The sequence below is a fragment of the Streptomyces pseudovenezuelae genome, assembly GCF_001513955.1.
GTDB lineage: Bacteria > Actinomycetota > Actinomycetes > Streptomycetales > Streptomycetaceae > Streptomyces > Streptomyces pseudovenezuelae.
This window is the reverse complement of the sequence record NZ_KQ948145.1, coordinates 206432-263277: the sequence shown is the minus strand read 5'-3', so window position 1 is coordinate 263277 and position 56846 is coordinate 206432. Positions and strand designations below refer to the sequence as shown.

The 56846-nt window shown below is 71.4% G+C and carries 50 protein-coding genes and 2 tRNA genes (2 of these 52 running past the window's edge); 33 read left to right on the top strand and 19 right to left on the bottom strand.

Going from position 1 to position 56846, the window contains the following annotated elements:
- From AQI94_RS08560 to AQI94_RS08550, 3 genes are all read right to left on the bottom strand, one after another.
- Positions 1-887 carry the 5' portion of an alpha/beta hydrolase gene (locus AQI94_RS08560; protein WP_031058884.1) on the bottom strand. 661 nt of this gene lie to the left of the window's left edge, so only the first 887 of its 1548 coding nucleotides appear in the window; it begins with the start codon at positions 885-887; the stop codon falls past the left edge of the window.
- A gap of 137 nt (positions 888-1024) precedes the next feature.
- Positions 1025-2566, bottom strand: coding sequence for an alpha/beta hydrolase (locus AQI94_RS08555; RefSeq protein WP_031058886.1), 1542 nt, complete (start codon positions 2564-2566; stop codon positions 1025-1027).
- 82 nt (positions 2567-2648) lie between these two features.
- A complete protein-coding gene (locus AQI94_RS08550; protein WP_031058889.1) occupies positions 2649-5330 on the bottom strand; it encodes a lysylphosphatidylglycerol synthase domain-containing protein in 2682 nt (893 codons plus the stop codon).
- Between the two features lie 186 nt (positions 5331-5516).
- Here AQI94_RS08550 and AQI94_RS08545 point away from each other — a divergent pair, with 186 nt between their 5' ends.
- The 5 genes from AQI94_RS08545 to nudC all read left to right on the top strand — a co-directional run bounded on the left by AQI94_RS08545 (position 5517) and on the right by nudC (position 15898).
- Positions 5517-5903 carry an MGMT family protein gene (locus AQI94_RS08545; protein WP_031058892.1) on the top strand — a complete coding sequence of 129 codons (387 nt, stop codon included), beginning with the start codon at positions 5517-5519 and terminating at the stop codon, positions 5901-5903.
- Between the two features lie 275 nt (positions 5904-6178).
- Positions 6179-9709 carry an ATP-dependent helicase gene (locus AQI94_RS08540; protein ID WP_079062534.1) on the top strand — a complete coding sequence of 1177 codons (3531 nt, stop codon included), beginning with the start codon at positions 6179-6181 and terminating at the stop codon, positions 9707-9709.
- A 110-nt stretch (positions 9710-9819) separates the two neighbouring features.
- Complete coding sequence (locus tag AQI94_RS08535; protein ID WP_031048060.1) at positions 9820-13380, top strand: ATP-dependent helicase; 3561 nt, start codon at positions 9820-9822, stop codon at positions 13378-13380.
- A 10-nt stretch (positions 13381-13390) separates the two neighbouring features.
- Entirely contained in the window at positions 13391-14803 is a 1413-nt protein-coding gene (locus AQI94_RS08530; RefSeq protein WP_031048062.1) for a dipeptidase, read from the top strand.
- Positions 14804-14953: 150 nt separating this feature from the next.
- Positions 14954-15898 carry an NAD(+) diphosphatase gene (gene nudC / locus AQI94_RS08525; RefSeq protein ID WP_031048063.1) on the top strand — a complete coding sequence of 315 codons (945 nt, stop codon included), beginning with the start codon at positions 14954-14956 and terminating at the stop codon, positions 15896-15898.
- A gap of 61 nt (positions 15899-15959) precedes the next feature.
- On the opposite strand, the gene AQI94_RS08520 is transcribed toward nudC, so the two are convergent.
- The gene (locus AQI94_RS08520) at positions 15960-16202 is read right to left on the bottom strand and encodes a mycoredoxin (RefSeq protein WP_031048065.1); all 243 of its coding nucleotides are present in this window, start codon (positions 16200-16202) and stop codon (positions 15960-15962) included.
- A gap of 54 nt (positions 16203-16256) precedes the next feature.
- Between AQI94_RS08520 and AQI94_RS08515 the strand changes: the two genes are divergently transcribed.
- The 5 genes from AQI94_RS08515 (at position 16257) to AQI94_RS08495 (ending at position 20242) form a co-directional block, all read left to right on the top strand.
- Positions 16257-18581, top strand: coding sequence for an ATP-dependent DNA helicase UvrD2 (locus AQI94_RS08515; protein WP_107064270.1), 2325 nt, complete (start codon positions 16257-16259; stop codon positions 18579-18581).
- Positions 18582-18750: 169 nt separating this feature from the next.
- A complete protein-coding gene (locus AQI94_RS08510) occupies positions 18751-19074 on the top strand; it encodes a hypothetical protein (RefSeq protein ID WP_031048071.1) in 324 nt (107 codons plus the stop codon).
- A 175-nt stretch (positions 19075-19249) separates the two neighbouring features.
- Complete coding sequence (locus AQI94_RS08505; RefSeq protein ID WP_020119791.1) at positions 19250-19618, top strand: WhiB family transcriptional regulator; 369 nt, start codon at positions 19250-19252, stop codon at positions 19616-19618.
- The gene (locus AQI94_RS08500) at positions 19615-19938 is read left to right on the top strand and encodes a hypothetical protein (RefSeq protein ID WP_031048075.1); all 324 of its coding nucleotides are present in this window, start codon (positions 19615-19617) and stop codon (positions 19936-19938) included. Before AQI94_RS08505 ends, AQI94_RS08500 begins: the two co-directional genes overlap by 4 nt.
- Before the next feature lie 103 nt (positions 19939-20041).
- Complete coding sequence (locus AQI94_RS08495; RefSeq protein WP_031048077.1) at positions 20042-20242, top strand: hypothetical protein; 201 nt, start codon at positions 20042-20044, stop codon at positions 20240-20242.
- 10 nt (positions 20243-20252) lie between these two features.
- On the opposite strand, the gene AQI94_RS08490 is transcribed toward AQI94_RS08495, so the two are convergent.
- A complete protein-coding gene (locus AQI94_RS08490) occupies positions 20253-21620 on the bottom strand; it encodes an ABC1 kinase family protein (protein WP_031048081.1) in 1368 nt (455 codons plus the stop codon).
- A complete protein-coding gene (locus AQI94_RS08485; protein WP_062229716.1) occupies positions 21613-22830 on the bottom strand; it encodes a TOMM precursor leader peptide-binding protein in 1218 nt (405 codons plus the stop codon). The genes AQI94_RS08490 and AQI94_RS08485 overlap by 8 nt, the downstream gene beginning before the upstream one ends.
- A 259-nt stretch (positions 22831-23089) precedes the next feature.
- Between AQI94_RS08485 and AQI94_RS08480 the strand changes: the two genes are divergently transcribed.
- The 4 genes from AQI94_RS08480 (at position 23090) to AQI94_RS08465 (ending at position 26830) form a co-directional block, all read left to right on the top strand.
- Positions 23090-23686: a M48 metallopeptidase family protein gene (locus AQI94_RS08480; protein ID WP_078902862.1), complete on the top strand. Its 597-nt coding sequence runs from the start codon at positions 23090-23092 to the stop codon at positions 23684-23686.
- Positions 23687-23801: 115 nt separating this feature from the next.
- Complete coding sequence (locus AQI94_RS08475) at positions 23802-25391, top strand: TerD family protein (protein WP_062229660.1); 1590 nt, start codon at positions 23802-23804, stop codon at positions 25389-25391.
- A gap of 4 nt (positions 25392-25395) precedes the next feature.
- Positions 25396-26073: an AIM24 family protein gene (locus AQI94_RS08470; protein ID WP_031051985.1), complete on the top strand. Its 678-nt coding sequence runs from the start codon at positions 25396-25398 to the stop codon at positions 26071-26073.
- A 19-nt stretch (positions 26074-26092) separates the two neighbouring features.
- Entirely contained in the window at positions 26093-26830 is a 738-nt protein-coding gene (locus AQI94_RS08465; RefSeq protein ID WP_031051986.1) for an AIM24 family protein, read from the top strand.
- A gap of 48 nt (positions 26831-26878) precedes the next feature.
- Here the strand turns inward: AQI94_RS08465 and AQI94_RS08460 are convergent, their stop codons facing one another.
- Both AQI94_RS08460 and AQI94_RS08455 read right to left on the bottom strand, forming a co-directional pair.
- Positions 26879-27400 (bottom strand): NUDIX hydrolase, encoded by a 522-nt coding sequence (locus tag AQI94_RS08460; protein ID WP_031051987.1) that lies wholly within the window; start codon positions 27398-27400, stop codon positions 26879-26881.
- Positions 27397-28821, bottom strand: a complete 1425-nt coding sequence (locus AQI94_RS08455) for a zinc-dependent metalloprotease (RefSeq protein ID WP_031051988.1) — start codon at positions 28819-28821, stop codon at positions 27397-27399. The genes AQI94_RS08460 and AQI94_RS08455 overlap by 4 nt, the downstream gene beginning before the upstream one ends.
- Before the next feature lie 192 nt (positions 28822-29013).
- Here AQI94_RS08455 and AQI94_RS08450 point away from each other — a divergent pair, with 192 nt between their 5' ends.
- From AQI94_RS08450 to AQI94_RS08440, 4 genes are all read left to right on the top strand, one after another.
- Positions 29014-30129 (top strand): SDR family oxidoreductase, encoded by a 1116-nt coding sequence (locus AQI94_RS08450; protein WP_062229659.1) that lies wholly within the window; start codon positions 29014-29016, stop codon positions 30127-30129.
- A 141-nt stretch (positions 30130-30270) separates the two neighbouring features.
- Positions 30271-30732: a molybdenum cofactor biosynthesis protein MoaE gene (locus AQI94_RS08445; RefSeq protein WP_031050961.1), complete on the top strand. Its 462-nt coding sequence runs from the start codon at positions 30271-30273 to the stop codon at positions 30730-30732.
- Positions 30733-30854: 122 nt separating this feature from the next.
- Positions 30855-31019: a hypothetical protein gene (locus AQI94_RS44995; protein WP_167364492.1), complete on the top strand. Its 165-nt coding sequence runs from the start codon at positions 30855-30857 to the stop codon at positions 31017-31019.
- A 61-nt stretch (positions 31020-31080) separates the two neighbouring features.
- Positions 31081-32178 (top strand): YlbL family protein, encoded by a 1098-nt coding sequence (locus tag AQI94_RS08440; RefSeq protein WP_031050960.1) that lies wholly within the window; start codon positions 31081-31083, stop codon positions 32176-32178.
- Positions 32179-32277: 99 nt separating this feature from the next.
- On the opposite strand, the gene AQI94_RS08435 is transcribed toward AQI94_RS08440, so the two are convergent.
- Positions 32278-32820 carry a PPA1309 family protein gene (locus AQI94_RS08435; protein WP_031050956.1) on the bottom strand — a complete coding sequence of 181 codons (543 nt, stop codon included), beginning with the start codon at positions 32818-32820 and terminating at the stop codon, positions 32278-32280.
- Between the two features lie 164 nt (positions 32821-32984).
- Between AQI94_RS08435 and AQI94_RS08430 the strand changes: the two genes are divergently transcribed.
- The 4 genes from AQI94_RS08430 to AQI94_RS08415 all read left to right on the top strand — a co-directional run bounded on the left by AQI94_RS08430 (position 32985) and on the right by AQI94_RS08415 (position 38233).
- Positions 32985-35939: a UPF0182 family membrane protein gene (locus AQI94_RS08430; RefSeq protein ID WP_078902831.1), complete on the top strand. Its 2955-nt coding sequence runs from the start codon at positions 32985-32987 to the stop codon at positions 35937-35939.
- Positions 35940-35994: 55 nt separating this feature from the next.
- Positions 35995-36068, top strand: a tRNA-Met gene (locus AQI94_RS08425).
- A 205-nt stretch (positions 36069-36273) separates the two neighbouring features.
- A complete protein-coding gene (locus AQI94_RS08420; protein WP_062229658.1) occupies positions 36274-38082 on the top strand; it encodes a tetratricopeptide repeat protein in 1809 nt (602 codons plus the stop codon).
- 77 nt (positions 38083-38159) lie between these two features.
- Positions 38160-38233: transfer RNA gene (locus tag AQI94_RS08415), tRNA-Met, on the top strand.
- Positions 38234-38281: 48 nt separating this feature from the next.
- Here AQI94_RS08415 and AQI94_RS08410 read toward each other — a convergent pair.
- The 6 genes from AQI94_RS08410 to hisN form a co-directional block, all read right to left on the bottom strand.
- Positions 38282-39427 (bottom strand): ABC transporter substrate-binding protein, encoded by a 1146-nt coding sequence (locus AQI94_RS08410; RefSeq protein WP_031038842.1) that lies wholly within the window; start codon positions 39425-39427, stop codon positions 38282-38284.
- Positions 39424-40284, bottom strand: a complete 861-nt coding sequence (locus AQI94_RS08405; RefSeq protein ID WP_031038860.1) for an ABC transporter permease — start codon at positions 40282-40284, stop codon at positions 39424-39426. The genes AQI94_RS08410 and AQI94_RS08405 overlap by 4 nt, the downstream gene beginning before the upstream one ends.
- The gene (locus AQI94_RS08400; protein ID WP_031038863.1) at positions 40281-41048 is read right to left on the bottom strand and encodes an ABC transporter ATP-binding protein; all 768 of its coding nucleotides are present in this window, start codon (positions 41046-41048) and stop codon (positions 40281-40283) included. Before AQI94_RS08400 ends, AQI94_RS08405 begins: the two co-directional genes overlap by 4 nt.
- 150 nt (positions 41049-41198) lie before the next feature.
- Positions 41199-41615, bottom strand: coding sequence for a Fur family transcriptional regulator (locus AQI94_RS08395; RefSeq protein ID WP_007384586.1), 417 nt, complete (start codon positions 41613-41615; stop codon positions 41199-41201).
- Positions 41616-41690: 75 nt separating this feature from the next.
- Positions 41691-42101 carry a CBS domain-containing protein gene (locus AQI94_RS08390; RefSeq protein ID WP_031038868.1) on the bottom strand — a complete coding sequence of 137 codons (411 nt, stop codon included), beginning with the start codon at positions 42099-42101 and terminating at the stop codon, positions 41691-41693.
- Between the two features lie 190 nt (positions 42102-42291).
- Positions 42292-43092 carry a histidinol-phosphatase gene (gene hisN, locus AQI94_RS08385; RefSeq protein WP_007384588.1) on the bottom strand — a complete coding sequence of 267 codons (801 nt, stop codon included), beginning with the start codon at positions 43090-43092 and terminating at the stop codon, positions 42292-42294.
- A 222-nt stretch (positions 43093-43314) separates the two neighbouring features.
- Between hisN and AQI94_RS08380 the strand changes: the two genes are divergently transcribed.
- The gene (locus AQI94_RS08380) at positions 43315-43923 is read left to right on the top strand and encodes a TetR/AcrR family transcriptional regulator (RefSeq protein WP_031038871.1); all 609 of its coding nucleotides are present in this window, start codon (positions 43315-43317) and stop codon (positions 43921-43923) included.
- Between the two features lie 43 nt (positions 43924-43966).
- Here the strand turns inward: AQI94_RS08380 and AQI94_RS08375 are convergent, their stop codons facing one another.
- From AQI94_RS08375 to AQI94_RS08360, 4 genes are all read right to left on the bottom strand, one after another.
- Entirely contained in the window at positions 43967-44290 is a 324-nt protein-coding gene (locus AQI94_RS08375) for a DMT family transporter (protein WP_031038873.1), read from the bottom strand.
- An 88-nt stretch (positions 44291-44378) separates the two neighbouring features.
- A complete protein-coding gene (gene rsgA / locus AQI94_RS08370; RefSeq protein ID WP_031038876.1) occupies positions 44379-45389 on the bottom strand; it encodes a ribosome small subunit-dependent GTPase A in 1011 nt (336 codons plus the stop codon).
- Between the two features lie 12 nt (positions 45390-45401).
- Positions 45402-46727 (bottom strand): 3-phosphoshikimate 1-carboxyvinyltransferase, encoded by a 1326-nt coding sequence (gene aroA / locus AQI94_RS08365; RefSeq protein WP_031038879.1) that lies wholly within the window; start codon positions 46725-46727, stop codon positions 45402-45404.
- Positions 46728-46812: 85 nt separating this feature from the next.
- Complete coding sequence (locus AQI94_RS08360) at positions 46813-47535, bottom strand: M50 family metallopeptidase (RefSeq protein WP_031038881.1); 723 nt, start codon at positions 47533-47535, stop codon at positions 46813-46815.
- 50 nt (positions 47536-47585) lie between these two features.
- On the opposite strand from AQI94_RS08360, the gene AQI94_RS08355 reads away from it, so the two are divergent.
- From AQI94_RS08355 to AQI94_RS08310, 10 genes are all read left to right on the top strand, one after another.
- Complete coding sequence (locus tag AQI94_RS08355) at positions 47586-48401, top strand: SOS response-associated peptidase (protein ID WP_031038884.1); 816 nt, start codon at positions 47586-47588, stop codon at positions 48399-48401.
- 1 nt (position 48402) lies between these two features.
- Entirely contained in the window at positions 48403-49041 is a 639-nt protein-coding gene (locus AQI94_RS08350; protein WP_031038891.1) for an alpha/beta hydrolase family protein, read from the top strand.
- A 257-nt stretch (positions 49042-49298) separates the two neighbouring features.
- The gene (gene sigR, locus AQI94_RS08345; RefSeq protein ID WP_007384596.1) at positions 49299-49982 is read left to right on the top strand and encodes an RNA polymerase sigma factor SigR; all 684 of its coding nucleotides are present in this window, start codon (positions 49299-49301) and stop codon (positions 49980-49982) included.
- A complete protein-coding gene (gene rsrA, locus AQI94_RS08340; protein WP_031038893.1) occupies positions 49979-50290 on the top strand; it encodes a mycothiol system anti-sigma-R factor in 312 nt (103 codons plus the stop codon). Before sigR ends, rsrA begins: the two co-directional genes overlap by 4 nt.
- A gap of 112 nt (positions 50291-50402) precedes the next feature.
- On the top strand, positions 50403-51719 hold the full coding sequence (locus tag AQI94_RS08335; protein WP_031038896.1) for an HD-GYP domain-containing protein: 1317 nt from the start codon (positions 50403-50405) through the stop codon (positions 51717-51719).
- Positions 51716-52975, top strand: coding sequence for an HD-GYP domain-containing protein (locus tag AQI94_RS08330; RefSeq protein ID WP_031038898.1), 1260 nt, complete (start codon positions 51716-51718; stop codon positions 52973-52975). The genes AQI94_RS08335 and AQI94_RS08330 overlap by 4 nt, the downstream gene beginning before the upstream one ends.
- A gap of 104 nt (positions 52976-53079) precedes the next feature.
- Positions 53080-54060: a tetratricopeptide repeat protein gene (locus AQI94_RS08325; RefSeq protein ID WP_031038901.1), complete on the top strand. Its 981-nt coding sequence runs from the start codon at positions 53080-53082 to the stop codon at positions 54058-54060.
- A 125-nt stretch (positions 54061-54185) separates the two neighbouring features.
- Complete coding sequence (gene def / locus AQI94_RS08320) at positions 54186-54836, top strand: peptide deformylase (protein ID WP_031038903.1); 651 nt, start codon at positions 54186-54188, stop codon at positions 54834-54836.
- A gap of 280 nt (positions 54837-55116) precedes the next feature.
- Positions 55117-56202, top strand: coding sequence for an epi-isozizaene synthase (gene cyc1 / locus AQI94_RS08315; protein WP_107064209.1), 1086 nt, complete (start codon positions 55117-55119; stop codon positions 56200-56202).
- On the top strand, positions 56199-56846 hold the 5' portion of the coding sequence (locus tag AQI94_RS08310; protein WP_031038909.1) for a bifunctional albaflavenone monooxygenase/terpene synthase. It continues 723 nt past the right edge of the window; only the first 648 of its 1371 coding nucleotides appear in the window; it begins with the start codon at positions 56199-56201; its stop codon lies beyond the right edge, outside the window. Before cyc1 ends, AQI94_RS08310 begins: the two co-directional genes overlap by 4 nt.

The window sequence follows — 56846 nt, the reverse complement described above, 5'->3', positions numbered from 1 at the left end:
CGGGTGCCCCGCTCGGGGTCCTGACCGGTGGACGCGAGGTAGTTGTCGAGCGCGTGCTGGAAGCCCCGGGCCTGGTTCTCGCGGTGGGCCACCATGTCGGCGCTCGGGTCGACGACCGCGTCGAGCACCAGCCGCCCCACGTGCTCCGGGAACAGGTGGGCGTAGACGCCGCCGAGTTCGGTGCCGTACGAGATGCCGAAGTAGTGCAGCCTGTCGTCGCCGAGGACCTGGCGCATCAGGTCCATGTCCCGCGCGGTGTCGGTGGTCGAGACGTGTGCCAGCAGCGCCCCCGCGTCCTTCGCGCAGCCCCGGGCGAAGTCGGTGGCGTCCCGCAGGTACGCCCGCTCCTCGGCCGGGGTGTCCGGGGTGGGGTCCACCGCCTCGGCCGCCTGCGTCTGCCTGTCACTGCGGCAGCGGACGCCCTCGCTGGCGCCGACCCCGCGCGGGTCCCAGCTCACCAGGTCGTACCGCTCGCGCAACAGGGAGACGGTGGCGGCGTACCCGGGCATTCCGGCGACGCCCGACGCGCCGGGGCCGCCGAAGTCGAACAGCAGCGAGCCGATGCGCTCGCCGCCGCGGGCCTTGGAGCGGATCAGCGCGAGGTCGATCGTCTCTCCGTCCGGCTTCGACCAGTCGAGCGGCACCTTCAGCGTCGCGCACTGCCAGTCCCTGCCGGGCGCGGAGGCGTCCGCGGTGGCCTTGCAGCGCTCCCAGTCGAGTCTCTGCGAGGTCAGCGCGGCGGGCAGCGCTTTCGCGCCGGTCGTGGTGGGCCTCGCGCTGCCCGATCGCTCGTCCCCCGCACCGCCTCCGGACGAACCACCGCTGCAGCCGGCCGCCAGCAGCGCGGCCGCGGCGGTCACGGCCGCCCACCGTACGAAACGCCCCATCACAGTCCCCCTCCCAAGCCGTCCGTGCCGATCCACGAACGCCGGTCCGGCCATGGTAGGCCGATCACGAGACACCCGTCCGAGCCTGTGGATAACCCTTTGACCAGCAGTTTCGCGGAGTCCGTGGCGGTCGGGTGCTACGAGCAGACGGTCCCGGCCGCCGGCACCTTCCCGGTGAGGAGATAGCCGTTCACCGCGTCCTGGACACACTTGTTCTTGCTGTCGTAGGCCCCGTGCCCCTGCCCCTTGTACGTCAGCTCGACGCCGACACCCCGACCGAGCGCCTCCACCATCTTCCGGGCGCCCTCGTACGGGGTCGCGGGGTCCCCGGTGTTGCCCACGACCAGGATCGGTGCCGATCCGGCGGCGCTCACGTCGGGATGGTCGGCGGCGCCCGCCACGGCCCAGTCGGTGCAGGTCAGCAGCGACCAGGCCAGGAAGTCACCGAACAGCGGCGACGCGGCACGGAACTCGGGCAGCCTCCGCTCGACCGCGGCCGTGGTGTACCGGGGCTTGTCGTCGGCGCAGTTGATGGAGATGTTGGCCGCGGTGATGTTGCTGTACTCGCCGTTCTCGCTGCGCCCGTTCATCGAGTCGGACAGCACCATCAGGACCCTCCCGTCACCGTCGTACGCCTGTTCCAGGCCCTCGGTCAGGTACTCCCAGAAGTCCTTGGAGTACAGGGCCTGCGCGATGCCGTTGGTCGCGGCGGTCTGGGTCAGCACCCGCTGCCCGATGCCGGGGATCGGCTTCCTGTCGAGGTCGGCCAGGAGTTTCGCGATGCGGTCCTTGACGTCCTGCGCGGTGTCGCCGACGGGGCAGTCCGTGGGCTGCGAAGTGCAGTCCTCGGCGAAGTTGTCGAGCGCGAGCTGGAAGCCCCGGGCCTGTCCGAGCGAGCCCTGCTCGCTGTTCTGCGTCGGGTCGACGACCCCGTCGAAGACCGCGCGCCCCACATGCTTCGGGAACAGGTGGGCGTAGACGCCGCCGAGTTCGGTGCCGTACGAGATGCCGAAGTAGTGCAGCTTGTCGTCGCCGAGGACCTGACGCATCAGGTCCATGTCGCGGGCGGCGTCGGTCGTGCGCACATGCGGCAGCATCTTCTGGGAGTTCTCCTCGCAGGCCGCGTTGAACTCCTTGGTGTTGTCCAGCAGCTTGGCGCGTTCGGCCGAGTCGTCGGGGGTCCCGTCCTGCTCGAAGTACACGTCGAGCTGGAGGTCGTTCAGGCACTCCACCGGGGCGCTGCGGCCGACCCCGCGTGGATCGAAGCTCACCAGGTCGTAGCGGGTGCGCAGTTTCGCGTAGTCCGAGCCGAAGGCGGGCAGCGTGCTGACGCCCGAGCCGCCGGGGCCGCCGAAGTTGAAGACGAGCGAGCCGATGCGTCTGTTCTCCGGGCCACTGGTCCTGGCCCGGATCAGCGCGATGCCGATCGTGTCGCCCTTGGGCTTCGCCCAGTCGAGCGGGGCCTTGAGGGTGGCGCACTGCCATTCCTCGCCGCCGGGAAGCGGCGAGGGGGCGTCTCCGCCGCCCTCGGCCGGGGAGGGGGCCGGGCAGTCCTTCCAGCTCAGCTTCTGGGCCGAGAGGTCCTCTTCCTGGGAGTCGGCGCAGCCCGCCAGCGCGCAAGCCAGCAGAAGGGCGGTGGCGGTGAGGGCGGCGACACGCAGTCGAGAGGGGGTCGGCATGCAACCATCCTGCGCTCGCGCGCGCGGGGATGCTCGGGGCGCGAGCCGTAAGAGGTACCTGCCTCGGACGGGGCGGCAGGGACTACAGGGCGCCCTTCCGGGACAGCTGGTTGAAGGCCAGCCAGCCCGGCAGCACCGGCAGCCACAGCGTCAGCAGTCGGAACAGCAGAACGGCCGGGGCGGCGACCTCCTTGGGGAGCCCCACGGCGATCAGACCGACCGTCAAGGTGGCCTCCACGGCGCCCACACCGCCCGGAGTCGGCGCCGCCGAGCCGAGCGCGTTGCCGGCGAGGAAGACGACGGCGACGCTGGCGATGCTGAGCGAGGTGCCCTCGCTGCCGAAGGCGCGGATGGAGGCGTCCAGGCACATCACGAAGCAGGCCGTCAGCAGCAGCATGCCGCCGATGCCGGTGATCAGCTTCTGCGGCCGCTGGAGCACGTCCAGCATGCGCGGCACGACACCCGCGAACAGCGACCTCACGCGCGTGACGACGAACTTCCTGAGGAACGGCACCGAGGTGACCACGAGCACGAGCACCGCCACCGTCAGCAGGCCCGCGATGACGGTTCGAGAGGGCGACAGCGACGGCGTCTTCTCGGTGCCGGTCAGGTAGCCGAAGGACAGCAGCATCAGGATGTGGCAGCCGAGCCCGAACAGCTGCGAGGCGCCGACACTGGCCACCGCGAGCCCCGGCCGCACCCCCTGGCGTTGCAGGAAGCGTGTGTTGAGCGCCACTCCGCCGACCGCGGCCGGTGCGACGATCTTGACGAACGAACCGGCCACCTGGGCCGCCACCGTCCGCAGGAATCCCACCCGCTCGGGCACGAAGCCCAGCAGCGCCATGGCGGCGGCGAAGTAGCTGCACGCCGAGAACAGCACGGCGGCGGCGACCCAGCCCCACTCGGCGTTGGCGACGAGGGGGCCGAACTCGATGTGCGTGAGCTGTGTCAGCAGGAAGTACGCACCGATGGCACCCGCGATGAAGCTGATCAGCGTGCGCGGCTTCACCCGCTCCAGGCGGGCCGGCTCGACCGGCGCCTGCGGTCTGATCAGCAGCACCTGATGGCGGATCTGCGTCAGCAGGTCCTCCTCGCGCGCCTCTTCGATGGCCTCGTCGATGGCCCGCTTCTCCGCCCGCGCCTCCGCCTTGACGGTCTTCTTGTCGGGCTTTTCGAGTACGGGCCTGGTGTCCTCCGTCGCTTCCTCCAGCCGGGCCTGCTTGGCCTGCTGGGACGCCTCCAGGACGGCGTCGCGCTCACGCTGGGCGCGCTCCCGGGCCAGCCGGCGCAGCGTCGCGCGCGTGGAGCGCGTCAGCGCGATCGGCTGGAGCATCGGCAGACAGTCGGCCACGGTGTCGGGACCGAGGATGCTGACCGCCGAGGCCACCGCGCGTTCCGCGCCGGCGAGCAGCCCCAGGGTCGTCACCAGCTGGGCGACGTCCATGCGCAGCAGCAGGGTGCTGGCCGCGATCTCGCCGCCGCGCAGATCGGTGAGGATCACCGCGCCGGAACGATCCACCAAGATCGCGTCACCCGCGAGCCTGCGGTGCGCGATGCGCCGCGACTGCAGCGCCTGCACCTGGCGCCAGGTGTTGCGCAGCAGCTCGTCGGTGATCTCGTCCTCGGCCAGCGATTCGAGCGTGCGCCCGCCGGTGTGCTCGTAGACGAGCATCACGGCGTCGGGACCGAGTTCGGAGGTGGCGATCAGCTTGGGCGCGTTGGCGCCGGCCGCGATCGCCGCGTAGGCGAGCAGCGCCTCCTGCTCCAGGGCCTGTCTGAGCGACTGGAGGCTGCTGCGGGTGGCGAAGCCGCGCAGGGTGAGGTTGCGCCACACGCGGTAGAAGAAGCCCTGCGCCTGCTGCTCCCGGTCGACCACCGTCACGTCCAGCGGCGGGCCGTCCTCCAGGGTGACGAAGTAGCGCCTGCCGCGGTCGCCGTTCTCCGCGGTCTCCGAGGCCTCTTCGCGGGCCGCGCTGACCGGATGGAAGCCGACGGTCCTGAGACCCGCGATCAGCGTCCGCCCGGTGGGCCGGACATTGGGCGAGCCGACCGCGTACAGCGTCCCGTAGGCGACGGTCCAGCCGATCAGCACCGTCAGGATGATCGAGAACGGGGTGGTGTAGCCGGTGACGAGCATCGAGAACGCGTCGAGCATCAGCACGATCCACAGCACCGCCCGCCAGCGCGGCCTGCGGGACATGCCGACGGCCGTCATATAGGCGATGACGGGCGCCAGATAGCCGTGCACCGGGTCGGTGAGGGCGTGGATGTCGCCGGGGGAGGGCTGGGTAAGCGCTTCCTGAATGGAGCCGGGGGCGCCCTTGGCCACCCACAGGTCGGTGGCGAGCGTCACACCGTGGGCGAGGACCGCGGCGAGCACACCGTCGGCGATCCGCAGTCCGTCGCGCTTGATCAGGCGTTCGATCGCGAACGCGACCGGGACCAGGAGGATCGCGATGCTGGAGGCGAGGCCGGCGATCCTGATGAGCAGGTCGGGCGCCTGCCCGGTGCCCTTGTTGATGTCCTGTTCGAGTCCCGAGGTGGTGCCGTGCGCGAACGCGGCGATCGCGAGCAGCACCACGAGGGCCAGCACGCCGACCAGCAGCCGCATCAGATCGGAGGGCCGGTGCACGCGCGCGGGGAGCAGTGGTTCGTCGCTCTCGACCGCGTCGACGTGCACTTCTTCGGCGTCGGCGGTGTCGGGGCGCGACGAAGCGTCAGAGGTGCTCTCGGCGTCCTCCGGGTGCACACCCTGTGGCTTCATCGTCTCTTCTTGATCTCGTATCACCAGTCACCGCCCGCACGATGGTGGCATGCCCCACCGACACACCGGGGTGTCAGGGTGCACATGCGGGGGCGCACAGTCTGCCGGAAGCGCTGTCCCTGGGCGAGGGATACGCACGGTCGCGAGCCCGTCACATTGTCGGTGGCGTGGTGCAGGATGGGGCGGATGAGCGAGCAGAGCCTTCCTCAGGACGCCCACCCGGAGTACGCGGACGCGCTGCCGGAATACGCCGAGCGGGTCCTCGACGTGGCCGAACGCATTCCGCCCGGGCGCGTCATGACATACGGCGATGTCGCCGAGTGGCTGGAGGAGGGCGGCCCCCGCCAGGTCGGCCGGGTCATGGCCCTGTACGGCGGAGCCGTTCCCTGGTGGCGTGTCGTCCGCGCGGACGGCGCCCTGCTTCCGGGGCACGAACTGCGGGCGCTCGACCGGTACCGCGCCGAGGGCACGCCCCTCAAGGAGGCGAGCAGGGCCGCCGAGGGCCATCTGCCGCGCCTCGACATGAGACGGGCGCGCTGGGACGGCGGCGGCCGTGCGGAGGGTCACACCTGACAGCTTCCGCCATCCCGGGGGCCCGGGAGCACCCGGAGGCCCGTACGGGGGAAACACGGCACGTCTGTGGCATGCCGTACGTTCGTGGGGTGAGGGACGTACGGGTCGCGGGCGTCGTGTGGGCCCCACGGGGCGCGCGGGAAGAAGCGGAAGCCCTGCTTCCACACTTGGCGTCGGCGTAGCGTCGGCTGCACGCGTCCCCCTCACCCCCCGTCCACCGCCCTCCACGCGCGGCGGGCCGCCCAACAGCACACCCACCAGGACCGGCGAACCACGTGAGCTCCTCTTCCTCCACCAGGCGTCTGTCGCACTCCCAGGTGCGCCAGGGGAACCGTGGCGCTTACCGACTGGTGCGTACCCCACCGGCCCGCGTGGATCCCCCTCGTCTGGACGCCGCACAGCGCCGCGTGGTTGAGCACGGAGCCGGACCTTTGCTCGTTCTCGCAGGTCCGGGCACCGGGAAGACCACCACGCTCGTCGAGTCGGTGGCCGCACGAATCGCCCGTGGAGGGGACCCCGCGCGCGTGCTCGTGCTGACGTTCAGCCGCAAGGCGGCCGTCGAACTCCGCGACCGCATGGCGCTGCGCATAGGAGCGGCGCGCGCCCCGCAGGCGACGACCTTCCACTCGTTCTGCTACGCCCTCATCCGCGCCCACCAGGACAGCGATCTGTTCGTGGAGCCGCTGCGGCTGCTGTCGGGACCCGAGCAGGACGTCACCGTGCGTGAACTGCTCGCCGGTCAGCCCGACCTGGAGCGGCTCGGCCTCGCGCACGTGCGCTGGCCGGACGACCTGCGGGCCTGCCTGACCACCCGCGGTTTCGCCGACGAGGTTCGAGCGGTCCTCGCCCGCAGCCGCGAACTGGGTCTCGGCCCCGGCGCCCTGGACGCCTTCGCCCGCCGTATCGGCCGCCCCGACTGGCGGGCCGCGGCCGCCTTCCTCGCCGAGTACCTCGACGTCCTCGACCTCCAGGGCGTCCTCGACTACGCCGAGCTCGTCCACCGGGCGGTGCTCCTCGCCCGCCGACCCGAGGTCGCCGAGCGGCTCGCCGCCCAGTACGACGCCGTGTTCGTCGACGAGTACCAGGACACCGACCCGGCCCAGGTACGGCTGCTGCAGGCCCTGGCCGGGGGCGGTCGCACCCTTGTCGCCTTCGGCGACCCCGACCAGTCGATCTACGCGTTCCGCGGCGCGGACGTGAACGGCATCCTCGACTTCCCGTACGCCTTCTCGCGCGCGGACGGCCGGACCGCCCCCGTCGAGGTCCTGCGCACCTCCCGCCGCTCCGGCGCCGACCTGCTGGCCGCGACCCGCCTGGTGACCCAGCGCATGCCCCTGACCCGGCTGCCGGCGGAGAAGGTCCGCGCCCACCGCGAGCTGGCCCCGGTCCGCGAGGGCGGTCGCGTCGAGGTCTTCACCTACCCGACCCCCGGCACCGAGCTGGACAACATCGCGGACATCCTGCGCAGGGCACACCTGGAGGATGGCGTGCCCTGGGGCGAGATGGCCGTCCTGGTCCGCGCGGGCTCGCGCACGATCCCGACGGTGCGCCGCGCGCTCACCGCGGCCGGCGTCCCCCTGGACATCGACGGCGACGACCTGCCGCTGCGGCACGAGCCCGCGGTGGCGCCACTGCTGACGGCCCTCAGGGCGGTGGCGACGGCGGAGGCGGCGGGGAGCGCCGCAGGGCTTGAAGAGGTACGGCCCGACGAGGGCGCCGCTCCCGGGGAACGGCCGTCGGTCGAGGGCGTTGCGTCTGAGGGGTCGCCGTCGGTCGAGGGCGCTGCTTCCGCCGGATTGTCGCCGGTCGAGGCCGCCGCTTCCGAGGAGCCGCCGTCGGTCGAGGACGCCGTTCCCGTCGAACCGTCGCCGGTCGGGGAGGCCGCTTCCGAGGAGTCGCCGTCGGATTCCGGGGCACCGCCCTCGGAGATCACCTGGCTCGACACCGAGACCGCCCTCACCCTCCTCGCCTCCCCCCTCGCCGGTATGGACGCCGCCGACCTGCGCCGCCTCGGCCGGGCCCTGCGGGACGAGGAGCGGGCCGCGGGCAACGCCCTGCCGCCGCCCTCCGACGTGCTGCTCGCGCGCGCCCTCGCCGAGCCCGAACGCCTGGCCGTGCACGACCCCGCGTACGCGCGCGGAGCCCAGCGGCTCGGCGCGCTGCTCGGCAAGGCGCGTGAGCGGCTCGCGAACGGCGGCAGCGCCGAGGAGGCGCTGTGGGACCTGTGGGAGGGGACGCCCTGGCCCGGGCGTCTGGAGCGGGCCGCCCGGCGCGGCGGCGCGGCGGGCCGCAACGCGGACCGGGACCTGGACGCCGTGTGCGCACTGTTCGCGACCGCCGCGCGCGCGGAGGAGCGCACCGGAGGCCGCGGCGCCCTGAACTTCCTGGAGGAGATCGACGCCGAGGACATCGCCGCCGACACCCTCACCCGACGGGCCGTACGCCCCGACGCCGTCCGCCTGATGACCGCGCACCGCTCCAAGGGCCTGGAGTGGCGGCTGGTCGTCGTCGCGGGCGTCCAGGAGGGCCTGTGGCCGGACCTGCGCCGCCGCGGCTCCCTCCTGGAGGCCGACCGCATCGGCCGCGACGGACTCGCCGAACCGCTCACCCCGGGCGCCCTGCTCGCCGAGGAGCGCCGCCTGTTCTACGTGGCCGCCACACGCGCGCGTGAGCGACTCGTCGTCACGGCGGTGAAGGCACCGGCCGACGACGGCGACCAGCCCTCCCGCTTCCTGACCGAACTCGGCGTCGAGCCCAAGGACGTGACCGGCCGCCCGCGCCGCCCCCTGTCGGTCGCCGCCCTGGTCGCCGAACTCCGCGCCACCACCGTCGACCCGCGCGTCTCCGACACCCTGAGGGAGGCCGCGGCCCGCCGGCTGGCCCGGCTCGCGGCCCTCGCCGACGAGGACGGCCGCCCGCTCGTCCCCTCGGCCCACCCCTACCGCTGGTGGGGCATGTTCGAACCGACCGAGTCCAAGGTGCCGCTGCGCAACCGCGACCAACCCGTCGTGCTCTCCGGCAGCGCCCTCGACCAGCTCGCCAACACCTGCGCCCTGCAGTGGTTCCTGGGCCGCGAGGTGAAGGCCGACGCGCCCGCGACGGTCGCCCAGGGCTTCGGCAACGTCGTGCACGTCCTCGCCGACGAGGTCGCCTCCGGGCACACCCCCGCCGACCTCGCCGTCCTCATGGAGCGCCTCGACTCCGTGTGGAACGCGCTCGCCTTCGACGCGCCCTGGAAGTCGGCGCAGGAGAAGGAGAACGCGCGCGTGGCGCTCGAACGCTTCCTGAAGTGGCACGTCATGGACCGCACCGGCCGCACCCCGGTGGCCAGCGAGCACGACTTCGACGTCACCCTCGAAGCGGGTGAGGTCGAGGTGCGCATCCGCGGCCAGATGGACCGCGTCGAGACCGACGCCGAGGGGCGCGCGTACGTCGTCGACTTCAAGACCGGCAAGCAGCCCGTGAGTTCCGCCGAAGTGGAGCAGCACCCCCAGCTCGCCGTCTACCAGCTCGCCGTCCGCGAGGGCGCCGTCGACGAGGCCTTCGACGGTGTACGGCCCGAGCCGGGCGGCGCCGAACTCGTCCAACTGCGCCAGGGCGCCCCCAAGCGGGACGGCGGCGAGACGCTGCCCAAGGTCCAGGCGCAGGAGCCGCTGGAGGGGGAGTGGGTCGGCGACCTGCTCGCCACGGCAGCCGGCAAGGTCCTCGACGAACGGTTCACGCCGAACGCCGGCCAGCACTGCACCCACTGCGCGTTCCGGGCCTCGTGCAGCGCCAGGCCGGAGGGACGGCACGTTGTGGAGTGAGGTGAGCATGCCGGTGTGATCAGTCGCACCACACGTGCTGACCTGCACATCTTCCAGCCCGGAGGGCGATTCGTCCTCCGCTGTCAGTGCGCGCCGCTAGCCTCTGCGACATGGCCGCCCGTATCACCGATCCCGATCAGCTCAAGGAGCTCCTCGGCATCCCGTTCACCCCGGAGCAGACGGCCTGCATCACCGCGCCGCCCGCCCCCCAGGTGATCGTGGCCGGTGCCGGCTCGGGCAAGACGACGGTGATGGCGGCCCGCGTGGTGTGGCTGGTCGGCACCGGCCAGGTCGCCCCCGAACAGGTCCTCGGCCTCACCTTCACCAACAAGGCCGCCGGCGAACTCGCCGAGCGCGTCCGCAAGGCACTCGTCAGGGCGGGCGTCACCGACCCCGACGTCATCGACCCGGACAATCCGCCGGGCGAACCCGTGATCTCCACGTACCACGCCTTCGCGGGCCGCCTGCTGACCGACCACGGCCTGCGCATCGGCCTGGAGCCGACCTCCCGCCTCCTCGCCGACGCCACCCGCTTCCAGCTCGCCGCGCGCGTGCTGCGCGAGGCTCCCGGCCCCTACCCGGCCCTGACCCGTTCCTTCGCCGACCTGGTCAGCGATCTGCTCACCCTCGACGCCGAACTCGCCGAGCACCTGGTCCGCCCCGAGCAGCTGCGGGCCCACGACGCCGAGCTGCTGCTGACCCTGCAAGGCGCCAAGCTCACCAACGACGCCCTGCGCAAGGTCCCCGAGACGGCCGCCGCCCGCCGTGAACTCGCCGAACTGGTCGTCCGCTACCGCGCCGCCAAACGCGAACGCGACCTGCTCGACTTCGGCGACCAGATCGCCCTGTCCGCCCGCCTCGCGGGGATCCCGGAAGTGGGCCGCCTCCTGCGCGACGAGTTCAGGGTGGTGCTGCTCGACGAGTACCAGGACACCTCGGTCGCCCAGCGCGTCCTGCTGGCGGGCCTGTTCGGCGCGGGCACCGGCCACCCGGTCACCGCCGTCGGCGACCCCTGCCAGGCCATCTACGGCTGGCGCGGAGCCTCCGTCGCCAACCTCGACGACTTCCCGCAGCACTTCGCCCACCCCGACGGCCGCCCCGCCACCCGCCAGTCGCTCAGCGAGAACCGCCGCAGCGGCGGCCGCCTCCTCGACCTCGCCAACGACCTCGCCGAACCCCTGCGCGCCCTGCACGCGGGCGTGGAGGCCCTCCGCCCGGCCCCCGGTGCCGAACGCGACGGCATGGTGCGCTGCGCCCTCCTGCCCACCCACGCCGAGGAGATCGACTGGCTCGCGGACTCCCTCGCCCATCTCGTACGGACCGGGAAGGCACCCGGCGAGATCGCCGTCCTGTGCCGCACGGCGACCGACTTCGCCGAGATCCAGAGCGCCCTCGTCGAGCGGGACGTCCCGGTGGAGGTCGTCGGCCTCTCGGGCCTGCTGCACCTGCCCGAGGTCGCCGACCTGGTCGCCGTCTGCGAGGTCCTCCAGGACCCCGGCGCCAACGCCGCCCTGGTCCGCCTGCTGACCGGCCCGCGCTGGCGCATCGGCCCCCGCGACCTCGCCCTCCTCGGCAGGCGCGCCCGGCGTCTGGTGTCCCACGCGCGCGTGGACGGCGACGACGACCCCGACCGCCGGCTCGCCGAGGCCGTCGAGGGGGTCGACCCGGCCGAGGTGATATCGCTCGCCGACGCCCTGGAGACCTTCCTGGAGACACCCCTGTACAGCGGGGACGAGGGCGACGACGGGCTGCCCTTCTCACCGGACGCGCGTGTGCGGTTCGCACGCCTGGCCGCCGAACTGCGCGACCTGCGCCGCTCGCTCGCCGACCCCCTGATGGACGTCCTGCACCGCGTCCTCGCCGTCACCGGCCTGGAGGTCGAACTGTCGGCGTCCCCGCACGCGTTGGCCGCCCGCCGCCGCGAGACCCTGTCCAACTTCCTCGACATCGCCGCCTCGTTCGCGGCCGGCGACCACGAGGCGAGCCTTCTCGCCTTCCTCGGCTTCCTGCGCACCGCCGCCCAGTACGAGAAGGGCCTCGACAACGCCCTGCCCGGCGGCGAGAACACCGTCAAGGTGCTCACGGCGCACAAGTCCAAGGGCCTGGAGTGGGACGTCGTCGCCGTCCCCGGCCTGGTCACCGGGACGTTCCCGAGCACCCAGGGACGTGAGAAGTGGACCGCCCAGGGCAAGGTGCTGCCGCACGCGCTGCGCGGCGACACCGACACCCTCCCCGACATCGCCTCCTGGGACGCGCGCGGCATGAAGGACTTCCACGAGGCCATGAAGGACCACCAGCACACCGAGGAACTCCGCCTCGGCTACGTCACCTTCACCCGGCCCCGCTCCCTCCTGCTCGGCTCCGGCCACTGGTGGGGTCCCACACAGAAGAAGCCCCGGGGGCCCTCCGACTTCCTGCAGGCCCTGCACGACCACTGCGCGGCCGGCCACGGCGAGATCGAGGCGTGGGCCGACGAGCCCGCCGAGGACGAGGAGAATCCCGCGCTGCACAGCCGCACCGAGGACCAGGTCTGGCCCCTTCCTCTGGACGACAGGGCCCTCGCCCGGCGCCGGGCGGCCGCCCGGACGGTCCTGGACCACCTGGAGGACCTCGCCGCCCACCCGGACACCCACCCCTCGGCCGTGCACGACCCGGACACCTACGACGACCCGGACTGGCCCCCACCGCCCGACGACGAGCCGCCCTACCCCGAAGAGCGTCACCCCGAGGAGCGTCACCCCGAGGAGCCCCCCTTCGAAGAGCCTCCCTTCGACGACGAGAGCGTCGAGACGGACGCCTCCGAGGACTGGGACACCTTCGCGACGCACCGCCCGGCCGTCCCGCACCAGGCCACCGCCCCGGAGCTCCCCACCACTCGGGCACGTCCCCACCCCGCGGAGCCGGACACCCTCACCCCCGAGGAGGCCCGCGCCATCGCCTCCTGGGACCGCGACCTCGACGCCCTCACCGGCGAACTCCTGCGCACGCGGGAAGCCGTCACCGACGTACCCCTGCCCGCCTCGCTGACCGCCTCCCAGGTGCTCCGCCTGGCCGCCGACCCCGACGGGCTCGCGCAGGAGCTCGCGCGCCCCATGCCGCGCCCTCCGCAACCCGCCGCACGTCAGGGCACCCGCTTCCACGCCTGGGTCGAGGCCCGCTTCGAAGCCCTGACGCTGCCGATGCTGGAACCGGACGACCTGCCCGGCAACGACGCCGAGATCGCCGACGAACGCGACCTGGAAGCCCTCAAGGACGCCTTCGAGCGCACCGAGTACGCCCACCGCACCCCCTACCGCCTGGAGACGCCCTTCCAGCTCGCCATCGCGGGCCGCGTGGTCCGGGGCCGCATCGACGCCGTCTACCGGCACGGCGACGGGGGCAGCACGACGTACGAGATCGTCGACTGGAAGACCGGCCGCACCCGCACCGCCGACCCCCTCCAGCTCGCCGTGTACCGGCTGGCGTGGGCCGAGCGGCAGGGGGTGGCTGTGGAATCGGTCACTGCGGCGTTCCTGTACGTTCGCACCGGAGACGTCGTACGCCCCAGGAACCTGCCGGACCGCGCCGCCCTGGAGCGGCTTCTCACCCAGGAACCGGGTTGGCGGCCCGGCGGTTCCGCGTCGGCAAAGTGTGAGGAACCGCCCAACGAGGATGTCGGTGCGGGCCGATAGGCTCGTGACCATGAGCCAACCCGTTGACAGTGTCGTCAGCGCTGTCCGTACGTACATCGAGCAGCACCGCGCCGCCTTCCTCGACGACCTCGCCGAATGGCTGCGCATCCCGTCCGTCTCGGCCCAGCCCGACCACGGACCCGATGTACGCCGCAGCGCCGACTGGCTCGCCGCCAAGCTCAAGGAGACCGGGTTCCCCACGGCCGAGGTCTGGGAGACCCCGGGCGCACCCGCCGTCTTCGCCGAGTGGCCCGCCGTCGACCCCGCGGCGCCCACGGTCCTCGTCTACGGCCACCACGACGTACAGCCCGCCGCCCGCGAGGACGGCTGGGACAGCGACCCCTTCGAGCCGGTCGTCCGCGACAACCGTCTCTACGCGCGCGGGGCGGCCGACGACAAGGGCCAGGTCCTCTTCCACACCCTCGGCGTCCGCGCCCACCTCGCCACCACCGGCCGCTCCGCCCCGGCGGTGCACCTGAAGCTGCTCATCGAGGGTGAGGAGGAGTCCGGCTCCCCGCACTTCCGCGCCCTGGTCGAGGAGCACGCGCAAAGGCTCGCCGCCGACGCCGTGATTGTCTCCGACACCGGCATGTGGGCCGAGGACACCCCCACCGTGTGCACCGGGATGCGTGGCCTCGCCGAGTGCGAGATCCGCCTGTACGGCCCGGACCAGGACATCCATTCAGGCTCCTTCGGCGGAGCCGTCCCCAACCCGGCCACAGCCGCCGCCCGCCTGGTCGCCGCCCTGCACGACGAACACGCGCGCGTGGCGGTCCCCGGCTTCTACGACGGCATCGTCGAACTGACCGAACGCGAGCGGGAGCTCTTCGCCGAGCTGCCCTTCGACGAGGAGCAGTGGCTGCGCACCGCCAAGTCGCACGCCACCCACGGCGAGAGCGGCCACACCACCCTGGAGCGCGTCTGGGCCCGCCCCACCGCCGAGGTCAACGGCATCGGCGGCGGCTACCAGGGCCCCGGCAGCAAGACGATCGTCCCGTCCTCCGCGATGGTGAAGCTCTCCTTCAGGCTGGTGGCCGGTCAGGACCCCGGCCACATCGAGAAGGCGGTCCGCGCCTGGGTCACGGAACAGGTGCCCGCCGGCATCCGGCAGGAGATCACCTTCGCCGCCGCCACGCGCCCGTGCCTGACCCCGCTCGACCACCCGGCCCTCCAGTCCGTCGTACGGGCCATGGGCCGCGCCTTCGACCAGCCGGTCCGCTTCACCCGCGAGGGCGGCTCGGGCCCCGCCGCCGACCTCCAGGAAGTCCTCGGCGCACCCGTGCTCTTCCTCGGCATCTCCGTCCCCTCCGACGGCTGGCACGCGCCGAACGAGAAGGTCGAGCTCGACCTGCTGCTCAAGGGCGTCGAGACCGCCGCGTACCTGTGGGGTGATCTCGCCGAGCACTGGAGCCATGCGCCCTGACCGTCCCGCGCCGTCCGGACCGCCGGCGCGCGGGGCACACTGAAAGGGCCCCGCACCGCGAAGCCCCGCCGGACCGGTCGCCCCGCGCCGTACGTCCCGCCGAACCGCCCGCCGAAACAATCCGCTGCACCGGGGGAGTTGGAAGCACCCGTGACCACCTGGACCGACCACACCGCCGACCGTCCCGTCTCGCTCACCGCACCCAGCGGCATCGACCGCGCCGCGCACCACCGGCTCGACGAGGCCTGGCTCGCGGCGGCGTGGAGCCACCCCACGACCCGCTGCTTCGTGGTCTCCGGCGGTCAGGTCCTCATCGACGAGACACCGGACGGCCGTACCGAACTCGTCATGACCCCGTCCTTCGAGGCCCCGCTCACCGAGGCACACCGCTACTTCCTCGGCATCGACGAGGACGGCGTCCGCTACTTCGCCCTCCAGAAGGACTCCCTGCCGGGCCGTATCGACCAGTCGGCGCGTCCCGCCGGTCTGCGCGAGGCCGGCCTGCTGCTGTCCGCGCGCGAGGCGGGCCTGATGGTGCACGCGGTCGGACTGGAGAACTGGCAGCGCACCCACCGCTTCTGCTCCCGCTGCGGCGAGCGCACCGTCATCGCCGCGGCCGGCCACATCCGTCGCTGCCCCGCCTGCGGCGCCGAGCACTACCCGCGCACCGACCCGGCCGTGATCATGGCCGTCACGGACGACGAGGACCGCATCCTGCTCGGCCGCCAGGTGCACTGGCCGGAGGGCCGCTTCTCGACGCTGGCCGGCTTCGTCGAACCGGGCGAGTCCATCGAGCAGTCGGTGCGGCGCGAGGTCTTCGAGGAGGCCGGCATCACCGTCGGCCCGGTGGAGTACGTCGCCAGCCAGCCCTGGCCGTTCCCCTCCAGCCTCATGCTCGGTTTCATGGCCCGCGCCACCTCCACCGACATCAACGTCGACGGCGACGAGATCCACGAAGCCCGCTGGTTCTCCCGCGACGACCTTCAGGCCGCCTTCGAGTCCGGCGAGGTCCTCCCGCCGTACGGCATCTCGATCGCGGCCCGTCTGATCGAGCTCTGGTACGGCAAGCCGTTGCCGACGAGGAGCTTCGTCTGACATCACGCACAAAAAGGCGGTTCCTGAGCTGCCTCAGGAACCGCCTCCATGACCGCGGTGCTTACGCGCCGACCTTCTGCTTCACCTGCGCCAGCGACGGGTTCGTGAGCGTCGAACCGTCGGCGAACAGCACGGTGGGGACCGTCTGGTTCCCGCCGTTCGCCTTCTCCACGAACGCCGCGGACTCCGGGTCCTGCTCGATGTTGATCTCGGTGTACGCGATGCCCTCGCGCTCCAGCTGCTTCTTCAGCCGCTGGCAATAACCGCACCACGTGGTGCTGTACATCGTCACAGTGCCCTGCATGTCTCGCGCGCTCCTTCGGTGGCTCGGGGAAGAGGTCGTCCGAAGAGGCAACGTATGCGACCGGGGCGCCATTCCCGACCCGGGGTCCCCGGCCAGGTGACGCCTGCCGCATTAGTACGACTGCGGCTACCTGCCTGTGGACAACCGGCTCACCCGTCTCCCCCGACCTGGCAGCATGGCCGTGTGACAGCAGCAACGCATTCCACGCTCTTCCCGCGCACACCGGACTCGGCCGACGCGGTGCTCGAAGGGCTCGACCCCGAGCAGCGCGAGGTGGCCACCGCCCTGCACGGGCCGGTCTGCGTGCTGGCGGGCGCCGGCACCGGCAAGACCCGGGCGATCACCCACCGCATCGCCTACGGGGTGCGGGCCGGAATCCTCCAGCCCTCCAGCGTGCTCGCCGTCACCTTCACCAACCGCGCCGCCGGTGAGATGCGCGGACGACTGCGCCAGCTCGGCGCCTCGGGTGTCCAGGCGCGCACGTTCCACTCGGCGGCCCTGCGTCAGCTCCAGTACTTCTGGCCGAAAGCGGTCGGTGGCTCCATGCCCCGGCTCGTCGACCGCAAGATCCAGCTCGTCGCCGACGCGGCCGCCGCCTGCCGCATCCGCCTCGACCGGGGCGAGCTGAGGGACGTCACCGGCGAGATCGAGTGGTCCAAGGTCACCCAGACCGTGCCCTCCGAATACGCCCTCGCAGCCGCGAAGGCCGGCCGTGAGACCCCACGCGCCGCGGCCGAGATCGCCCAGCTCTACGCCGCCTACGAGGACCTCAAGCGCGACCGCGCCGTCATCGACTTCGAGGACGTCCTGCTGCTGACCGTCGCCATCCTCCAGGACCGGCACGACATCGCCGAACAGGTCCGTTCCCAGTACCAGCACTTCGTCGTCGACGAGTACCAGGACGTCAGCCCCCTGCAGCAGCGGCTGCTGGAGCTGTGGCTCGGGCGGCGCGACACCCTGTGCGTCGTGGGCGACGCCAGCCAGACGATCTACTCGTTCACCGGTGCAACTCCCGACCACCTGCTCGACTTCCGCACCCGCCACCCCGGAGCCACCGTCGTCAAGCTGGTCCGCGACTACCGCTCCACCCCCCAGGTCGTCCATCTCGCCAACGGCCTGCTCGCCCAGGCCCGCGGTCGCGCCGCCGACCACCGGCTGGAACTGATCTCCCAGCGCCGGGCCGGCCCCGACCCCGTCTACACCGAGTACACCGACGAACCGGCCGAGGCCGAGGGCGCCGCCCGCCGCATCCGGGAGCTCATGGACGCGGGCGTCCGGGCCAGCGAGATCGCCATCCTCTTCCGCACCAACTCCCAGTCCGAGACCTACGAGCAGGCCCTCGCCGACGCCGGAGTGCCCTACCAGCTGCGCGGCGCCGAGCGGTTCTTCGACCGGCCCGAGGTGCGCAGGGCCATCGTCAACCTCCGGGGCGCGGCCCGCTTCGGCGGCAACGACTCACGGCTGGACGACGCCGTCACCCTGCCCTCCCAGGTGCGGGCCGTGCTGTCGGGCGAGGGCTGGACCACCGAGCCCCCGGCCGGCTCCGGGGCCGTCAGGGAGCGCTGGGAGTCGCTGGCCGCCCTGGTGAACCTCGCCCAGGACTTCGCCGCCGCGCGGTCCGACGCCACCTTGAACGACCTGGTGGCCGAACTCGACGAGCGGGCCGGTGCCCAGCACGCCCCGACCGTCGAAGGCGTCACCCTCGCCTCCCTGCACTCGGCCAAGGGCCTGGAGTGGGACGCCGTGTTCCTGGTCGGTGTCGCCGAGGGCATGATGCCGATCACCTACGCGAAGACCGACGAGCAGATCGAGGAGGAGCGCAGGCTCCTCTATGTCGGTGTCACCCGCGCCCGCGAGCGCCTCCATGTCTCCTGGTCGCTCTCCCGCTCACCCGGGGGCCGCCCCAACCGCCGCCCGAGCCGCTTCCTCGACGGGCTGCGCCCCGGCTCCACCGCCACCGCCGCGCGAACCGCCGGCGGCCGTCCAGGAGGCGTCGAGCGCGGCTTCACCAGCCCCGTCGGTGTCACCCCGAGACGCACTCAGCGCACCCCGGCGCGCTGCCGGGTGTGCGGGCGCACGCTCACCGACGCGGGCGAGCTGAAGCTGATGCGATGCGAGGACTGTCCCTCCGACATGGACGAGGGGCTCTACGAGCGGCTGCGCGACTGGCGTGCCGTACAGGCGCAGCGCAGCGGACAGCCCGCCTTCTGCGTCTTCACGGACAAGACGCTGATGGCGATCGCCGAGGCCGTGCCCGACGACGAGCACGAGCTGGCGCGGATCCCCGGCGTCGGCCTGCGCAAGCTCCATCGCTACGGAGCCGATGTGCTGACGATCTGCGCAGGCCAGGAGGTTACGGAAGGGGAGGACGGGGACTGATTCCAACTCGTCGGAAAAATAGTTTGCGCATGCCCCAGCAATCCCCATAGGTTCTTAGCCACGGGGACGGAGGCCTTCTCGGAGGCCCCGATTCCGTGTTCTACTTGCATATCCGTCGGACAGTGGCTCGCGCCGCCGTCCCCAGAGACGCCGAGAGGAGGCGATTGAAGTGATCAGCATCAACAGCAACACGGCCATCAGCACCGCCAAAATGACCGATCGCTCGGTCGTCTCCACGTGCATGCTCGGCGTTTCGAACCTGGGCACCGGTCTGTCCGGCATCCGTGCCGTGCGTCCGGCGTCCTCCGTGTCTCTCGCGGTCCTTCCCGTCCGTGAGCGCAATGAGCGACCGACCAAGGCACTGGAAGCAGTAGTGGCGCAGGCGCATGCCTATGCCTTTGCGGCGGCCGGTGCCGGATTCCGGAAGCAGACGACGCAGCACCACCTGATGTGGGCCTTCCGTGGGCCAGAACCCTGGAGTGATCCAGCCTGATCTTCGATCAGGCCGGCGCCTTCAGGGCCGCGGAACCCCATCCGGGATCCGCGGCCCTTCTGTTTTCCCCGAACGGGGAGAGCGGAGCGAAGGGGTCTCGGGACAAGAAAAGAACCCGGTACCAAGCGACTACCGGTCCCACAGGGCCGGACCGAACAGACGAGGAAGACGAACCGTGCAACTCGAAGCGCACGCCCCGTCCGTACCGCCTTCCGAAACGATCCCCCCGCCCGGCCTCACGGAGGACTCCACCTTGATCCCGCTCACCGCGCTCACCGCGCTCGACGACGCCATCGAGAACCTCGGCGTACCCGTCCCCTGCCGTTCCTACGACCCGGAGGTCTTCTTCGCCGAGTCGCCGGCCGACGTCGAGTACGCCAAGTCCCTCTGCCGCACCTGCCCGCTGATGGAGGCCTGCCTCGCCGGCGCCAAGGAGCGGCGCGAGCCCTGGGGCGTCTGGGGTGGAGAGCTGTTCGTCCAGGGTGTCGTCGTCGCCCGGAAGCGGCCGCGTGGTCGCCCGCGCAAGAACCCGGTCACAGCATGAACATCGCAGGAACGATCGACCGCCCCCTCACGAACGACCCCACGAAGCAGGCCCCGATGAAGCCGTCCACCAGCGAGCCCGCCGGCTCCGCGATCCCAGACTTCACCACCACCGACGCGAACGACTCGCGTCAGAACAGGACCCGTGAGATGCAACTCATCCCAGAAGCCCTGGCTCGCGCGCATATGCGCGACCGGCTGCAGGAGGCCGAGCAGGAACGTCAGGCGATCCACCTGGCGACCGCCCGCCGGATGCAGCGCCGGGCCGAGCGCGCCTCCATGCGTGCTCGCCGCGCGCTGGCCATGGCCGTCATGCAGTAACCCGACCCGGTAGTTCCCCGTGGGGGCCGGTCCGTCCGAACGGACCGGCCCCCACGGTGCGTTGTGCGCGCCGAACCAACGGATCCGGCGTTATGGTCGGCGGGTGACGAGTCTTCCCGGAGACGAAGGCGCCGGCGAGGCGGCGGAGCCCCTCGTGTGCGCCCGCTGCGGCACGCGGGCCGAGGGTGCACCGCCCACCTGGACCTGTTCCCTGGAGAACGGCGTCCGCCAGTACTTCTGCGACACCTGCTCCCGGGAGAACCTGAGGTCCATCGAGGGGCGGCTCGACTCGGCCTGGTGGTAGGCCGCCCGCCTCAGGCCTCCGCGGCCTCCTCCTGCTCGTCGTCCTCCTCCGGCACGAAGCCCGGAAGCCACTCCTCCAGCTCCTCGCGCAGTCGCACCGTCGCGCCCAGCTGGCACAGGACGCCGATGGTGCTGAGGGTGACCCGGTGTATCAGGAGGTACGCCGGAGGCAGGTTGAGCTGCTTGCCCAGCTGGTGGGCGGGGGAGCGGGGGTCGGCGATCCGGGCGGCCTGGCTGCGCATCCAGCCCCGGCTGAAGGTGAACTCGTCGACCTCGGCCGGTTCGATGATCGGCAGGAGGTAGTCGAGGACGGCGTCCGGGTCCAGCTCTATGGACTCCTTGACGAAGCCCTCCGCGCAGAGCAGTTCGTAGACGGCCTCCGCCTCACCGTCCAGCGTCATGCGCAGGCAGGTGCCGATGGTGTCCGGCAGACCGCCGGTGAGCCGGTCGACCGTGCCGAAGTCCAGGACGCCCAGGCGCCAGTCCTCCTCGCCGTCCGGACCGCCGGGCAGGAGCCGGAAGTTGCCCGGGTGCGGGTCGGCGTGCAGCAGGCCGGTGCGCGCGGGGCCGGAGAAGAGGAACCGGGCCAGGAGCTGCCCGGCACGGTCGCGCTGCTCCTGGGTGCCGTCCGAGATCACCTCCGACAGGGGGACGCCCTCGATCCACTCCGTGATCAGGACCTGGTCGCTCTGGTGGACCACGGCCGGCACCACGACGTCCGGATCGTCCGCGAACTCCTCCGCATGGACCTGCTGGGCCTGTGCCTCCAGCGCGTAGTCGAGCTCCTCGGAGACGCGGTCGCGCAACTCGGCGATCAGGGGCTTGATGTCGATGCCCGGCACCAGAGGCCCCAACAGGCGGGCGAAGCGGCCCAGTTGGTTCAGGTCGGACAGCAGTGCCTCGCCGGCCCCCGGATACTGGACCTTGACCGCCACCTCGCGCCCGTCATGCCATACGGCCCGGTGCACCTGGCCGATCGACGCCGCCGCGGAGGGCTTGTCGTCGAACTCGGCGAACAACTCCTGCCAGTCCTCGCCGAGCCGCTCCTTGAGCACGGTGTGCACGGTGCGGGTCGGCATCGGAGGCGCGGCCTCCTGGAGCTTCGTGAGGGCCGCGCGGTAGGGCCCCGCCACCTCCTCGGGGAGGGCCGACTCGAAGACGGACAGGGCCTGGCCGAACTTCATGGCCCCGCCCTTGAGCTCCCCGAGCACCTTGAACAACTGATCGGCGGTGCGCTGTTGCAGCTCGCGGCCGACGATCTCCGCGGACTCGCCCACGATCCGCTTGCCGAGTCCCCAGGTGGCCCGCCCGGCGAAGCCGAGCGGGAGCGCGGCGAGTTTGGCGGTCCGGGTGACCGCCTTCCGGGGAAGATCAGACATGCGCCCTCCAGGTCCCAGCAGGCCGTGGCGCGGTTGCCTTACGGCACAACTCCTCCGACGACCGTTGCTCTGCCATTGTCTCGTGCGCAGCCTCCTCCTTGGAGGTGTGTTCTCCCTTACCTTTCTCCGCGGCCCCGCACGGGCATGCGGAATGCGGCCAGACCGGCCGCGCGTGCCAGGTCATACCGGGCAGCGAGACCTCCCAACGGGCGCCCGCACTCGACGGGACCCGGCCGTCCAGGAAGGCGAGCGCGTGCGCGGCCGCGAGGCCGGCGACCGTCGTGGCCAGCGCCAGATCACAGGGGCGCGCCGGAAGCCGTCTGCCGCCCGAACGCCACTGGGCCACCAGCCGGGGCCAGGCCTGGTCGCGGTCGGTCCGGGTCTCGTGCAGACAGCCGGCACAGCCCGTCTCGCCCGGCAGGACAAGGGGGCCGACCACTCCCGTCGCCTCGACGACACCGGCGTACAGATGAGGTGTGCCGGAGCGGACGAGGGGTTCGCCGGTGGCCGGGGCGGGCGCGTGGACGTCCACGTCGTCCCGCGGCGCGAGGACGACCAGGGAGAACCCGGTGCCGTCCGCCGTGACCGAGGCCCGGGAGCCATGGCGCGGCGGGCGGCCCGGAGCCGCCGCGGACACCGCCCGGCGTGCGGCGGTGCTCCTGAGGTCGCCGACCGAGGCGGCGGGGAGCCCGCCCGGGGCGACGTCCCCCGGCTCGACCCGGCCGCCGTCCCGCACGTCGACCTCTCCGACACCGGCTCCCGAGAGCAGTGCGGCCAGCGTCACGCCCACCCGGCCTGCCCCTCTGACCTGCACCCGCAGTGAGCGGCGGGCGGCCAGGAGTCTCATCGCGTCACCCGGCTCCGACGTGGTCAGAGACAGGGACGCCAGGTCGGGTGCCAGCCGGTCCAGGATCTCCTTCTTCTCCCGCAGCGCGTCCGCGGCCGGCCCGCCGCCCCGCGCGTCGTCGACGAGCCCGGCCCGGGCCAGCCGTCCCACCAGCGTGTCGACATGCCCGTCGGGCAGATCCGAACGGCGCCCCTCCTCCCGCAGCAGCGCGAGACCGCGCGTGCCGTTGAGCAGGTCGAGGAAACTGCCCGTGGCGGTGTCGATCGGGCCCAGCGTGAGCGCGTGCGCCGGGGTCATCCCGAACTGCACGGTGTTCAGATCGCGCCAGCCGCGCCGCAGCGCGGGCTTCATCTGCGGAACCATGGTCGGTTCGAGCGGAACCACTGCTTGCATGACAGGCCCCCGTAGCCCTCGTGGAACATCCCCGTACGCCGCCGGAGCCCGCGACGGTCGGTCGCGGCTGTGGCGGCGATGCCAGCATGCCCGGCCCCGAGGGACAGGCGCCGAAAGTTGTCCACAGGTGGGGGCCATTCGTCGTACAAATCGGACGCATGGCGGGCGATCGGAACCGAACCGTCCCGGAGTCGGGACTTCCCCCGTGTGCAGCGGGTAACGTCAGGGCGTGCCCGCCGACCCACTGCACAGCGCCGGAACGCCACAGCGCAGCACGACGAGCCAGCCGCCGAGCGGCTCGGGGGCGAGCGCGATCGAGGTCCGCAGGAGCAGCCGTCGACGCCGGACGGTCTCCGCGTACCGCGAGGGCGATCGCACCGTCGTGCTCATCCCTGCCCGGATGTCCGAGGCAGAGGAGCAGCGCTGGGTCAGTGTCATGCTCGACAAGCTGGCCGCCCAGGAGAGCAAACGGGTCCTCGGCGACACCGAGCTCTCCGAGCGCGCCCAGCGGCTGTCGGCCCAGTACTTCGACGGCCGGGCGCGGCCCGCCTCGGTCCGCTGGGTCACCAACCAGAACACCCGCTGGGGTTCGTGCACCCCGTCGGAGGGCAGCATCCGGCTCTCGCACCGGCTCCAGGGCATGCCCGAGTACGTCGTCGACTACGTCCTGCTGCATGAGCTCGCGCATCTGCTCGTGCCCGGACACGGGCCACGTTTCTGGCGGTTGCTGGAGGCCTATCCGCGCACCGAGCGGGCCAAGGGCTATCTGGAGGGCGTGGTCGCCGCGGACCGTCTGCCGCACCTTCCGGGCGTTCGCGGAGAGTGACCGACGACCCGAACGGGTTTTTGTACCGGATCTGTACCGACCTCCGCCGGTGTCCGACTTTGCCGTTAGCCTGTCGCGACGCACTCGCATTCGGGATGGGGGACGGTCGTTACGCATGGCCAGGGAATTCCAACGCGGCCACAAGGCCAAGATCAGTGACCTGACCGCGGGCACGGACCTGTACGTGGGCGTACAGATCTCCGGCCCCGGACTGACCTTCGACATCAGCTGCTTCGGCCTCGACGCCGAGGAACGGCTCTCGGACGACCGGTACTTCATCTTCTTCAACCAGCCGAAGTCCCCCGAGGACTCCATCCAGCTCCTGGGCGCGCAGTCGGGCGACACGGAGTCGTTCCGGGTCACGCTCGACCGGATTCCGTCGCAGATCCAGAAGCTGTCGTTCACGGCGACGATCGACGGGGGCGGCCAGATGTCGCAGATCGCCCCCGGCTATCTCCGTATCGTCGCCGGTGGCGAGGAAGTGGCCCGGTACTCGTTCGACGGCGCTGAGTTCTCCACCGAGCGTGCCGTGATGCTGGGCGACCTGTATCTGAAGGACGTCTGGCGGTTCGCCGCGGTCGGCCAGGGGTTCGACGGCGGCCTGGACGCGCTGCTCAAGAACTTCGGCGGCGAGGTCGCCGAGGAGGAGCCCGAGGTCGCGCCCCAGCAGCCCGCCGTTCCGGCCCAGTCCCAGGCGCCGGCCTTCGCCCCGCCCGCGCCGGCGCCCGCACCGGCCCCTTCGTTCGGCGCGCCGCCTGCTCCCGCGGCCGCCCCTTCCGTGCACACCGCACCGACGGTCGCCGGGCCCGCCCCGTCCGCGCCCGCCGCGCCGACGAGCCCGCAGTCGTTCACTCCTCCGGGTCAGACGTCCACGCCGCCCGGCGCACCGCCGGCCGGTCAGTACGCGCCCCCCGGAGTACCCGCGGGTCAGTTCACACCCCCGGGCGCTGTCGCCGGCCAGTTCGCGCCCCCCGGTGCTCCCGGAGCCGTCCCCGGCCAGGCGCAGCCCTTCGGCGGCGGCACCCAGCTCGCCCCGGTGCCGCCCGAGGCCAACGTCCGGGTCGTCCTGACGAAGTACGCGGAAGCCCCCGTCGGCGACCGCTGGACCGAGCAGAACACGAACCTGGTGCGGGCCACCCTCACCAAGGACGCCCCCATCCTCGCCAAGCAGGGCAGCATGGTCGCCTACCAGGGCGACATCGACTTCGCCCACAAGGGATCGGGCCTGCTCGGCAAGCTCACCGGGGCGCTCACCGGCCAGGGCATGTCCCTGATGCGTTGCACCGGCAACGGCGAGGTGTTCCTCGCCGACGAGGCCAGCCGGGTCTTCGTCATCCGCCTCCAGGGCGAGCAGCTCTACACCAGCGCCCAGGGCGTGCTCGCCTTCGACGAGACCCTGGAGACCGAGGTCCGCCGCATCGAGGGCGCGGGACTGCCCGGCGGAGGCTTCTTCAGCATGCTCTTCTCCGGCACCGGAGCGGTCGTCGTCAAGACCCGCGGCGTGCCCGTCGTCCTGCCCGTCGGCGCCGCCACCTATGTCGACGGCAACGCCGTCATCGCCTGGTCCGCCGGTGCGCAGGCGGTCACCACGACCTCGCTCAGGCTGCGCCGCTCCGGGTACGCCCGGCAGACCACCGAGGCCGTGAACCTCCAGTTCCGCGGCGCCCCCGGCAACTTCGTCGTCGTACAGCCCTTCGAGGTGTGAGGCCATGGACTCCCAGACTCTGAGTGCGCACCGCGCCGCCGCGACCGGCGTCCGCATGAGTGTGCACAGCTCCAAGACGCTCAAGGTCACCATGGTCACCGGGCAGGACCTGATCGCCAAGGCCGGCTCGATGATCGCCTACGACGGCTATGTGCAGTTCGACGGGGCACCCGCGAGCCTGCGCCGCTCGGCGGAGGAGATGGTCTCCGGCGAGGGCGGCAAGCTCATGCTGGCCCGCGGCGACGGCGACCTCTACCTGGCCGACTACGGCGGCGACATCCTCGTCCTGCACCTCAACGGCGAGGCGCTGTCCGTGAACGGCGCCACGCTGCTGGCCTGCGACGCCTCGCTGGACCTGGCCATCGAACCGGTCAAGGGACTCGCGAAGCTGTCCGGCTCGGGCCTGACCAACCTCGTCATCAAGGGCACCGGCTGGGTCGCCCTGGTCAGCCGGGGCATTCCGATGGCCCTGGACTGCGCCGAGCGCGAGACGTACGTCGACCCGGACGCGCTCGTCGCCTGGACGACCGGCCTGGAGATGAAGGCCCGCCGCACCATCAAGGCGAGCGCCCTCATCGGCCGCGGCAGCGGTGAGGCCTTCCAGATCGGCTTCAAGGGGCAGGGCTTCGTCGTCGTCCAGCCGAGCGAGGACACCGGCGACCGATTCAAGATCCGGGGCTGAGGGGAGCACCAGGCACATCATGCACAGCACACTCTTCGCACACGTCCCGGTCGAGTCGACCGGGCGCTACACCCTGCAGAACCCGCAGCTCCTGAAGACCGACGTCACCCAGGGCAGCAGCCCCGTCCTCGCCCGCCAGGGCGCCATGGTGGCCTTCGAGGGGCAGGTCGAGTTCGACAGCCAGTACCGCAACCGCAGCTGGCGCAACGTCGAGCGGATGACCGGTGAGCGCCTGGAACTCATGCGCTGCAAGGGCAACGGCATCGTCTACCTGGCCAACCTGGCCCAGCACCTGCACATCATGGAGGTCGGCCGCGGCATCACGGTGGACAGCTCCTACGTCCTGGCCTTCGACGGCTCCCTGGGCGTCGGCATCGTCGCCGTGGACAGCGCCGTCGAGGTGGCCGCCGCCGGCGCCTACAACCTGGAGCTGTCCGGCTCCGGCCAGGTCGTGCTGATGACCTCGGGCGAGCCGCTGGTGCTGGAGGTGGGACCGGACAAGAACGTCTGCGTCGACTCCGACGCCGTCATCGCCTGGTCCACGTCCCTGCGCACCCAGCTCCAGGCGCCCACCTCCACGTCCGGAGTGTGGCGCCGCCGGGGCACGACGGGCGAGGGCTGGGAGATGCACTTCGGCGGCACCGGCCACGTCCTGGTCCAGCCCAGTGAGCTGCTGCCGCCGCAGGGCATGCGCAACGGCGGGGTGCTCGGCCAGTTCGGCATGCGCGGCAACTCCCTCGGGGGAAGCAACAGCTAGGCATGCGTAAGGGGCGCCTGCCTTGTCGGGCGCCCCTTACCCGTGCGCTCACAGCCTCGCGCGGGTCGCTTCCAGCAGTCGTACGACCGAGTCGTCCGCCACGTCCGCCACCTCGTCGTAGGCGAACCACCGCACGTCGAGCGACTCGTCGCTGACCGTCTCCACGGCCCCGGACGGAGCGAGCGCCGCGTACTGGACGTCGAAGTGGCAGTGGCACGGCGGCGGAATCGGATGCCGGTCCAGACGCACCGGGCCGCCCGGCAGCAGGGTCAGGCCTGCGATGCCGGACTCCTCCGTCGCCTCGCGCAGGGCCGCCGCCTCCAGGGAGGTGTCGTCCGGTTCGCAGTGGCCGCCCATCTGCAGCCACATGCCCAGCTTCTTGTGGAGGGTCAGCAGAGCCCGTCCGCGCTCCGGGTCGACGACCAGGGCACTCGCCGTGATGTGGCCCTCCTCGCAGGCCTTCCACATGCCGTCCGGGTGGGCCGCCAGATGGTCCAGGTAGGCCTGGCGAAGATCCGCCTGGTCCTCGTACTCCTTGAGGACCAGGACGGCGTCGTCATGAAGGCTCACTCGGTGTCGTCCTCCGAGCCGTCCTTCTTCTTGAGGTCGGGCTTCTCCGCGGCCTCGCCGAGCATCTTGTCCAGCTCGGAGAAGTCCATCTGCTCGCGGTGCACGAAACCGTCCGGGTCGTCCAGGTCGGACGCGGTGGGCAGCATGTCCGGGTGGGCCCACAGGCCGTCACGGCCGTCGACACCGCGCGCGTCCGTGAGCGAGGCCCACAGCCGGGAGGCGTCCCGCAGGCGGCGCGGACGCAGCTCCAGGCCGATCAGCGTGGCGAAGGTCTGCTCGGCGGGGCCGCCCGAGGCGCGCCGGCGGCGCAGGGTCTCGCGCAGCGCGTCCGCGGACGACAGACGGGGCTTCGCGGCCGCGTGGACCACCGCGTCCACCCAGCCCTCCACCAGGGCCAGAGCGGTCTCCAGCCGGGCCAGGGCCGCCTTCTGCTCCGGGGTGTCCTCCGGCTGGAACATGCCCTGCTGGAGTGCGTCCTGAAGCTGCTCGGGGTTCTGCGGGTCGAACTGGCCGACCACGTCCTCCAGCTTGGCGGTGTCGACCTTGATCCCGCGCGCGTACCCGTCGACCGCGCCGTACAGGTGCGAGCGCAGCCACGGCACGTGCGCGAAGAGGCGCTGGTGGGCGGCCTCGCGCAGGGCGAGATACAGCCGCACCTCGTCCCTCGGCACACCCAGGTCCTTGCCGAAGGCGTCGATGTTCGCCGGCAGCAGCGCGGCCTTGCCCACCGGGCCCAGCGGCAGGCCGATGTCGGTGGACCCGACGACCTCGCCCGCCAGCACGCCGACGGCCTGTCCGATCTGGGTGCCGAACATGGCGCCGCCCATCGAGCGCATCATGCCGATCAGCGGGCCCGCCATGGCCTGCATCTCCTCCGGCAGGACGTCGCCCATCGCGGTGCCGACCCGCTCGGCGACCGGGTCGACGAGCTCCTTCCACGCGGGCAGGGTCGCCTCGACCCACTCCGCGCGGGACCACGCCACGGCGGAGCCGGCACCCGAGGGCAGCGACGTCGCGTCGTCGAGCCACAGGTCCGCCAGGCGTACGGCCTCCTCGACCGCGGTGCGCTCGGCGGGACCGATGCTCGCGTCCTTGGTGCCGTCGGAGGTCCCCTGGGAGACCGTCTGGCGGGCGATCTGCTTGGCCATGTCCCAGTTCACCGGGCCGCCCTCGTACGAGAGCATCTGGCCGAGCTGCTGGAAGGCGGCGCCCAGGTCGGTGGGGTTCAGCGATCCGAACATGGCTGCGAGCGGATTGTCCGCACCGGGGCCGCCAAAGCCTCCGGCTCCGGGCAGACCGCCGAAACCGAACGGGTTGGCCGGTCCCTGACCACCACCGCTCTCCTGGTCCTTCTTCTTGCCCTCGTCGCCGTCGTCCGGCTCCTCCGGCGGAAGGCCGAATCCGAATGGGGTGTCACTCACGGGATTCCTCGGCTGGTAAGGCCACCGGTTGCCTCCGGCGGCGCGGCTGCCCGATAACACCCCCCAGCGTAGACACCGACGGCCGTAAGGGCCTCGGTGCTCCGCCGACTGTCCGCCTGCGGCAGGATGGATGCCACCTGGTACGTACGCGTCACTCGCGTTCCTACTGAAGACAACCGCTGGAGACGCCCGGTGAGTTCCCCTGATCCGCAGGTTCGCGCAGCGCGAAACCAGTCAACCAATCCCGCCACGCGCGGGCCAGTCGTCGCGGTCACCGGTGCCGCGTCCGGCATCGGAGCGATGCTGACCGAGCGGCTCGCCGCCTCGGAGGAGATCAAGCAGGTCATCGCGCTCGACGAGCGGCGTGGCGAGTGCGACGCGGCGCAGTGGCACATCCTGGACGTACGCGATCCGGCCATCGCGGAGAAGCTGCGCGGGGCCGATGTCGTGGTGCACCTGGCGCTCGACCTCGATCTGGATTCCGACCCCGCGGCGCGTACGGCGTACAACGTGCGCGGCACGCAGACCGTGCTGACCGCCGCGGCGGCCGCGGGCGTCCACCGGGTCGTGCTGTGCACCTCCGCGATGGTCTACGGGGCGCTGCCGGACAACGAGCTGCCCCTGTCGGAGGACGCCGAGCTGCGGGCCACCGCGGAGGCGACCGGGGTCGGCGACCTGCTGGAGATCGAGCGGCTCGCGCGGCGCGCGCCCCGGGCGCATCCGGGACTGAACGTCACCGTGGTGCGGCCCGCCGTGCTGGTGGGCGGGGGCACGGACACCGCCCTGACCCGGTACTTCGAGTCGCCGCGCCTGCTGGTCGTGGCCGGCTCCCGGCCCGCCTGGCAGTTCTGCCACGTCGAGGACCTGTGCAGCGCGCTGGAGCACGCCGTCCTGGAGAAGGTCGACGGGGAGCTCGCCGTCGGGTGCGACGGCTGGCTGGAGCAGGAGGAGATCGAGGAGCTCAGCGGGATCCGCCGGATGGAGCTGCCGTCGGCGGTCGCGCTCGGGGCGGCGGCCCGGCTGCACCGGATCGGTCTGACGCCGTCTCCCGCCGGGGACCTGGCCTACACGATGTACCCCTGGGTGGTGAGCGGAAGCCGGCTGCACGACGCCGGGTGGCGGCCGCGGTGGACCAACGAGGAGGTGCTCGCGGAGCTGCTGGAGGAGGTCGCCGGGCGGCACACGGTCGCCGGGCGGCGGCTGGGGCGCAAGGACGCGACGGCGGCGGGGGCGGCCGGCGCGACGGTTGCCCTGCTGGGCGCGGCGGCTGTCGTACGGCGGGCCCGGAAGGCCCGGCGGAGGATCTGAGCGGAGCGCGCTGCGGGGGCTTGTCGCGCGGTTCCCCGCCCCTCTGGGTGGGCCACCTGTACGAGTCTCCAACGCCGCACGCGTGTGTGCCGGGTAAAAGCTTCATTCCCCGTTGCCCAGGACGTGCGGCACGATGGGCGCATGGCACCTACCTTCGACCACCCCGGTGAGCGGACCGCCGACGAGCCGATCAAGCTCATCGGTGTCCGCGAGACCGCCCTCTCCCTCGACGAGGTCTTCCGCGCCGTAGGGGACGACGCGGCCGGCGGGACCGCCCTGTTCGTCGGGACGGTCAGGAATCACGACGGGGGCGCCGACGTCGACAAGCTCGGGTACTCGTGCCACCCCAGTGCGGAGGCCGAGATGCGCAGGGTCGCGGAGAAGGTCGTCGCCGCGTTCCCGGTGCGGGCCCTCGCCGCCGTGCACCGGGTCGGGGACCTCGGAGTCGGGGACCTCGCCGTGGTCGTCGCCGTCTCCTGCCCCCATCGGGGGGAGGCCTTCGAGGCCTGCCGGAAGCTGATCGACGATCTCAAGCACGAGGTGCCGATCTGGAAGCACCAGACGTTTTCTGACGGTACGGAGGAATGGGTCGGCGCCTGCTGAACCCTTCCTCCGCCTCTCCGGTTGCGTAACCGCACCCCTGCCGTGAGCGTTGTCAGTGCAGATGGTTAATCTGCTGATCAGTCAGTTTCTGCGGTGGCTCAGTGTGGGGTCGGGAGGTCGGCATGGGGGCGCTCGTCTGGTTGTTGATTCCGTTGTTGGCCGCGGTCGCCGCCGGGCTGTGGGGCAGTTGGGCCAACCGGACCCGGAAGGCGCGCAGCGACGGCCCCGAGCTCGACGGATACGCCCGTTTCCGCGCCGCGATGGAGAAGTCGCACTCCGGCACCTGACGTCCCGGTGACGGCGGCGCCCTGACGAGAGTCCGACAGGAGCGTCCCGTACTGTCGTGCCATGCCACGCCGCACCGCGACGATGCTCGCCTCCACCCTGATGCTGATCGCGCTTCTCTGCGCGGGAGTCTTCATCAAAGTGCCCTACGCCGAGATGTCACCGGGACCCACGGTGAACACCCTCGGCGACCACGGCGGCGAGCCGGTGCTGCAGATCTCCGGGCGCAAGACGTACCCGACGAGCGGTCACCTGAACATGACCACCGTCCGGGTCACCAGCGCCGACTACAAGATGAACCTCGTCGAGGCCGTCTACGGCTGGCTCGCGCACGACAACAAGGTCGTACCGCACGACACGCTCTACCCGGACGGCAAGACCGAGGAGCAGTCGACCCAGGAGAACGCCGAGGAGTTCAGCCAGTCCCAGGAGAGCGCGAAGGTCGCCGCGCTGAAGGAACTGCACGTCCCGGTGCAGTCCTGGGTGATCGTCTCGACCGTCGTCAAGGACTCCCCGGCCGAGGGCCGGCTCCACGCCGGTGACGTGATCAAGGCCGTCGACGGTACGACGGTGAAGGCGCCGGGCGACGTCGCCGAACTGGTGACCAAGCACAAGCCCGGCGAGGACGTCGTGTTCACGGTGGTGCCCGCGAAGGAGCAGGCCGCCGCCGAGAAGGCGAACCGGCCGGCCACCAGGACCGAGAAGGTCACGATCAGGACCAGGACCTCCGACGACGACGGCGAGAAGCGCGCCATCGTCGGGATCGCGGCCGGGACCGACCACACCTTCCCGTTCACCATCGACATCAAGCTCGCCGACGTCGGCGGCCCGAGTGCCGGGCTGATGTTCGCGCTCGGCATCTACGACAAGCTCACCCCGGGCAACCTGACCGGCGGCAAGTTCGTCGCCGGCACCGGGACGATCGACGACGGCGGCAAGGTCGGCCCGATCGGCGGCATCGAGATGAAGACGGTCGGCGCGCGCGACAAGGGCGCCCAGTACTTCCTGACGCCCGCCGACAACTGCGCGGCCGCGGCCAAGGACACCCCTGGCGGGCTCACCCTGGTCAAGGTGAAGACCATCGACGACGCCCTCGGCGCGCTCAAGGACATCCGCGAGGGCAGGACGTCCGACCTGCCGAAGTGCACGGCCAAGGGCTGACCGGCACGCGTGTGCACGGCGAAGGGGGCGCTCCTCACACCGAGGGCGCCCCCTTCGCCGTACCGGAAGACCCCGACGACCTCGAGGACCCGGAAGACGTCAGTCCGCGAACGTCGCCGACAGGGCCTCCGCCAGGCCGGGGACCAGGTCGCGGCCCGTGAGGACCTCGGTCGGGGAGTCCTTCTCGCGCAGCCGCAGGGCCGAGTCGCGGGTGCCGTCGCGCAGGACCGCGACCGTCATGCGGACCTCCTGGCGGTCCGGGTGCTCGGCGACCCACTTCGCCAGCTTGGCCTCGGTCAGCCCCTGCGGGACGGACGCCTCGGCGGACGGCGGCAGCATCAGGCGCTCCACGGTGAGCGCACAGCCGACGACCGCGTCGGGCCAGGCGATGGTGCCGAGGAACTCGTCGAGCGGCTTGCCCGCGGGAATCTCGTCCTGCTCGATCGGGGTGAAGCCCGCGGAAGCCTGCGCGTCCTGCGGACCGAGCTGCCTCGCGAGAGCGGGCTCCTGGGCGCGCAGCCGGGCGGTGTCGACGAGGGCGAAGAGGCGGGCGGGCTGGTCCCAGCCGAGGCCGGAGGCGTACTCGTCGATCTCGAGTACGGCCCGGGTGAGCGGGCTCGCCGCCATGGGGGTGTTGGACATGGTCACAATCCTGCCTCGTTCGTCACCTGAATCGGGAACCGAGTAAACGGTGAGTAAGTTGCATAGGTGTGGGCCCGCGATCACGGGGGGCCACCCAGGGCTCGCGAACACGAGGGCCTGACGGATCGACAGCGAACTTCGAGGTGCGCACCTTGGCTTTCCAGATGCCGGACCGCGGCGGAGGCCCTACAGGGCCGCGGATGAGAGTGGGCCGCCCGTCCCGGCGTGCCAGGACCCTGCTCATGACGCTGGGCGTCCTTGCCGTCCTCGGCATGGCGTTCACCATGTTCGCGGGCTTCTGGACGGACTGGCTCTGGTACCGCTCGGTGAACTACTCGTCCGTGTTCACCACCACGCTGTGGACCAAGATCGGGCTGTTCTTCGTCTTCGGCCTGCTGATGGCCCTGGCGGTCGGCTTCAACATCTGGCTGGCCCACCGGCTGCGTCCCCCGCTGAGCGCCATGTCGATGGAGCAGCAGAACCTCGACCGCTACCGGATGGGCATCGCGCCGTACAAGAAGTGGCTGCTGCTCGGGATCGTCTCCCTGGTTGGCCTGATCGCCGGTGCGTCCGCCTCCAGCCAGTGGCGGACCTGGCTGATGTGGGTGAACGGCGTCTCCTTCGGTCAGAAGGACCCGCAGTTCCACCTCGACATCTCCTTCTACACCTTCGACCTGCCCTGGTACCGGTTCCTGCTCGGCTTCGGTTTCGCCGCCGCGATCCTCTCGGTGATCGCCGCCGCGCTCACCCACTACCTCTACGGCGGTCTCCGGATCACCTCCCCGGGCGCGCGGGCCACGGCCGCCGCGACCGGGCACCTGTCGGTGCTGCTCGGCGTCTTCGTCGCCCTGAAGGCCGTCGCGTACTGGCTCGACCGGTACGGCCTCGCGGTCAAGTCCAGCGACTTCAAGGCGACCGACAGCTGGACCGGCCTCAGGTACGTCGACGCGAACGCCTATCTGCCGGCCAAGACGATCCTCTTCTGCATCGCGGTCATCTGCGCGCTGCTGTTCTTCGCCACCCTGTGGCGGCGCACCTGGCAGCTGCCCGTGATCGGCTTCGGCCTGATGGTGCTCTCGGCGATCCTGATCGGCGGGCTCTACCCGGCGATCGTCCAGAAGTTCCAGGTCCAGCCGAACGAGCAGGCCAAGGAAGCGCCGTACGTCGAGAAGAACCTGAAGGCCACGCGTGAGGCGTACGGCATCGACGACGCCTCCGTGAAGGAGTACGACGGCAAGTCCACCACCACGGACAAGACCAAGCTGCGCGACGACGTCGACGTCACGGCGAGCATCCGGGTCGTGGACCCCAACGTCGTCTCGCCGACGTTCCAGCAGCTCCAGCAGATGCGGAACTACTACGCGTTCCCGACCAACCTGGACGTCGACCGCTACAACAAGGACGGCAAGGACCAGGACACGGTCATCGGGCTGCGTGAGCTGAACCTCGCCGGCATCCCGAAGAACAACTGGATCAACGACCACTTCCGTTACACCCACGGCTACGGCGTGGTCGCCGCGAAGGGCACCGAGGCCGACGCCGAGGGCCGCCCGGTCTTCACCGAGTCCAACCTGCCCTCCCAGGGCGACCTCGGGACGTACCAGCAGCGCGTCTACTACGGCGAGAAGACCACCGAGTACTCGATCGTCGGCGGTCCCCAGAAGGAGATCGACTACTCCGACGACTCGGGCGAGAAGACGTACAGCTACAAGGCCAAGAGCGGGGTCAACCTCTCCAACCCGGTCAACCGGGCCGCCTACGCGGTGGCGTTCAGCGAGCCGCAGATCCTCTACTCCGGAGCGATCGGCGAGGGCTCGCGGATCCTGTACAACCGCACGCCCAAGCAGCGCGTCGAGGCGGTCGCCCCCTGGCTGACCATCGACGGCGACGCCTACCCGGCGGTGGTCAACGGCAAGATCCAGTGGATCGTCGACGCGTACACGACGACGAACGGCTACCCGTACTCCTCGCGCACGACCCTCGGTGACACCACGGCCGACTCGCTGACCGCGACGAACAACCAGCGCGCGGTCGTGGCCCAGCAGAACCAGGTCAACTACATCCGCAACTCGGTGAAGGCGACCGTCGACGCGTACACCGGCGAGGTCAAGCTCTACCAGTGGGACACCAAGGACCCGGTCCTCAAGACCTGGATGAAGGCGTTCCCGGGCACGGTGGAGTCGAAGAAGGACATCTCCACCGACCTGATGGCCCATCTGCGCTACCCGCAGGACCTGTTCAAGGTCCAGCGTGAGCTGCTGGCCCGCTACCACGTCGAGGACGCGGACACCTTCCTCAGCGGCAGCGAGGTGTGGCAGGTGCCGGACGACCCGACCAACAAGTCGGGCGACGCCGTGCCGCCGTACTACCTGAGCATGAAGATGCCCGACCAGAAGGCACAGGCGTTCTCGCTCACGACGACGTTCACGCCCAACGGCCGGGACAATCTCAGTGCGTTCATGTCGGTCGACGCCGAGGCGGGCACCAGCGACTACGGCAAGATCAGAATCCTGAAACTGCCGACCAACACCACGGTCAACGGACCCAAACAGGTGCAGAGCCAGTTCAACTCCGAACAGGACATCGCCGAGACCATCAGCCTCCTCAACAGAGGCGACTCCAATGTGGAGTACGGCAATCTCCTGACGGTGCCCCTCGACGGAGGACTGCTCTATGTGGAGCCGGTCTACGTACGCGGTGGTGGACTCAAGTACCCGCTGCTGCGGAAGGTGTTGGTGACCTACGGGGGCAACACCGCCTTCGAGGACACCCTCGACGAAGCCCTGAACAAGGTCTTCGGAGCGGACGGTTCGAGCACCCAGCCACCGGCCGACGACGGCGGTGACACCACCAAGCCGCCGCCGACCTCCACCAACCCGACGGTCCAACAGGCGCTGAACGACGCCCAGAAGGCCTTCGACGCCGGCCAGGAAGCCCTGAAGAAGGGCGACTGGGAGGCGTACGGCCGGGCCCAGGAGGATCTCCAGGACGCGCTCAAGCGCGCCGAGGACGCGCAGGCCACGGCGGACAAGGGCAGCGGCAGCAGCGCGAAGCCCAGTGCCAGTCCGAGCCCCCGGAGCAGTCCCAGCGGTAGTCCGAGCAGCAGTCCCAGCGGCTGATCGGCCGCTGGGCGAAAGCCCACCCCCGCGCCGTGATACGGTTGCAACACAACGGCGCGGGGTGGAGCAGCTCGGTAGCTCGCTGGGCTCATAACCCAGAGGTCGCAGGTTCAAATCCTGTCCCCGCTACTGGAATCGAAGGCCCGGATCCTTTCAGGATCCGGGCCTTCGTGATGTGCGAACGCATTGCCGAGCAAGTGACGGCCGTGCCGCCGGGGGCAGTTGAGGGGGAACTGTGTTTCACTTGTCGTTCTGTGGGCATGTCGACAAAACGCTGAAGTGACCTCACTGGCTGCGGTATACCAGGTGTACCCAGGTTGCAGGTGGTGCGACGATGGACGTTATGGGGGACAAGGCAACTCTGTTCGAGACAGGGCGTTTTGTGCAACCTTCCGGGCGGGACGGGGTCGGGGAGGCGCCTGACGACGCCGCCGAGGAGGTCCGGCAGCGCCTGGCCGCCGAAGCCGGTGACGTCGAGGCGATGAGCGTCCTCGGCGCCCTTCTGCTGCGCCGCGGCGATCTCGACGGAGCCGAGCCCCATCTGCGTGCCGCCACCGCCGCAGGCGACCGGGCCGCGGCCAACAACCTGGGCGTCCTGCTGCACCAGCGCGGATACGCCGACGACGCCGCCGGCTGGTGGCGGATCGCCGCCGTCGCCGGGTCGGCCGCGGCAGCGCACGCGCTGGGGCGCCACCACCGTGAGCGGGGCGACGAGCCCGCCGCCGAGTACTGGTTGCGCCAGTCCGCCGAGCAGGGGCACGCGCTGGGCGCCTACGCGCTCGCCGACCTGCTGGAGCACCGCCAGGACGCGGGCGCCGAGCAGTGGATGCGGATCGCCGCCGAGCGGGGGCACCGCGAGGCTGCCTACCGGCTGGCCCGCGCGCTCGACCGCCGGCTGGTTCCCGAGGGGGACGTGGGGGACGACCACGGCGCCGGGGCCGAGGCCGAGCAGTGGTACCGGCAGGCCGCCGCGCGCGGTCACCGACGGGCTGCGCTGCACCTCGGGGCGATCCTGGAGCGGCGTGGCGCGCTCAAGGAGGCCGGGCGCTGGTACCTGACGTCCGCGAAGGACGGCGAGGCGCGGGCCGCCTGCGCGCTCGGGTTCCTGCTGCGGGACGCGGGGGACACCGAGAGCGCCGCCGTGTGGTGGCTGCGCGCCGCCCAGGACGGGGACGGCAACGCGGCCAACGCGCTGGGCGCCCTGCACGCCGAGCGCGGCGAGCCGCAGACCGCCGAGCGCTGGTACCGGGCGGCGATGGACGCGGGCGACGACAACGGCGCGTACAACCTCGGGCTGCTCTGCGCCGAGCAGGGACGGACCGCGCAGGCCGAGCAGTGGTACCGGCGGGCCGCGTACGCGGGACACCGCGAGGCGGCCAACGCGCTCGCCATCCTGCTGCTCCAGGGCGGGGACACCGCGGGGGCCGAGCCCTGGTTCTCCAAGGCCGCCGAGGCAGGGAGCGTGGACGCCGCGTTCAACCTCGGCATCCTGTTCGCCGGGCGCGGCGAGGAGACCGTCGCGCTGCGCTGGTACGAGCGGGCCGCCGCCGCCGGGCACACCGAGGCCGCGCTCCAGGTGGGCATCGCCCGGCTGCGGGACGGGGACGAGGCCGGCGCCGAGCGGCACCTCCGGTGTGCGGCGGGAGGCGGCAGCGCGGAGGCCGCCTACCGGCTCGCGACCGTGCTGGACGCCCGGCGGCCGCCGGTGCCCGCGCACTCCCTCGGGGAGCCGGTGCACGAGGAGAAGAGCGAGTGCGAGGAGTGGTACGAGCGGGCGGCCTCCCAGGGGCACCGCCGGGCCCAGGTGCGGGTGGGCATGCTCGCCGCCGCCCGGGGTGACGTCGTGGAGGCGGCCCGGTGGTACCGGGAGGCCGCGGAGGCGGGATCCCGAAACGGGGCGTTCAACCTGGGGCTGCTGCTGGCCCGGGAGGGGAGCGAGCCGGAGGCCGCCGTGTGGTGGGCCCGGGCCGCCGACGCGGGGCACGGGCGGGCGGCTCTGCGGCTGGCCCTGGTCTACGCGCGTCGGGGCGAGCTGGCCGAGGGACAGCGGTGGGCCGACCGGGCGGTGGCCCTCGGACCTGCGGAGGTCTCCGAGCGGGCGGCCCGGCTGCGGGACGCGTTGCGGGAGGAACTGTCGGCGTAGCGGGCGCTGTGCGGGACCGCCCTCGAACAAGCGATTTGCCTCTGGCCTCTCCCTTCACGTAACGTTGCATTCAACGACGCGGGGTGGAGCAGCTCGGTAGCTCGCTGGGCTCATAACCCAGAGGTCGCAGGTTCAAATCCTGTCCCCGCTACTGAAGGCCGAGGGCCGGAATCCGAAAGGGTTCCGGCCCTCGGTGTTTTCAGTGGCGGTGGCCCACCGCCTCCTCGTACAGAGCCCGGTCCACCGTCCTGGACTCCGGCAGGCTCTCGCCCTCCGTCACGCCCTGCGCCCGGTAGGCCGCCTGCAGGCGGTCCGTGGTGCCCGCGCGGATCTCCCAGTCCATGCGCAGGGACGGGGTGGACCTGAGGACGGCCTCGTCGGTCTTCAGGAGTTTCGCCAGGTAGGTGACGAAGGTCGCATCCGCCTTGTAGTCGTCCGCGAAGTACGTGTTCACCGTGCGGATGTACGCCCTCAGCAACGCGACTCCCGCGTCCACGTCGTCGTTCAGCAGGCGCGGGCCGTACAGCATGCCGCCCAGGGGCTCACCGAGCGGCTGGCCGCCCAGGAAGGCGTAGCCGGGCTTGCCGTCGACCCTGCGCCAGACCGGGTCCAGCAGCCAGGCCGAGTCGACGCCGCCGTTCTGGAGGGCCGTGAGGACGTCGGCCGCGCCGAGCTGCTGGTACTGGATCTCGTCGAGGCCGCCGCCGTGTCCGCCGAGGGCCTTCTCCATGGGGTACGCGATCACCGAGCCCTTGCCGATCATCGTGCCCATCCTGCGGCCGGCCATCCTCACCCGGTCGCCGCTCTCGCCGTCCCTGAGCCTGACCCACAGGCCGCTCTTCGACTTCGGGTCGGGGGAGAAGTTCGCCGCGACCCAGCGGATGTCGAAACCGCCCCGGACGCCGTTCATGACCGCCGCCTCGGGGGCCGCCCACAGGGCGTCGATGTCGCCCTTGGCGAGCAGCGGCAGGGAGTCGGGGGTCGGCAGCACCTTCAGGGTGACGTCCAGGCCCTCCTTCTTGAACTCTCTTTTGTCCAGGGACACTTGGAGCGGTGCCACGTACTCCGCGCTCAGTGTCCCGGTCGCGATGGTCACCTTGCGGGGTTTCGGCAGGGGCTGGGGAGCGGGGGTGCCCGGCCTGCAGCGGGCCGGGGTGCGGGTGGGGGAGAGGTCGGCGGGGTCCGTCCAGGAGCCGGTGCCGCAGCCCGTCACCGGGCGGACGGTTCGTGTCCCGCCCCCGCCCGCCCCGGACGCCGGGCTCGTCGGATCGTGGGACGCCGTGCAGGCTGTCGACGTCAGCAGGGTGAGTGCGGTGAGCACTGCGCCGTAGAAGTGTCTTCTCACGACTGGCCCCTTCCGCGGTCCCTCGGTGCCCACGGGGTGAGCAGGCGGCCCAGGACGCGGACCAGTTCGGAGAACAGGACGCCGAGGACGGCCACGCAGACGATGCCGACGAACATCACGTCGTTCTGGAACAGGGCGCGCGAGTCGAAGATCAGGTGGCCCAAGCCGTTCGTCGCGGCGATCTGTTCCGAGGCGACGATCACCAGGACCGCCACGCCCGCCGCGATCCGGGCGCCGACCAGGACGGACGGGAGGGAGGCGGGCAGGAGGACGTGGCGGAACATCTGCCAGGGGGAGGCGCCGAAGACCTGGCCCGCGTCGCGGTGGCCGGAGGGGATGGAGATCACCGCCGACATGGTCGAGATCCACACGAAGAAGAAGACCGTCGTGGCCACCAGGGCGATCTGCGGGCCCTCGCCCAGCCCGAACATGTTCAGGAAGACGGGGAGCAGGGCCAGCTTCGGGACGACGTACAGGGCGTCCAGGAGGGGTTCCAGGGCCGCTCGCACCAGGGACAGCGAGCCCATCACCAGGCCCAGGGCGTAGCCCGTGGCCGTGCCGAACGCGTAGCCGGCCAGGACGCGCTTCGTGGTCGCCCACACGTCCGGCCAGAGGTCGCCGGCCGCCGCGCGGTCCCAGCCGTCGGCGAGGATCGTGGAGGGGGCGGGATAGACGCGGTCGTCCAGCCAGGCCTGGGCGGCGGCCAGTTGCCAAAGGAGGACCAGCAGCAGGGGGACGGCTGCCGCCAGGGTCAGTTCCAGGGCTCGTCTGCGGCGGTGGGTGCGCAGCGGGTGCAGCTCTTCCGGGCCCGGGCGGCGTACGAGTACGGAGACCTTCTCGGGAGCCACGGTCGTCATGCCGGTAGCGCCTCCTTGCGCAGCAGGTCCCACAACTCGCTCTTCAGGGACGTGAATTCGGGAGCCGAGCGGATGTCGCCGGTGCGCGGCCGGGGGAACGGCGGGCGGTGTTCGGCGATCAGGCGGCCCGGGCGGGCGGACATCACCAGGACGCGGTCGCCGAGGACGATCGCCTCCTCCAGGCTGTGGGTGATGAACAGCGTGGTGGTGCGCAGGGTCTGCGTGACCTCCAGCAGCTCGTCCTGGAGGATCATGCGCAGTTGGGCGTCCAGGGCGGCGAAGGGTTCGTCCATCAGCAGGAGTTCGGGTTCCACCGCGAGGGCGCGCGCGATCGCCACGCGCTGGCGCATTCCGCCGGAGAGGGTCGCCGGGTAGGCGTCGGCGAAGTCCGCGAGGCCCATGCGGGCCAGCCACTCCTGCGCCCGGGCGTTCGCCTCGCGGCGCGGGACGCGCTGGATGTCCAGGCCGAAGCGGACGTTGGCACGGACGGACTTCCAGTCGTAGATGCCGTAGTCCTGGAAGATCATGGCCGCCGGGCGGGCCGAGGCCGTGCGGATCTCCAGGGCGCCCGTGCTCGGGCGGAGCAGGCCCGCCGCGATGCGCAGCAGCGTCGACTTGCCGCACCCGGAGGGGCCGACCAGGCAGACGAACTCGCCCGGGGCGAGGCTGAGGTCGAGCGGGCCGAGGGCGTCGACGGAGCGGGGCGGGCGGCCGAAGGTGCGGGTCAGGGCGGTGGCGTGGAGTTTGGGGTGCGGATCTCCCACGGTTGCTCCTTGCGGAGTTCGGTACGGAGAGGGGGCCGCACGACGATATGACGGTCCGTCAGATTCAGGAAGTCCATGGACCGTGCGAATGGCTGCGGACGGCACGGAGCCCCGGCGTCCGTGAAGGATGCCGGGGCTCGGTGAAGGGTGTTACGCCGCCGCGCAGTTCGGGCACACGCCGCGGTACGTCACCTCGACGCCCGAGACGGTGAAGCCGAAGCGCTCCGAGTCGGGGAGCTCCGTCAGCGGGTCGCCCGTGGGGTGCACGTCCCGGATGGCGCCGCACTGGGCGCAGACCAGGTGGTGGTGCGGCCGGTGGGCGTTGGGGTCGTACCTCTTGGCGCGCTTGTCGGTGGCGACTTCGAGCACCTCGCCGAGGGAGACCAGCTCACCCAGCGTGTTGTAGACCGTCGCCCGGGAGATCTCGGGCAGCTTGGCCACGGCGCGCGCGTGGACCTCGTCGGCCGTCAGGTGGACGTGTTCGCCGTCGAGGACCTCGGCCACGACGCGCCGCTGTGCGGTCATCCGCCATCCGCGGCCGCGCAGTCGTTCCAGAAGGTCGCTCATGGGCACCAGCCTAACAGCTGGAGACCAGAATCCGAATGGGTGTGAGTTTGGAGCACCACTCGAATTGGATCGAGTCTAATGCGGTGAACCGGTGGTGGCGGGCACCCGCCGCGGTGCCGGCGCCCAGCAGCGGATGATGTCGCGGACCGAGACGATGCCCGTGGGCTCGCCGTGGTCCAGCACGATGAGGTGCCGGAAACCGCCGTGGGCCATCGCCTGCGCGGCCTCCTCCAGGGTCCAGGTCGGGGTGGCGAAGACGACGTCGGTGGTGGTGTGGGCGTGGGCGTACTCCGTGTCCGGGCTCTGGCCCAGCCCTACGGAGTTCAGGATGTCGCGCTCGGTCAGAATGCCGGTGCCGGTGCCGTCGGGATCGAGGACCACGGCCGCGCCCACCCTGCGGGCGGACATCAGGGCGGCGGCCTGGCGGAGTGTGTGGGCGGGGCCGATGGTGAGGACCACCGTGCTCATGGCGTCGCGGACGAGCATGGGTTCGCAGTCACCTCCTGTGGAACCGATGAGTTCGTTCATCGGTTCACAAGTTCACAAATGAGGGTCCCCTCAGAGTCGCAGGTAAAGCGACGGTCAACAAGGGGGCGCGCGCTGCCGATTGAGGGCGTGCGCGCTCAGATGTGTTTCCCGGAAGTGCCCCCGAGCCCCTGCCTGCGCTGCTCGGGCCCTAGTAGCGCTCGTTGAGATAGCCCAGGAACTCGTCGTGGAGCAGGCCGTTGGAAGCGGCGGCGTTGCCGCTGTGCGGGCCGGGCCGGCCGTCGAGTCCGGTGAAGGTGCCGCCGGCCTCCGTGACGACGATCGCGTTCGCGGCCATGTCCCAGAGCGAGAGCTCCGGTTCCGCGCACAGGTCGATCGAGCCCTCGGCGACCATCATGTACGGCCAGAAGTCCCCGTACGCGCGCGTGCGCCACACCTCGCGGGTCAGGTCGAGGAAGCCTCCCAGGCGGCCCTGGTCCTCCCAGCCGGTGAGGGAGGAGTAGGCGAAGGAGGCGTCCGAGAGCTTGCCGACCTGGGAGACGTGCAGACGCGACGCGGAGGTCAGGCTGCGGCCGCTGAAGGCGCCGTGCCCCTTCGCGGCCCACCAGCGACGGCCGAGGGCGGGGGCCGAGACCACGCCGACGACGGGCTGGTAGCCGCCCTCCGCCGCCTCCATCAGGGAGATCAGGGTGGCCCAGACGGGAACGCCCCGGACGTAGTTCTTGGTGCCGTCGATGGGGTCGATGACCCAGCGGCGCGGGCCGGTGCCCTCGACGCCGTACTCCTCGCCGAGGATGGCGTCCCGCGGACGGGCGCGCTTGAGGTGGTTGCGGATCAGTTCTTCCGCCGCCTTGTCCGCCTCACTGACCGGGGTCATGTCCGGCTTTGTCTCGACCTTGAGGTCCAGTGCCTTGAAGCGGTCCATGGTGGTCGCGTCGGCCGCGTCCGCGAGGACGTGGGCGAGGCGGAGGTCGTCGAGGTAGTCCGGCATGTTGCGAACGGTATCTGCCGCTGTCGGTACGGGGCCAGCGGGGACGGGGTGCGGACCGTGGGGCGGGTTCGTGGAGCCGGTTCGTGCCCGGTGGAGCCGCGTTTCGCGGGCCCGCGTGGGCGGGGCGGCGCCGGGCGGGCCGCTTCGTGCCCGCGTGACCCCTTGACAGTGCTTCCCCGCGCGTCAAATCTGGGCGCAGAGCTGCTTGCTCCCTGGGAGGCGATGATGCCTGCTGCGCGGGAATCGCTGCTGGATGCCGCTTACGCGGCGTTGGCGCGCCGGCCGTGGTCCGCCGTGAGGATGGTCGATGTCGCGGTGACGGCCGGAGTGTCCCGGCAGACGCTGTACAACGAGTTCGGGAGCAAGGAAGGGCTGGCCCGCGCGCTGGTGAGACGAGAGGCCGACGGGTATCTCGTCGGCGTCGACCGGGCGCTCACCTCGCACGGCGACGCCCGGGAGCGGCTGACCGCGACCGCCGAGTGGACCACCGCCTCCGCCCGGGAGAACGCGCTGGTACGGGCCATGCTCACCGGCTGCTGGGGCGAGCGGCTGCCCTCGCCGACGCTCTCGGCGGTGCCGTCCTCCTCCGCCGTGCCGGCCCAGCGCCGGGCCGACGGAGCGCTGCCGTCACCGGGCGACTTCGTGGCCCTGGTGCGCGACCGTGCCGTCTCCGTCCTGGCCGGACCCGGCGTCCACAAGGCGGACGTCCCCGAGCTCGCCCGCTCCTGCGAACTCGCCGTCCGGCTCGCCCTGTCCTGTGTGGCGGCCCCGCCGGGTGAGGGCGGGGTCGCGGAACTGGTGCGCAGCGCGCTGCCTCGGCAGCCGGTGTGACCGGTGGCTCCGGTGCGACCGGTGGCTCCGGTGCGACCGCTGCCTAGTGCTGCGAGCCCGAGAGCTGGAGCCCGATCACGCCGATGATCACCAGGCTGATCGAGACGATCTTCAGCGTCGACACCAGGTCGTCGAGGAAGATCATCCCGTAGATCGCGGTGCCCGCCGCGCCGATGCCGGTCCACACCGCGTACGCGGGGCCGACGTCCAGCTTCTTCAGTGACAGCGTCAGCAGGCCGAAGCTGCCGAGGGCGAAGATACAGAAGGCCACGGTCGGTCCCAGCCGGGTGAAACCGTGGGAGAGCTTCAGACACACGGCGAAACCGGTCTCCAGCAACCCGGCCACCACCACCAGCAGCCACGCCATGTGCTGTCCTCCCGTATGTCCGGCCGTATGCCCGGCTCGGTGCGATTATGCACTTACCGAACTCGCGTACAGCCAAACAACGCGGAGGTCAGTCCCCGTCCGTCCGCTCCCGCGTCGACAGCAGCCGGCGCAGGGAGTACAGCCGGGCCGGATCGGCGTGGCCCTCGGCCACCCACGCGTCCAGCGCGCAGTCCGGCTCGTCGTGGCTGCACGCGCGCGGGCAGTTCTCGGTGCCCGGTTCCAGGTCGGGGAACGCGTGGATCACCCGGGACGGATCCACGTGGTGCAGTCCGAAGGACCGCAGGCCCGGGGTGTCGATCACCCAGCCCTCGTCGCCCGCCAGCGGCAGCGCCAGCGCCGAGGTCGTGGTGTGCCGGCCGCGGCCGGTCACCGCGTTGACATGGCCGGTCAGACGCCGGCGGTCCTCCGGGACCAGCGCGTTGACCAGGGTCGTCTTGCCGACGCCGGAATGCCCGACGAACGCCGTGATCTTGCCGTCGAGCTGCTCGCGCACCCGGTTGACCGCGGCCCCGCTCTCCAGCTCCTCGCGGCTGGTGACGACGTAGGGGATGTCCAGGTCGCCGTAGAGCTCCAGGAGCTTGTCCGGCGGGGCCAGGTCCGACTTGGTCATGACCAGGAGCGGGGTGAGCCCACCGTCGAAGGCCGCCACCAGGCAGCGGTCGATGAGGCGGGGGCGGGGTTCCGGGTCGGCGAGCGCCGTGACGATGGCGAGCTGGTCGGCGTTGGCGACGACCACCCGCTCATAGGGATCGTCGTCGTCGGCCGTGCGGCGCAGGACCGATGTGCGCTCCTCGATGCGGACGATCCGCGCGAGGGTGTCCTTCTGGCCGGACAGGTCGCCGACGAGGGCCACCCGGTCGCCGACGACCGCGGCCTTGCGGCCCAGCTCGCGGGCCTTCATCGCCATCACGATCCGGTCCTCGACGAGGACGGTCAGGCGGCCCCGGTCGACGGTGAGGACCATGCCCCAGGACGCGTCCTCGTGCTTGGGCCGGATGTGGGTGCGCGGCCGGTTGCCCTTGCGGTTGGGGCGGCTGCGGATGTCGTCCTCGTCGGTGTGCTTGCCGTAGCGGCGCATGGCGTGTGTCCCCTACGCCTTTTCGCTCCCGAGCATCCCGTTCCACATGTCCGGGAAGTCCGGCAGGGTCTTGGCCGTCGTCGCGACGTTCTCGATCTGCACGCCCTCGACCGCGAGGCCGATGATCGCGCCGGCCGTGGCCATGCGGTGGTCCTCGTAGGTGTGGAAGATCCCGCCGTGCAGCCGGCGCGGGCGGATGTGCAGACCGTCGGCCGTCTCGGTGACGTCACCGCCGAGTTCGTTGATCTCCTTGGTGAGCGCGGCCAGCCGGTCCGTCTCGTGCAGGCGCAGATGGGACACCCCGCGCAGGGTGGAGGGGGAGTCCGCGAGGGCCGCCACGGCCGCGATGCCGGGGGTCAGCTCGCCGACCTCGCCGAGCTCGGCGTCGATGCCGTGGATCGCACCCGAACCGGTGAACACCAGGCCGTACTCGGTGAGTTCGCAGGAACCACCCATCTCGGTGAAGATCTCGCGCAGACGGTCACCGGGCTGCGTGGTGCGGGCCGGCCAGTCCGGGATCACGACCTTGCCACCCGTCACGAGGGCGGCCGCCAGGAACGGCTGGGCGTTGGACAGGTCGGGTTCGATGGTGAGGTCCCGGCCCAGCAGGGCGCCCGGCGTGACCCGCCAGACGTTCGGCTCGCCGCCCGACTCCGGGGTGTCCACCTGGGCGCCCACCGCGCGCAGCATGTCCACCGTCATCCGGATGTGCGGCATCGAGGGCAGCGACGAGCCCACGTGCCGGACCTCGACGCCCTGGTTGAAGCGCGGGCCGGACAGCAGGAGCGCCGAGACGAACTGGGACGACGAGGACGCGTCGATCTCGACCGGTCCGCCGTCCAGGGCACCGCCGCCGTGCACGGTGAGCGGCAGCGCGCCACGGCCGTCGTCGTCGATCCGGGCCCCGAGAGCGCGCAGGGCGTCGATGACACCGGTCAGGGGTCGCTCGTACGACCTCGCGTCGCCGTCGAAGCGGATCGGGCCGTCGGCCAGCGCGGCGACGGGCGGGAGGAAGCGCATGACGGTGCCCGCGTTGCCGACGTCCACCGTGGCGGGGCCGCGCAGGCCCGCCGGCAGGACACGCCAGGTCTCACCGGTGCCGTCGGGGCCGACTCCCTCCTCGATGCCCACGCCCATCTCGCGCAGGGCCGCCGCCATGAGGAGGGTGTCGCGGGAGCGGAGGGGGCGGCGCAGCCAGCCCGGCTCGCTGGCGAGGGCGGCCAGGACGAGCGCCCGGTTGGTGACCGACTTCGACCCCGGTACGTGGACCGTCGCGTCGACGGCAGCGCTCGCGTGGGGGGCGGGCCAGAGGGCGGTGTCTGAGGGGTTCGAAGCCATGGGGCCACTTTAGTAGGGGGTCGTGTCTCCGGTGCGGCGCCGTCGGGCCGTCCGCACCCCTGTGACGGGCCTCTTCGGGCTCGCGTCACACCTGCAGCAACCACCTGCCGCCGCCTATCAGTGAGCACAGACTCACCGCGTGGAACAGGAACAGCCACAGCCCCGCGGGCACGTGCGTCAGGCGGGACAACTGGTCCGCGTCCGAGTCACCCGCCCCGCCCCGCGCCCGCTTCGCCTGTAGCTCGAAAGCGGGACGCACGCCGCCCAGCAGCAGGAACCACACCACCGCGTAGGCGAACGCCGCCTGCACCTGGGGCCCGGCGAGCCAGGACACCACCACGAACGTGCCGCCGGTGACCAGCACCGTCAGCGCCCCGTACGCGTTGCGGATCATCACCAGCATCGCCACCAGCAGGGCCGTCGCCGCCCACAGCAGCAGGGTGATGCGGCCGGCGGCGAGCAGGGCGGCGCCGCCGAGGCCGAGCAGCGGGGGAGCGGTGTAGCCGGCCGCGGCGGTGAGGATCATGCCGATGCCGTGCGGCTTGCCCCGGCTGACCGTGAGGCCGCTGGTGTCGGAGTGCAGCCGTATGCCGGTGAGCTGGCGTCCGGTCAGCAGGGCGACCAGACCGTGGCCGCCCTCGTGGGCGATGGTGATGGCGTTGCGCGAGAGCCGCCACAAGGTATGGGGGACCACCAGGGCGAGCGCCCCCACCATGGTGCCCAGCACCACCCACAGGTCGGGGTCGGGTTGCAGTCCGATGAGCCGGTCCCAGAGGTCGGGCAGCGCGGTCGATGCGGTGCTGTCCATGTTTCCCGGTGGCTCCCTCTCGTCGTACGGAGTCTGGCAGTGTGGCACGTATGTGCGGACGGTATGCAGCCAGTCGTGGGCCCGAGGATCTCGCAGGAATCTTTGAGATCGAGAAGTGGCAGCCCGAGGAGACCTTGGAGCCCGACTACAACGTGGCCCCGACCAAGGAGGTCTATGCCGTCCTCGACCGTCCTCTCAAGGACGCCGAGGACCCGCGGCCGGTTCGGCAGCTGCGGAAGCTGAAGTGGGGCCTGGTCCCGAGCTGGTCGAAGAGCCCCGAGGGCGCGGCCCGGATGATCAACGCGCGCGCGGAGACCGTGCACGAGAAGCCGTCGTACAAGCGGGCCTTCGCCACCCGCCGCTGCGTCATCCCGGCCGACGGCTACTACGAGTGGGTCACCGGCACCGGCGAGCGGGAGCTGGAGGTCGAGGGGAAGAAGAAGCGGCCGCGCAAGCAGCCCTACTTCGTGCTGCCCGCCGACGGCTCGGTGTTCGCGATGGCCGGGCTGTACGAGTTCTGGCGGGACAAGACCCTGCCCGACGACCACCCGCTGGCCTGGTGGGCGACCTGCTCCGTGATCACCACCGAGGCGGAGACGGGCCCGCTGGCGGTCTCACCGGCAGACGGCCCGCGCACCCTCGCCGACATCCACCCCCGGATGCCGCTGATGCTGACCCCGGACCGCTGGGACACCTGGCTCGACCCGTCCCGCACCGACCTCGACGACCTGCGCTCCCTGCTCGCGCCGCCGCCCGAGGGGCTGATGCGGGCCTATCCGGTGAGCACGGCCGTCAGCAACGTGCGCAACAACGGGCCGGAGCTGCTGAAGGAGCTCGACGGTCCCGAAGAGGGCACACTCTTCTGACGTGACCAAAGAGACCTCCGAGATCATCGGCACCGACGCGGGTGACGCCCGCGTCACCTGGCACACGGCGGAGCGGGCACGGTTCGTCCTGGCGGTGAGCCATGGAGCGGGCGGCGGCGTCGAGGCGCGCGACCTCCGGGCCCTCGCCGCGGCCCTCCCGCACCACGCGGTGACCGTCGCCCTCGTCGAGCAGCCCTGGCGGGTGGCCGGCAAGAAGCTCGCACCCGCGCCGAAGACGCTGGACGTGGGATGGCGGGGCATCTGGCCCGCCCTGCTGAACCCGGGACTGCCGGTGATCTCCGGAGGGCGCAGTGCCGGCGCCCGTGTCGCCTGCCGTACGGCCGTCGAGCTGGGCGCCCGTGCCGTGCTCGCCCTCAGCTTCCCGCTGCACCCGCCCGGCAAGCCGGAGAAGTCGCGCGCCGACGAGCTGCTCGGATCCGGGGTGCCCACCCTGGTCGTACAGGGCGGCAACGACCCGTTCGGGAAGCCGCAGGAGTTCCCGGCCGGGTCCTTCGAACTGGTCGAGGTGCCTTACGGCGATCACGGCTTCGCCGTGCCGAAGCGGGCGGAGATCACCCAGGACGAGGCCGTGACGGTCATCACGGACGCGGTCGTGAAGTGGGTCGGGTCACTGGAGTGAAAGCCCGGGAATGCTGAGCCGCGGACCTCTGTTGAGGCGGACAGAAGCGCTGAACAACAGCGCCGACCGTCGTAGGAGAGGAAGTCCGCCGCATGGGTTCGACCTTCTGCCCGAGCCGCAGCAGTCGCGCTGACCTGGACTGGACGGTGCTGCATGCGGCCAAGACCACCCCTATTCGAGGGGCGGCCGGGACGGGTAGTCGTCTATCCTCCAATTCCGGTGGCACCGGTTTCGTTGCTGCCCGGAATCTTGAGGAGGTGGGTCCGGTCACTGGGATCGACGCAGGGACCGACAACGGCCAGGCGGAGCAGCCCGAGGGCCAGGGCGCGAGCACGGAGTCGACTGCGGAGCGCACCGCGCGCTTCGAGCGGGACGCGCTCGAATTCCTCGACCAGATGTACTCGGCCGCGCTGCGCATGACGCGCAACCCCGCCGACGCCGAAGACCTGGTGCAGGAGACGTACGCCAAGGCGTACGCGTCCTTCCACCAGTTCCGTGAGGGGACCAACCTCAAGGCGTGGCTGTACCGGATCCTCACCAACACGTTCATCAACTCGTACCGCAAGAAGCAGCGCGAACCCCAGCGCTCCGCGGCCGAGGAGATCGAGGACTGGCAGCTCGCGCGTGCCGAGTCGCACATGTCGACGGGCCTGCGCTCCGCCGAGTCGCAGGCGCTCGACCACCTGCCCGACTCGGACGTGAAGGAAGCGCTGCAGGCGATCCCCGAGGAATTCCGCATCGCCGTCTACCTCGCTGACGTAGAGGGCTTTGCGTACAAGGAGATCGCGGACATCATGGGGACACCCATCGGTACGGTGATGTCCCGCCTGCACCGCGGACGCCGTCAACTGCGCGGCATGTTGGAGGACTACGCGCGCGAGCGCGGGCTCGTCCCGGCCGGTGCCGGGGAGTCGAACGAAGCGAAAGGCTCGGGCTCATGAGCTGCGGAGAGCCGCACGAGACGGACTGCAGTGAGGTACTCGATCATCTCTACGAGTTCCTCGACAGCGAGATGCCGGACGTCGATCGCGCCAAGTTCAAGCAGCACTTCAGCGAGTGCTCGCCGTGTCTGGAGAAGTACGGCCTCGAAGAGGCCGTGAAGAAGCTGGTCAAGCGGTGCTGCGGTCATGACGACGTGCCCAGCGACCTGCGCTCCAAGGTCCTGGGGCGGCTCGATCTGATCCGCTCGGGCCAGGCCGTGCCCGAACACGACGTGACCGCCTCGCCGGTGACTCCGCAGGAGTCCTGAGCCGCGATCGCCGTTCACTCGAACGTGCTAATCAGCAGGTGATCACCCCGCGCCGCCTCCCCTCGCCGTCCTACGCTCCTCGCGACTGTGCGGACTCGGCTGGAGGGGCGACATGGAGGCGGTACCGGCACGCGCGCGTGCGTACGTCGCCTGCGTCGCCGTAGCCGCACTGCTCTGTCTGCTGCCGCTGCCGTCCGTCCGCACCTCCTGGTGGGAGCTCGCGCTGCTGGCCGCGCTGTCCGCCGGATGCGAGCGGGCCGCCGCCCGGTGGCGGTTCGCCGGGACCTTCCATCCCGTCCTGCTCGCCGGCGTCTTTCTGCTGCCGCCCCCGGCCGCCGCCCTCGTGGCCCTGCCGGGGGCGCTGCTGTCCCCGGTCGAGCGGCGCCCGCGCGGGCTGCGCCGGCTCTGGCGGGCCGCCCAGCTCGCGGTGAGCGTGTGGGCGGCCGCGCGGGTGCACTGGGCGATGGGCGGCCGGGACGCGGTCGTGGCATCCGACTTCCCGTACGCGCTGGCCCCGGCCGGGGTCGCGGTGCTCGTGCTCTGCCTGGTGCTGAGCATGCTGGACGGGGGGATCCTGGTTCTCGCCGAGCGGATGCCGGCACGACGGGCCTGGCACGGCCTGTTTCTCCGCTCCCTCGGGCCCGTCGCCGTGCACGGGTTGGCCGGACTCATGATGGCCGTGCTGTGGCGCAGTCCCTACGGCCCGGTCGCCGCGCTGCTCGTGCTGCTGCCGATGTACGTGTCGTGGTGGGTGTTCGCGCAGTACCACCGGGAGCGGGCCGCCCACCAGGCCACCATCCGGGCGCTGGTGCAGGCCGTCGACATCAAGGACGAGTACACGCGCGGGCACAGCGAGCGGGTGGGACAGGCGTCGATGATGATCGCGCGGGAGCTCGGCATGGACGACGACCGGACCGAGGTGCTGCGGTTCGCCGGAATCCTGCACGACGTGGGCAAGCTCGGGGTGCCGACGCGGCTGCTCAGGAAGGACGGCCCGCTGACCCCCGAGGAGCGGCGGGTCATCGAGCTGCATCCCGAGTACGGGCACGAGATGGTCCGGGGCATCTCCTTCCTCGGGGAGGCCAGGGCCGCCGTCCTGCACCACCACGAACGGCTGGACGGGAGCGGATACCCGTACGGGCTGATGGGCGGACAGATCCCGGAGTCGGCACGGGTGGTGGCCGTGGCCGACGCCTTCGACGCCATGACGTCCACCCGCTCCTACCGGCGGGCCCGGCCCGTCGGCGCCGCGCTGGAGGAGCTGGAGAAGTGCGCGGGCAGCCAGTTCGACCCGCGGATGGTCACGGCCCTCGCCCGCGCCCTGGCCCGGCACGGCTGGCACCCGGCGGTCACGGCCGACGAGACGGACGGGACCGGGGTGCCGCATCCCCGGCCGACCGTCGCGGGACGCCACGGGGTACGCCGGTGAGCGCGTCCAGGACGTCCCGCCGGCCCCCGCCGCTTCTCGCCCTCGTCCACGGCTGCGCCCTCCTCCTCGCCCTCGGCGCCCTCGGCTGCGTCCTGTGGACCGGCCTTGAGGAGCGCGGCACCGCCCTCGCCTTCGGCGTGCTGATCACCGTCGGTGAACTCAACCGCCGCAGCGGCCCCCACGTCAGGGAGGCCGCCCCGCTCGGTGCCGCCGGGGCGCTCTCGTACGCCCTGCTCGGCGAGAACGCCGGTGCGCCCACGCATCACGGCGCCGCCCAGGTCGTCACCGTCGTCCTCGCCGCCTCCCTCGTCGGCAGCGTGCCCCACGTGGGACGCGGACAGGGCCCCACCGCCGACCAGCTCGCCCGTCGCGTCCTCACCGTCGGCTTCGCCGCCGTGTGCTTCCAACCCCTGTACAACCAGGGCACGTTCACCCGGTGGGACGGCCCCGCCTACGCCCTGCTCCTGCTCGCCCTGCTCTCGCTGACCGCGCTGTGCGACGCCGTGCTCGCGGCCGCCCTCGCGCACTCCCGCACCCGCTGGCCCTTCGGCCCCCTGCTCCGGGACGAACTGCGGGCCCTGCTCGGCATCGGGTCCGCCGTCGTCGCCACCGGGGCCGTGATGGCGCTCGCGGTGGCCGTCGCGGGACTGTGGGCGCTGCCCGTGTTCTCGGTGCCGCTGCTGCTCACCCAGCTCTCCGTCCGCCGGTACGCCGCGGTCCGCTCCACCTACCGGCAGACCATCGCCTCCCTCGCCCGTGCCACCGAGATCGCCGGGTACACCCCCGCCGGGCACGCTCGCAGGGTCGCCGCGCTCAGCCGGGAGGTCGGGCGCGAACTGGGGATGTCCCGGCCCGAGCTCACCGTCCTGGAGTACGCCGCCCTCATGCACGACATCGGCCAGCTCAGCCTCGTCGACCCGGTGCCCGCGGGCGCCACCGCCGTCCTGCCCCTCGCCGAGCAGCGCCGCATCGCGCTGCTCGGCGGGGCCGTCGTACGGCAGACGGGCGTCGACGCGGCCGTCGCCGTGGTCGTGGAACGGCAGGCCGACCCCTGCCGGGAGCAGCCGCCGGCCGCGCGGATCGTACGGGCCGTCAACGCCTACGAGGAGAAGGCGCGGGACGCCGGACCGGGCGGGCCACTGACCGCGCTGGAGGAGCTGCGCCTGGGCACCGCGGGGGACTACGCTCCGGAGGTCGTGGAGGCGCTGGCCCGGGTACTGTCGAGAGACTGTCTGACCTCGCCCGTGACGGGGTAACCCATGGGTAATGAGCGCCCTTCCGAGCACACGTGGTTGGATGCGAGAGAGAGGGTGTCCGGGGGCACAGCCAGCCCACTCGACGGAACCGGCAGGCGGGAATCGTGAGGATCTTCGGCAAGGGACGGCACCGGCCCTCCGCCTCCTGGCGGCAGGCCACGGACCGCGCGTTCACGCTGATCGGCGACGGCCGGTACGAGGACGCGGGCGCGCTGCTGACACGTGCCGCGGACCTGGAGCCGTGGCTGTCCGAGTCCTGGTTCAACCTCGCGCTCCTGCACAAGTTCCGGCACGACTGGGAGCAGGCGCGGGCCGCGGGGCTGCGTGCCGTGGCGCTGCTCGACCGGGAGACCGGGGCGCCCGACTGGTGGAACGTCGGCATCGCCGCGACCGCGCTCCAGGACTGGCCGCTGGCCCGGCGGGCCTGGCAGGCGTACGGACTGCGGGTGCCGGGAGGGGCGACCGCGGCCGGTGAGCCGCTCGGCATGGACCTCGGCAGCGCCGCCGTACGGCTGTCTCCCGAGGGCGAGGCCGAGGTGGTGTGGGGGCGGCGGCTCGACCCCGCCCGCATTGAGGTGCTGTCCATCCCGCTGCCGTCCTCCGGGCGGCGCTGGGGCGAGGTCGTGCTGCACGACGGGGTGCCGCACGGCGAGCGGACCACCGCGGCGGGCCACGCCTACCCCGTGTTCGACGAGATCGAGCTGTGGGCGCCTTCGCCGGTGCCGACCTGGGTGGTGCTGCTGGAGGCGGCCACCGAGGCGGACCGGGACGCGCTGGAGCAGCTCGCCGCCGACGCCGGGTTCGCCGCCGAGGACTGGTCGTCCTCCGTACGGCTGCTGTGCCGGATGTGCTCCGAGTCGCGGATGCCGTCGGACGAGGGCGACGGGGAGCATCTCGATCCGCACGATCACAGTGAGCCGGGGCATCCCGGGCCGCTGGGGCATCGGACGGACGGGCAGTTGTGGGTGCCGGAGCGGGAGTGCGGGGTGGCTGCGCCGGCTTCGCTGGTTCGGGGGTTGTTGGACGGGTGGGTTGCGGACAGCCCGGATTCTCGTGACTGGCGGGATTTGGAAGAGGTCTGCTAGGTCGTTGTTCGGCTGCGGGTCCGCTGTGGCTGGTCGCGCAGTTCCCCGCGCCCCTGAGGGGCGCGATCCCCTTACCCTGTATCAGCAGCTCCCCCAGTTTTTGTTGAGGAAGGCATACGTCGGTCATGGCCCAGCAGGACACCGATCAGCAGCACGCGGGCGTGCTCCCCGTCGACGACGAGGGGTTCGTCATCGACACCGAGGACGCCGAGGAGCGGGAGAACGCCTGGCGTGAGCGCGGCACCTCGCGGCCCATCACCGTCGTCGGGAACCCCGTGCTGCACAAGGAGTGCAAGGACGTCACCGAGTTCGGCGAGGAGCTGGACCAGCTCGTCGCGGACATGTTCGCCAGCCAGCGCACCGCCGAGGGCGTCGGCCTCGCCGCCAACCAGATCGGTGTCGACCTGAAGGTCTTCGTGTACGACTGCCAGGACGACGAGGGCAAGCGGCACGTCGGTGTCGTCTGCAACCCGAAGCTCGTGGACCTGCCCGCCGACCGGCGCCAGCTGGACGAGAGCAACGAGGGCTGTCTGTCGGTGCCCACCGCGTACGCCCCGCTCGCCCGTCCCGACTACGCCGAGGTCACCGGGCAGGATGAGAAGGGCAACCCGGTCAAGGTCCGCGGCACCGGCTACTTCGCCCGCTGTCTGCAGCACGAGACCGACCACCTGTACGGCTACCTGTACATCGACCGTCTCTCCAAGCGTGAACGCAAGGACGCGCTGCGGCAGATGGCCGAGAACGAGCCCCGCTACCCCGTGGTCGCCAACGACTGACGTCCCACCACCCCCGCCCGCACGGCGCCTGTTCAGGAATCACTCCCCGAACAGGCGCCGTTCGCGTGTGCGTCGCACGTTCGATCGGATCTGCTCACTTAGTGATCCGGTTCGGGTCACACATGGGGAGAATCTCGACACCGTGGGGTAGTGAATGAAGCAAATCCGTTCCCAGAATGGTCAGTTGTGGTGCTGAATGGGAAGTGCGGGGATACGCAACGGCGCACGCCCGGTTCAGCGCGGGGGCGTGCGCCAACTGGCGGCTGGAAGGGGTTTGTTCGTGCCTGCTTTCCCACACAGCACCACATCGACGCCGACGGCGATCGCGGTTCCACCGTCGCTCTCTCTCCCGGTGATCGAGGCAGCGTTTCCCAGGCAACTGCATCCGTATTGGCCCAGGCTCCAGGAGAAGACGCGCACCTGGCTTCTGGAAAAACGGCTCATGCCGGCGGACAAGGTGACCGAATATGCCGACGGACTGTGCTACACGGACCTGATGGCGGGGTACTACCTCGGCGCCCCCGACGAGGTCCTCCAGGCGATAGCGGACTACAGCGCGTGGTTCTTCGTCTGGGACGACCGGCACGACCGTGACATCGTCCACCGCCGCCCCGGCGCGTGGCGGCGGCTGAGGTTCCGGTTGCACGCGGCGCTCGACTCCCCGCGGGATCATCTGCACCACGAGGATCCGCTGGTCGCCGCCTTCGCCGACTGCATGGTGCGGCTGTACTCGTTCCTGCCGCAGACCTGGAACACCCGGTTCGCCGGGCACTTCCACGAGGTGATCGAGGCGTACGACCGGGAATTCCGCAATCGCAGCAGGGGAGTCGTCCCCACGGTCGAGGAATACCTGGCCCTGCGCCGCCTCACTTTCGCGCACTGGATCTGGACGGATCTGCTGGAGCCGAGTGCGGGATGCGAACTCCCGGACGGGGTGCGAAAAAACCCGGCATTCCGGCGGGCGGCCCTGCTGAGCCAGGAATTCGCCGCCTGGTACAACGACCTCTGTTCGCTTCCCAAGGAGATCGCGGGGGACGAGGTCCACAATCTCGGCATCAGTCTCATCAAGCACGAGGGGCTGACCCTCGAAGAGGCGATCCGGGAAATGCGGCGGCTGATCGGCAAATGCGTGGACGCATTCCTCGTGGCCGAGTCCGATGCCCTCCGTTTCGCCGACAGTCTCGACGACGGCACCGTGCGCGGAAAGGAACTGAGCACAGCCGTCCGGGCCTGTGTCCGCAATATGCGCAACTGGTTCAGCACCGTCTACTGGTTCCACCACGAGTCCGGCCGTTACATGGTCGACAGCTGGGACGACCGGTCCACGCCCCCGTACGTCAACAACGAAGCGGCAGGTGAGAAATGACCGTCGAATCCGTGAAAACCGACGCCATGGTGGCTCCCGAGCCGGGTGAGCCGCCGCTCGCGGGCGGGGGCGTTCCCGTCCTCGGCCACGGCCTGCGTCTGGCCCGTGATCCGCTGAGCTTCCTGGCCGGGCTGCGACGGCACGGCGAGGTCGTACGCCTGCGGCTCGGCCCCAAGACGGTGTACGCGCCCACCACCCCGGAACTGACCGGAGCCGTGGCCCTCAACCCCGACTTCATCATCGCCGGACCGCTGTGGGAGTCCCTGGAGGGGCTGGTCGGCAAGGAGGGTGTGGCCACCGCCAACGGCCCGCAGCACCGGCGTCAACGGCGCATCATCCAGCCCGCGTTCCGGCTCGACGCGATACCGGCGTACGGGCCGATCATGGAGGAGGAGGCACAGGCGCTGGCCGAGCGCTGGCAGCCCGGCGAGACGGTCGACGCCACCCTGGAGTCCTTCCGGGTCGCCGTGCGCATAGCGGCCCGCTGTCTGCTGCGCGGCGACTACATGGACGAGCGCGCCGAGCGGCTGTGCGTCGCCCTCACGACCGTCTTCCGGGGGATGTACCGGCGGATGGTGATACCCGCGGGGCCGCTGTACAAGCTGCCGCTGCCGGCCAACCTCGCATTCAACCGCGCGTTGGCC

Excerpts from the sequence above, each read along its gene's own strand:
- AQI94_RS08555 (WP_031058886.1), bottom strand. The coding sequence starts at position 2,566 with ATGCCGACCCCCTCTCGACTGCGTGTCGCCGCCCTCACCGCCACCGCC.
- AQI94_RS08550 (WP_031058889.1), bottom strand. The coding sequence starts at position 5,330 with ATGAAGCCACAGGGTGTGCACCCGGAGGACGCCGAGAGCACCTCTGAC.
- AQI94_RS08545 (WP_031058892.1), top strand. The coding sequence starts at position 5,517 with ATGAGCGAGCAGAGCCTTCCTCAGGACGCCCACCCGGAGTACGCGGAC.
- AQI94_RS08535 (WP_031048060.1), top strand. The coding sequence starts at position 9,820 with ATGGCCGCCCGTATCACCGATCCCGATCAGCTCAAGGAGCTCCTCGGC.
- AQI94_RS08530 (WP_031048062.1), top strand. The coding sequence starts at position 13,391 with ATGAGCCAACCCGTTGACAGTGTCGTCAGCGCTGTCCGTACGTACATC.
- AQI94_RS08520 (WP_031048065.1), bottom strand. The coding sequence starts at position 16,202 with ATGCAGGGCACTGTGACGATGTACAGCACCACGTGGTGCGGTTATTGC.
- AQI94_RS08515 (WP_107064270.1), top strand. The coding sequence starts at position 16,257 with ATGCGACCGGGGCGCCATTCCCGACCCGGGGTCCCCGGCCAGGTGACG.
- AQI94_RS08500 (WP_031048075.1), top strand. The coding sequence starts at position 19,615 with ATGAACATCGCAGGAACGATCGACCGCCCCCTCACGAACGACCCCACG.
- AQI94_RS08490 (WP_031048081.1), bottom strand. The coding sequence starts at position 21,620 with ATGTCTGATCTTCCCCGGAAGGCGGTCACCCGGACCGCCAAACTCGCC.
- AQI94_RS08485 (WP_062229716.1), bottom strand. The coding sequence starts at position 22,830 with ATGGTTCCGCAGATGAAGCCCGCGCTGCGGCGCGGCTGGCGCGATCTG.
- AQI94_RS08475 (WP_062229660.1), top strand. The coding sequence starts at position 23,802 with ATGGCCAGGGAATTCCAACGCGGCCACAAGGCCAAGATCAGTGACCTG.
- AQI94_RS08470 (WP_031051985.1), top strand. The coding sequence starts at position 25,396 with ATGGACTCCCAGACTCTGAGTGCGCACCGCGCCGCCGCGACCGGCGTC.
- AQI94_RS08465 (WP_031051986.1), top strand. The coding sequence starts at position 26,093 with ATGCACAGCACACTCTTCGCACACGTCCCGGTCGAGTCGACCGGGCGC.
- AQI94_RS08445 (WP_031050961.1), top strand. The coding sequence starts at position 30,271 with ATGGCACCTACCTTCGACCACCCCGGTGAGCGGACCGCCGACGAGCCG.
- AQI94_RS44995 (WP_167364492.1), top strand. The coding sequence starts at position 30,855 with ATGGGGGCGCTCGTCTGGTTGTTGATTCCGTTGTTGGCCGCGGTCGCC.
- AQI94_RS08440 (WP_031050960.1), top strand. The coding sequence starts at position 31,081 with ATGCCACGCCGCACCGCGACGATGCTCGCCTCCACCCTGATGCTGATC.
- AQI94_RS08435 (WP_031050956.1), bottom strand. The coding sequence starts at position 32,820 with ATGTCCAACACCCCCATGGCGGCGAGCCCGCTCACCCGGGCCGTACTC.
- AQI94_RS08430 (WP_078902831.1), top strand. The coding sequence starts at position 32,985 with ATGCCGGACCGCGGCGGAGGCCCTACAGGGCCGCGGATGAGAGTGGGC.
- AQI94_RS08420 (WP_062229658.1), top strand. The coding sequence starts at position 36,274 with ATGGACGTTATGGGGGACAAGGCAACTCTGTTCGAGACAGGGCGTTTT.
- AQI94_RS08405 (WP_031038860.1), bottom strand. The coding sequence starts at position 40,284 with ATGACGACCGTGGCTCCCGAGAAGGTCTCCGTACTCGTACGCCGCCCG.
- AQI94_RS08395 (WP_007384586.1), bottom strand. The coding sequence starts at position 41,615 with ATGAGCGACCTTCTGGAACGACTGCGCGGCCGCGGATGGCGGATGACC.
- AQI94_RS08390 (WP_031038868.1), bottom strand. The coding sequence starts at position 42,101 with ATGCTCGTCCGCGACGCCATGAGCACGGTGGTCCTCACCATCGGCCCC.
- hisN (WP_007384588.1), bottom strand. The coding sequence starts at position 43,092 with ATGCCGGACTACCTCGACGACCTCCGCCTCGCCCACGTCCTCGCGGAC.
- AQI94_RS08380 (WP_031038871.1), top strand. The coding sequence starts at position 43,315 with ATGATGCCTGCTGCGCGGGAATCGCTGCTGGATGCCGCTTACGCGGCG.
- AQI94_RS08375 (WP_031038873.1), bottom strand. The coding sequence starts at position 44,290 with ATGGCGTGGCTGCTGGTGGTGGTGGCCGGGTTGCTGGAGACCGGTTTC.
- rsgA (WP_031038876.1), bottom strand. The coding sequence starts at position 45,389 with ATGCGCCGCTACGGCAAGCACACCGACGAGGACGACATCCGCAGCCGC.
- aroA (WP_031038879.1), bottom strand. The coding sequence starts at position 46,727 with ATGGCTTCGAACCCCTCAGACACCGCCCTCTGGCCCGCCCCCCACGCG.
- AQI94_RS08360 (WP_031038881.1), bottom strand. The coding sequence starts at position 47,535 with ATGGACAGCACCGCATCGACCGCGCTGCCCGACCTCTGGGACCGGCTC.
- AQI94_RS08355 (WP_031038884.1), top strand. The coding sequence starts at position 47,586 with ATGTGCGGACGGTATGCAGCCAGTCGTGGGCCCGAGGATCTCGCAGGA.
- rsrA (WP_031038893.1), top strand. The coding sequence starts at position 49,979 with ATGAGCTGCGGAGAGCCGCACGAGACGGACTGCAGTGAGGTACTCGAT.
- AQI94_RS08335 (WP_031038896.1), top strand. The coding sequence starts at position 50,403 with ATGGAGGCGGTACCGGCACGCGCGCGTGCGTACGTCGCCTGCGTCGCC.
- def (WP_031038903.1), top strand. The coding sequence starts at position 54,186 with ATGGCCCAGCAGGACACCGATCAGCAGCACGCGGGCGTGCTCCCCGTC.